The organism is Microbacterium sp. bgisy189, assembly GCF_965345345.1.
Taxonomy (GTDB): Bacteria; Actinomycetota; Actinomycetes; order Actinomycetales; family Microbacteriaceae; genus Microbacterium.
Window position 1 is genome coordinate 171887 of record NZ_CBDRMZ010000002.1, and the last position, 56844, is coordinate 228730.

Annotated in this window: 48 protein-coding genes and 1 tRNA gene (2 of these 49 only partly in view); 19 read left to right on the plus strand and 30 right to left on the minus strand. The window is 69.0% G+C overall.

What is annotated here, in order from left to right; all coding sequences use genetic code 11:
• Positions 1-832, plus strand: partial view of a LacI family DNA-binding transcriptional regulator gene (locus tag ACSF8R_RS03825; RefSeq protein ID WP_434810539.1) — the 3' portion only. 185 nt of this gene lie to the left of the window's left edge; only the last 832 of its 1017 coding nucleotides appear in the window; its start codon lies off the left edge, out of view; the stop codon is at positions 830-832.
• Positions 829-2955 (plus strand): alpha-galactosidase, encoded by a 2127-nt coding sequence (locus tag ACSF8R_RS03830; protein ID WP_434810540.1) that lies wholly within the window; start codon positions 829-831, stop codon positions 2953-2955. Before ACSF8R_RS03825 ends, ACSF8R_RS03830 begins: the two co-directional genes overlap by 4 nt.
• Positions 2956-3424: 469 nt before the next feature.
• Here ACSF8R_RS03830 and ACSF8R_RS03835 read toward each other — a convergent pair whose 3' ends face one another.
• Positions 3425-5641 carry an NADP-dependent isocitrate dehydrogenase gene (locus ACSF8R_RS03835; RefSeq protein WP_434810541.1) on the minus strand — a complete coding sequence of 739 codons (2217 nt, stop codon included), beginning with the start codon at positions 5639-5641 and terminating at the stop codon, positions 3425-3427.
• A 129-nt stretch (positions 5642-5770) separates the two neighbouring features.
• Here ACSF8R_RS03835 and ACSF8R_RS03840 point away from each other — a divergent pair, with 129 nt between their 5' ends.
• Together ACSF8R_RS03840 and ACSF8R_RS03845 are read left to right on the plus strand one after the other, a co-directional pair.
• Complete coding sequence (locus ACSF8R_RS03840) at positions 5771-6223, plus strand: GNAT family N-acetyltransferase (RefSeq protein WP_434810542.1); 453 nt, start codon at positions 5771-5773, stop codon at positions 6221-6223.
• Positions 6224-6466: 243 nt separating this feature from the next.
• A complete protein-coding gene (locus ACSF8R_RS03845) occupies positions 6467-7303 on the plus strand; it encodes a DUF559 domain-containing protein (RefSeq protein ID WP_434810543.1) in 837 nt (278 codons plus the stop codon).
• Positions 7304-7440: 137 nt separating this feature from the next.
• On the opposite strand, the gene ACSF8R_RS03850 is transcribed toward ACSF8R_RS03845, so the two are convergent.
• From ACSF8R_RS03850 to ACSF8R_RS03880, 7 genes are all read right to left on the minus strand, one after another.
• Positions 7441-9258 (minus strand): ABC transporter ATP-binding protein, encoded by a 1818-nt coding sequence (locus ACSF8R_RS03850; RefSeq protein WP_434810544.1) that lies wholly within the window; start codon positions 9256-9258, stop codon positions 7441-7443.
• Entirely contained in the window at positions 9255-11078 is a 1824-nt protein-coding gene (locus ACSF8R_RS03855; protein WP_434810545.1) for an ABC transporter ATP-binding protein, read from the minus strand. The genes ACSF8R_RS03850 and ACSF8R_RS03855 overlap by 4 nt, the downstream gene beginning before the upstream one ends.
• A gap of 378 nt (positions 11079-11456) precedes the next feature.
• Positions 11457-11942 (minus strand): methylated-DNA--[protein]-cysteine S-methyltransferase, encoded by a 486-nt coding sequence (locus tag ACSF8R_RS03860; RefSeq protein ID WP_434810546.1) that lies wholly within the window; start codon positions 11940-11942, stop codon positions 11457-11459.
• Complete coding sequence (locus ACSF8R_RS03865; protein WP_434810547.1) at positions 11939-13423, minus strand: AlkA N-terminal domain-containing protein; 1485 nt, start codon at positions 13421-13423, stop codon at positions 11939-11941. Before ACSF8R_RS03865 ends, ACSF8R_RS03860 begins: the two co-directional genes overlap by 4 nt.
• 394 nt (positions 13424-13817) lie before the next feature.
• A complete protein-coding gene (purH, locus tag ACSF8R_RS03870) occupies positions 13818-15425 on the minus strand; it encodes a bifunctional phosphoribosylaminoimidazolecarboxamide formyltransferase/IMP cyclohydrolase (RefSeq protein WP_434810548.1) in 1608 nt (535 codons plus the stop codon).
• A 45-nt stretch (positions 15426-15470) separates the two neighbouring features.
• Positions 15471-16061, minus strand: coding sequence for a phosphoribosylglycinamide formyltransferase (purN, locus tag ACSF8R_RS03875; protein ID WP_434810549.1), 591 nt, complete (start codon positions 16059-16061; stop codon positions 15471-15473).
• A gap of 9 nt (positions 16062-16070) precedes the next feature.
• Positions 16071-17579: a cell division protein PerM gene (locus tag ACSF8R_RS03880; RefSeq protein ID WP_434810550.1), complete on the minus strand. Its 1509-nt coding sequence runs from the start codon at positions 17577-17579 to the stop codon at positions 16071-16073.
• Positions 17580-17677: 98 nt separating this feature from the next.
• Between ACSF8R_RS03880 and ACSF8R_RS03885 the strand changes: the two genes are divergently transcribed.
• Positions 17678-19093: an NCS2 family permease gene (locus ACSF8R_RS03885; RefSeq protein WP_434810551.1), complete on the plus strand. Its 1416-nt coding sequence runs from the start codon at positions 17678-17680 to the stop codon at positions 19091-19093.
• 64 nt (positions 19094-19157) lie between these two features.
• On the opposite strand, the gene sucD is transcribed toward ACSF8R_RS03885, so the two are convergent.
• Together sucD and sucC are read right to left on the minus strand one after the other, a co-directional pair.
• On the minus strand, positions 19158-20060 hold the full coding sequence (sucD, locus tag ACSF8R_RS03890) for a succinate--CoA ligase subunit alpha (RefSeq protein WP_434810552.1): 903 nt from the start codon (positions 20058-20060) through the stop codon (positions 19158-19160).
• Between the two features lie 21 nt (positions 20061-20081).
• Entirely contained in the window at positions 20082-21248 is a 1167-nt protein-coding gene (gene sucC / locus ACSF8R_RS03895; RefSeq protein WP_434810553.1) for an ADP-forming succinate--CoA ligase subunit beta, read from the minus strand.
• A 180-nt stretch (positions 21249-21428) separates the two neighbouring features.
• Between sucC and ACSF8R_RS03900 the strand changes: the two genes are divergently transcribed.
• Complete coding sequence (locus ACSF8R_RS03900) at positions 21429-22097, plus strand: TetR/AcrR family transcriptional regulator (RefSeq protein ID WP_434810554.1); 669 nt, start codon at positions 21429-21431, stop codon at positions 22095-22097.
• 70 nt (positions 22098-22167) lie between these two features.
• Positions 22168-23391 carry an acyl-CoA dehydrogenase family protein gene (locus tag ACSF8R_RS03905; RefSeq protein WP_434810555.1) on the plus strand — a complete coding sequence of 408 codons (1224 nt, stop codon included), beginning with the start codon at positions 22168-22170 and terminating at the stop codon, positions 23389-23391.
• Between the two features lie 8 nt (positions 23392-23399).
• Here the strand turns inward: ACSF8R_RS03905 and ACSF8R_RS03910 are convergent, their stop codons facing one another.
• The 3 genes from ACSF8R_RS03910 to ACSF8R_RS03920 all read right to left on the minus strand — a co-directional run bounded on the left by ACSF8R_RS03910 (position 23400) and on the right by ACSF8R_RS03920 (position 24887).
• Positions 23400-23972, minus strand: a complete 573-nt coding sequence (locus ACSF8R_RS03910; protein ID WP_434810556.1) for a hypothetical protein — start codon at positions 23970-23972, stop codon at positions 23400-23402.
• 218 nt (positions 23973-24190) lie between these two features.
• Positions 24191-24472: a substrate-binding domain-containing protein gene (locus tag ACSF8R_RS03915; protein ID WP_434810557.1), complete on the minus strand. Its 282-nt coding sequence runs from the start codon at positions 24470-24472 to the stop codon at positions 24191-24193.
• 25 nt (positions 24473-24497) lie between these two features.
• Complete coding sequence (locus ACSF8R_RS03920; protein ID WP_434810558.1) at positions 24498-24887, minus strand: hypothetical protein; 390 nt, start codon at positions 24885-24887, stop codon at positions 24498-24500.
• A gap of 292 nt (positions 24888-25179) precedes the next feature.
• Here ACSF8R_RS03920 and ACSF8R_RS03925 point away from each other — a divergent pair, with 292 nt between their 5' ends.
• Positions 25180-26355: an AI-2E family transporter gene (locus ACSF8R_RS03925; RefSeq protein WP_434810559.1), complete on the plus strand. Its 1176-nt coding sequence runs from the start codon at positions 25180-25182 to the stop codon at positions 26353-26355.
• Positions 26356-26373: 18 nt separating this feature from the next.
• Here ACSF8R_RS03925 and ACSF8R_RS03930 read toward each other — a convergent pair whose 3' ends face one another.
• Positions 26374-27363, minus strand: a complete 990-nt coding sequence (locus ACSF8R_RS03930) for an SseB family protein (RefSeq protein ID WP_434810560.1) — start codon at positions 27361-27363, stop codon at positions 26374-26376.
• 121 nt (positions 27364-27484) lie between these two features.
• Here ACSF8R_RS03930 and ACSF8R_RS03935 point away from each other — a divergent pair, with 121 nt between their 5' ends.
• Complete coding sequence (locus tag ACSF8R_RS03935; protein ID WP_434810561.1) at positions 27485-27751, plus strand: GlsB/YeaQ/YmgE family stress response membrane protein; 267 nt, start codon at positions 27485-27487, stop codon at positions 27749-27751.
• 54 nt (positions 27752-27805) lie between these two features.
• Here ACSF8R_RS03935 and ACSF8R_RS03940 read toward each other — a convergent pair whose 3' ends face one another.
• Entirely contained in the window at positions 27806-29461 is a 1656-nt protein-coding gene (locus ACSF8R_RS03940; RefSeq protein WP_434810562.1) for a sunset domain-containing protein, read from the minus strand.
• 129 nt (positions 29462-29590) lie between these two features.
• On the opposite strand from ACSF8R_RS03940, the gene ACSF8R_RS03945 reads away from it, so the two are divergent.
• Positions 29591-29935: a hypothetical protein gene (locus ACSF8R_RS03945; protein WP_434810563.1), complete on the plus strand. Its 345-nt coding sequence runs from the start codon at positions 29591-29593 to the stop codon at positions 29933-29935.
• Between the two features lie 17 nt (positions 29936-29952).
• Here ACSF8R_RS03945 and ACSF8R_RS03950 read toward each other — a convergent pair whose 3' ends face one another.
• Positions 29953-32403 (minus strand): ATP-dependent helicase, encoded by a 2451-nt coding sequence (locus ACSF8R_RS03950; RefSeq protein WP_434810564.1) that lies wholly within the window; start codon positions 32401-32403, stop codon positions 29953-29955.
• 190 nt (positions 32404-32593) lie between these two features.
• Here ACSF8R_RS03950 and ACSF8R_RS03955 point away from each other — a divergent pair, with 190 nt between their 5' ends.
• Positions 32594-33805: an amidohydrolase family protein gene (locus ACSF8R_RS03955; RefSeq protein ID WP_434810565.1), complete on the plus strand. Its 1212-nt coding sequence runs from the start codon at positions 32594-32596 to the stop codon at positions 33803-33805.
• A 122-nt stretch (positions 33806-33927) separates the two neighbouring features.
• Here ACSF8R_RS03955 and ACSF8R_RS03960 read toward each other — a convergent pair whose 3' ends face one another.
• The 3 genes from ACSF8R_RS03960 to ACSF8R_RS03970 are packed head-to-tail and all read right to left on the minus strand — an operon-like array spanning position 33928 to position 36271.
• The gene (locus tag ACSF8R_RS03960) at positions 33928-34437 is read right to left on the minus strand and encodes a DUF1990 family protein (RefSeq protein WP_434810566.1); all 510 of its coding nucleotides are present in this window, start codon (positions 34435-34437) and stop codon (positions 33928-33930) included.
• A 35-nt stretch (positions 34438-34472) separates the two neighbouring features.
• Positions 34473-35246, minus strand: a complete 774-nt coding sequence (locus ACSF8R_RS03965; RefSeq protein ID WP_434810567.1) for an ABC transporter permease — start codon at positions 35244-35246, stop codon at positions 34473-34475.
• Entirely contained in the window at positions 35243-36271 is a 1029-nt protein-coding gene (locus ACSF8R_RS03970) for an ATP-binding cassette domain-containing protein (protein WP_434810568.1), read from the minus strand. Before ACSF8R_RS03970 ends, ACSF8R_RS03965 begins: the two co-directional genes overlap by 4 nt.
• A 62-nt stretch (positions 36272-36333) precedes the next feature.
• Between ACSF8R_RS03970 and ACSF8R_RS03975 the strand changes: the two genes are divergently transcribed.
• The 4 genes from ACSF8R_RS03975 to ACSF8R_RS03990 all read left to right on the plus strand — a co-directional run bounded on the left by ACSF8R_RS03975 (position 36334) and on the right by ACSF8R_RS03990 (position 38342).
• On the plus strand, positions 36334-37323 hold the full coding sequence (locus ACSF8R_RS03975) for a helix-turn-helix transcriptional regulator (protein ID WP_434810569.1): 990 nt from the start codon (positions 36334-36336) through the stop codon (positions 37321-37323).
• A gap of 82 nt (positions 37324-37405) precedes the next feature.
• Positions 37406-37478 (plus strand) — tRNA-Met (locus ACSF8R_RS03980).
• Positions 37479-37540: 62 nt separating this feature from the next.
• The gene (locus ACSF8R_RS03985; RefSeq protein WP_434810570.1) at positions 37541-38077 is read left to right on the plus strand and encodes a hypothetical protein; all 537 of its coding nucleotides are present in this window, start codon (positions 37541-37543) and stop codon (positions 38075-38077) included.
• A gap of 37 nt (positions 38078-38114) precedes the next feature.
• Positions 38115-38342 carry an RNA-binding S4 domain-containing protein gene (locus ACSF8R_RS03990; protein WP_434810571.1) on the plus strand — a complete coding sequence of 76 codons (228 nt, stop codon included), beginning with the start codon at positions 38115-38117 and terminating at the stop codon, positions 38340-38342.
• A gap of 25 nt (positions 38343-38367) precedes the next feature.
• Here the strand turns inward: ACSF8R_RS03990 and ACSF8R_RS03995 are convergent, their stop codons facing one another.
• Positions 38368-39459, minus strand: coding sequence for a DNA polymerase IV (locus ACSF8R_RS03995; protein WP_434810572.1), 1092 nt, complete (start codon positions 39457-39459; stop codon positions 38368-38370).
• 184 nt (positions 39460-39643) lie between these two features.
• On the opposite strand from ACSF8R_RS03995, the gene ACSF8R_RS04000 reads away from it, so the two are divergent.
• The gene (locus tag ACSF8R_RS04000; RefSeq protein ID WP_434810573.1) at positions 39644-40075 is read left to right on the plus strand and encodes a hypothetical protein; all 432 of its coding nucleotides are present in this window, start codon (positions 39644-39646) and stop codon (positions 40073-40075) included.
• A 176-nt stretch (positions 40076-40251) separates the two neighbouring features.
• On the opposite strand, the gene ACSF8R_RS04005 is transcribed toward ACSF8R_RS04000, so the two are convergent.
• From ACSF8R_RS04005 to ACSF8R_RS04025, 5 genes are all read right to left on the minus strand, one after another.
• The gene (locus ACSF8R_RS04005) at positions 40252-43374 is read right to left on the minus strand and encodes a S8 family serine peptidase (protein ID WP_434810574.1); all 3123 of its coding nucleotides are present in this window, start codon (positions 43372-43374) and stop codon (positions 40252-40254) included.
• Between the two features lie 157 nt (positions 43375-43531).
• Positions 43532-44617 carry an ABC transporter permease gene (locus ACSF8R_RS04010; protein ID WP_434810575.1) on the minus strand — a complete coding sequence of 362 codons (1086 nt, stop codon included), beginning with the start codon at positions 44615-44617 and terminating at the stop codon, positions 43532-43534.
• Positions 44614-45546: an ABC transporter ATP-binding protein gene (locus tag ACSF8R_RS04015; protein WP_434810576.1), complete on the minus strand. Its 933-nt coding sequence runs from the start codon at positions 45544-45546 to the stop codon at positions 44614-44616. Before ACSF8R_RS04015 ends, ACSF8R_RS04010 begins: the two co-directional genes overlap by 4 nt.
• Positions 45547-45638: 92 nt before the next feature.
• The gene (locus tag ACSF8R_RS04020) at positions 45639-47240 is read right to left on the minus strand and encodes an MFS transporter (protein WP_434810577.1); all 1602 of its coding nucleotides are present in this window, start codon (positions 47238-47240) and stop codon (positions 45639-45641) included.
• A gap of 172 nt (positions 47241-47412) precedes the next feature.
• Positions 47413-48423 carry a glycerophosphodiester phosphodiesterase family protein gene (locus tag ACSF8R_RS04025; protein ID WP_434810578.1) on the minus strand — a complete coding sequence of 337 codons (1011 nt, stop codon included), beginning with the start codon at positions 48421-48423 and terminating at the stop codon, positions 47413-47415.
• Between the two features lie 150 nt (positions 48424-48573).
• On the opposite strand from ACSF8R_RS04025, the gene ACSF8R_RS04030 reads away from it, so the two are divergent.
• The gene (locus ACSF8R_RS04030; RefSeq protein ID WP_434810579.1) at positions 48574-49485 is read left to right on the plus strand and encodes a Bax inhibitor-1/YccA family protein; all 912 of its coding nucleotides are present in this window, start codon (positions 48574-48576) and stop codon (positions 49483-49485) included.
• 66 nt (positions 49486-49551) lie between these two features.
• Here the strand turns inward: ACSF8R_RS04030 and guaA are convergent, their stop codons facing one another.
• From guaA to ACSF8R_RS04050, 4 genes are read right to left on the minus strand one after another with little or no spacing between them, the layout of a single operon-like run.
• A complete protein-coding gene (guaA, locus tag ACSF8R_RS04035; protein ID WP_434810580.1) occupies positions 49552-51132 on the minus strand; it encodes a glutamine-hydrolyzing GMP synthase in 1581 nt (526 codons plus the stop codon).
• Positions 51129-51674 (minus strand): DUF3817 domain-containing protein, encoded by a 546-nt coding sequence (locus ACSF8R_RS04040; protein ID WP_434810581.1) that lies wholly within the window; start codon positions 51672-51674, stop codon positions 51129-51131. Before ACSF8R_RS04040 ends, guaA begins: the two co-directional genes overlap by 4 nt.
• A gap of 10 nt (positions 51675-51684) precedes the next feature.
• On the minus strand, positions 51685-52518 hold the full coding sequence (locus ACSF8R_RS04045; RefSeq protein WP_434810582.1) for an SURF1 family protein: 834 nt from the start codon (positions 52516-52518) through the stop codon (positions 51685-51687).
• Positions 52515-53636: a GuaB3 family IMP dehydrogenase-related protein gene (locus tag ACSF8R_RS04050; RefSeq protein WP_434810811.1), complete on the minus strand. Its 1122-nt coding sequence runs from the start codon at positions 53634-53636 to the stop codon at positions 52515-52517. Before ACSF8R_RS04050 ends, ACSF8R_RS04045 begins: the two co-directional genes overlap by 4 nt.
• 225 nt (positions 53637-53861) lie before the next feature.
• On the opposite strand from ACSF8R_RS04050, the gene ACSF8R_RS04055 reads away from it, so the two are divergent.
• Entirely contained in the window at positions 53862-54551 is a 690-nt protein-coding gene (locus ACSF8R_RS04055) for an endonuclease domain-containing protein (RefSeq protein ID WP_434810583.1), read from the plus strand.
• 92 nt (positions 54552-54643) lie between these two features.
• On the opposite strand, the gene guaB is transcribed toward ACSF8R_RS04055, so the two are convergent.
• Complete coding sequence (gene guaB, locus ACSF8R_RS04060) at positions 54644-56146, minus strand: IMP dehydrogenase (RefSeq protein ID WP_434810584.1); 1503 nt, start codon at positions 56144-56146, stop codon at positions 54644-54646.
• Between the two features lie 192 nt (positions 56147-56338).
• On the opposite strand from guaB, the gene ACSF8R_RS04065 reads away from it, so the two are divergent.
• On the plus strand, positions 56339-56844 hold the beginning of the coding sequence (locus ACSF8R_RS04065; RefSeq protein WP_434810585.1) for a branched-chain amino acid ABC transporter permease. Its footprint extends 817 nt past the window's final position; only the first 506 of its 1323 coding nucleotides appear in the window; it begins with the start codon at positions 56339-56341; its stop codon lies beyond the right edge, outside the window.

The window sequence follows — 56844 nt, forward strand, 5'->3', positions numbered from 1 at the left end:
CGGCGGCACGAACACGGTCGGCCTCATCGTCGGCGAACTGGGCAACCCGTTCTACTACAAGGTCGCATCCGGCATCGAGCGCGAACTCGCCGCCCGCGGGTACGGACTCGTGCTGGCAACAACCGACGACACCGTCGAAGGTGAAGAGCGGGTCGCCGACGCCCTCCTCGGTCAACGGATCAGCGCGCTCATCATCATCCCCGTCTCCGACGACCAGGGCTACCTCGAGGGCGAACGGCAGCTCGGCACACCGGTCGTTGCGGTCGACCGACCGGCCCGCAATCTCGTCGCCGACTCCGTCGTGCTCGACAACCGCTCCGGCGCCTACGACGCCACGAAGCGACTCCTCACCCTCGGACATCGCCGCATCGCGTACGTGTGCAATCCGGCATCCATCTCCTCACAGGCCGAGCGCATCGCCGGCTACCGCGCCGCGATGACCGAAGCAGGCATCGCCGACACGTCGGCATGGGAGCGCCTGCTCGATGACCGCGACGCGAAGCCCGCAGCCGTCGTGCGCGACCTGCTCGCCGCCCCCGACGCACCCACGGCCGTGATCTGCGGCAACAACCGCATGACCATCGGTGCACTGCGCGCGCTGCGCGAAGCAGCAGACGAGCGCACCGCCATCATCGGCTTCGACGATTTCGACACCGCCGACGTCATCGGCGTCTCCGTCATCAGCTACGACCCGCTCGAAATGGGCCGCCGCGCCGCACAGGTGGCCCTCGAACGCATCGGAGACCCCACCGGATTCACCCGGCAGCTCGTGCTGCCGACGTGGATCATCGAACGCGGTACCGGCGAACGCCCCCCGAAAGGACGCGCATGACCGACCTCCTCCACCTGCACCGTGACGGCATCTCACTGCTCGTCGATGCCAGACGCGACGACCTGCCGCGCGTGCTGCACTGGGGCCCCTCCCTCGGGTCTCCCGATGCCGCCGCACTCGAGACGACGGCCGACGCGCTCGACCGGCAGAGTGCGCCGGCGACCCTCGACGCCGCCTGGCAGCTCACGCTGCTCCCCGCCGAAGCCGACGGCTGGGCGGGCCGCCCCGGCCTGCAACTGCGTCGCGACGGCCGGCAGCTGCGCACCCGATGGCACCGTGGCACCCTCACCGCTGACGCCACCTCGCTGACGGTGGATGCCGTCGACACCGAGGGCCGCGCCACACTGCGCAGCCGTATCGAGATCGCACCCGGCGGGCTCGTGCAGGTCGCGCACACCCTCGTCAACGACGGCGACGACCCGCTCGAAGTCGACTGGGTCGAAGCGACACTGCCGGTCTCACCGTCGGTCACCCACGCGACGACGCTCGATGGTCGCTGGTCGCGGGAGAAGCGCGCCGTGACGACCGAACTGCCCACCGGCGCCGTCGCCCGGCAGTCCCGCCGCGGACGCCCCGGGCATGACGCGCCGATGTTCGTCGCCGTGTCCGAAGGCGCCCCGCAGTGGCACACCGGACGCGTGTGGGCGACGCACGTCGCCTGGTCGGCCGACACCACCTACCGCACCGACCGCGTCACCGACAGCCTGCCGCTCATCGGCGCCGGCGAGATGCTGCGACCCGGCGAACTGGTGCTCGCGACCGGCGAGACCTACGCCGCTCCCCCGGTGCTCTTCGCCTACGCCGACACCGGACTCGACGGCATCGCCGCGCAGGTGCACACGTGGCTGCGCGCGCGACCGCAGCATCCGACCTCTCCCCGCCCGTTCACCCTCAACACGTGGGAGGCGGTGTACTTCGACCACGATCCCGCCCAGCTCGACCGGCTCGCGGTGCGGGCGTCGGAGGTGGGCGTCGAGCGATTCGTGCTCGACGACGGCTGGTTCACCGGTCGCCGCGACGACACGACGAGCCTCGGCGACTGGGATGTCGATACGACCGTCTGGCCCGACGGCCTCCGCCCCCTCGCCGATCGCGTGCACGGACTCGGCATGCAGTTCGGGCTGTGGTTCGAGCCCGAGATGATCAGCCTGCGCTCCGACCTCGCAGGCGCCCACCCCGACTGGCTGTTGCACGACCCGCGGCACCTCGCACACGACCCCGCGCTGTCGTGGCGTACCCAGTTCGTGTTCGACCTCGCGAACCCCGGCGCATACGCGCACGTGCTGGAGCGAATGGACGCCCTCGTCGGTGACATCGGCATCGACTACATCAAGTGGGACCACAACCGCGATCTCGTCGAGGCCGTGCACGACGGGCGACCGGGCGTGCACGCGCACACCCTCGCCGTCTACCGCCTCATCGCAGAGCTGAAGTCCCGGCATCCTGGCCTGGAGATCGAGTCGTGCTCGAGCGGCGGTGCCCGCACCGACCTCGGCATCATGGCCGTCTGCGACCGGGTGTGGGGCAGCGACTCGAACGACCCGGTCGAGCGTCAGGACATCCAGCGGTGGACCGGCCTGCTGCTGCCCCCGGAGCTCGTCGGCGCGCACGTCGGCCCGACGCGTTCGCACAGCTCGGGGCGCGTGACCGACCTGTCGTACCGCATCGCGACGAGCCTCATGGGCTCGGCGGGGCTCGAATGGGACATCCTCTCGTGCAACGACGAGGAGACCGCGACGATCACCCGCTTCGCGGCGCTCTACAAGGAGCTGCGACCCGTCCTGCACACGGGCACCGTGGTGCACCCGCCGCTGCGCGACCCCGCCTGGCGCGTGACCGGATTCGTCGGTGCGGATGCCGCGGTCTACATCGTCGCGACCGTCGCCGGCCTCGAAGACGCCCGCGCCGAGCGGCTCGTGCTGACCGGCCTCGACCCCGACCGCACCTACCGGGTGCGCCTGCGCGACGAGATCGGCCGCCCCGCAGCCGGCTGGGTGCTGCCGCCGTGGTTCACCGCAGGCGAGGTCACCCTCCCCGGCAGCGTGCTGACCTCCGTCGGCATCCAGCTGCCCACTCTGTGGCCGCTGCAGGCCTTCGTGCTGCACGCGACCGCCGTCGCCTGACGCCGAGACTGCATCTGCGCCGTCGAGACCTCGCCCTTTCCAGACGAACCTGTCACCAGTTCGTTCCTCACGCCCCGATCTCCGCCAGAATGGCTTTAGGGCCTTCGTCTTCTACCGTTGATGACCCGCTAGCATTCGCAATTCCGGGGACCATGACTAGACCCGAGATAAGCGTTCCCGAAACGATGATCGCGCTTCGACTTCGCGTCCAACCAGTTGGGATTATGTGAGCCCCGTTCGATTTCCCAATAGTCTGCTCGCGATAATATGCCCCCCCTGGGGGGGGTCAAGCTGGCTGAGTTGCGGGGCGTGCGGTCGCGTTCAATGCGACCGCGACGCGCGGCGTTGCTCCAACGAGCACCAATCCTGATGAGCCAACTCCGTTCGCCTGCTGTATGCGGGTGGGCTCGACCCTATGGGGTGTGGGTTCGGCGACGACGGTGGCCGGGGGTGGGCTCGGCGGGGTAGCTCAGATCCCGTCGATGATGGCGTTCAGCGTGGCGCTGGGACGCATGACGGCGGTGACCTTCTCGAGGTCGGGGTGGTAGTAGCCGCCCACGTCGGTCGCCTGACCCTGCACCGCGTTGAGCTCGGCGACGATGGCCTCCTCGCCCGCGGCGAGGGCGTCTGCCACCGGCGCGAACGCTGCAGCGAGGTCGGTGTCGGTCGTCTGCTTCGCCAGCTCCTGCGCCCAGTACAGCGCGAGGTAGTAGTGGCTGCCGCGGTTGTCGATCGTGCCGAGCTTGCGGCCGGGCGACTTGTCCTCTTCGAGGAACGTGCCGGTCGCGGCATCCAGCGTGTCGGCGAGGATCTGCGCCTTGCCGTTGCCCTCGCGCTCGGCGAGGTGCTCGAACGATGCCGCGAGGGCGAAGAACTCGCCCAGCGAGTCCCAGCGCAGATAGTTCTCTTCGAGCAGCTGCTGCACGTGCTTGGGCGCCGAGCCGCCGGCGCCCGTCTCGAACAGTCCGCCGCCGGCCAGCAGCGGCACGATCGAGAGCATCTTGGCCGACGTGCCGACCTCGAGGATCGGGAACAGGTCGGTCAGGTAGTCACGCAGCACGTTGCCGGTCACCGAGATCGTGTCGAGGCCATGACGCATGCGGGCGAGCGTGTAACGGGTCGCTTCGGCGGGAGCCAGGATGCTGATCTGCACACCGGTCGTGTCGAGCAGCGCGAGTGCCTGGTGCACCTTCGCGATCAGCTGCGCGTCGTGCGAGCGGTTCACGTCGAGCCAGAACACGGCCGGCGATCCGGTCGCGCGGGCGCGGCCGACGGCCAGCTTCACCCAGTCGATGACCGCGATGTGCTTGGTCTGCGTGGCACGCCAGATGTCGCCGGCCTGCACCTCGTGCTCGATGAGCACTTCGCCCTCACCGTCGACGATCTGCACGGTACCGGCCGACGCGATCTCGAACGTCTTGTCGTGGCTTCCGTACTCCTCGGCGGCCTGCGCCATGAGGCCGACGTTCGGCACGGTGCCGATCGTGGTGGGGTCGAGCGGGCCGTTGGCGATCACGTCGTCGATGACGGCCTGGTAGACGCCGGCATACGACGAGTCGGGGATGACGGCGATCGTGTCGTCTTCGCCGCCGTCGACGCCCCACAGCTTGCCGCCGTTGCGCACGAGCGCGGGCATCGAGGCATCCACGATGACGTCCGACGGCACGTGCAGGTTGGTGATGCCCTTGTCGGAGTTGACGTACGACAGGCGCGGACCGGCCTGCAGCGCAGCGTCGAACGCGGCGGCGATCTCGTCGCCGTTCGCGACCTCGCCCAGTCCGCTGAGGATCGAGCCGAGACCGTTGTTCGGGGTGAGGCCCGCCTCGGCGAGCGCGTCGCCGTAGCGGGCGAAGATGTCGGCGAAGAACGCCTTGACGACATGGCCGAAGATGATCGGGTCGCTGACCTTCATCATCGTGGCCTTCAGGTGCACCGAGTACAGCACGTCGTCGGCCTTCGCCTGCTCGAGCGTCTCAGCCAGGAAGGCGTCGAGCGCCGCGGCGGAGAGGAATGTCGCGTCGATGATCTCGCGCGGCAGCACCTTGAGGTTGTCCTTGAGCACCGTGACCGTGCCGTCGGTCGCGGTGTGACGGACCGTGAGGACGTCGTCGTGGGCGGCGACCCAGCTCTTCTCGTTCGAACGGAAGTCGTCCTGACCCATCGTCGCGACACGGGTCTTCGAGCCCTCGGGGAACGGCTTGTTGCGGTGCGGGTGCTTGCGCGCGTAGTTCTTGACCGACAGCGGGGCGCGTCGGTCGCTGTTGCCCTCGCGCAGCACCGGGTTGACCGCCGAACCCTTGATGCGGTCGTAGCGGGCGCGGATGTCCTTCTCTTCGATCGAAGCGGGCTCATCCGGGTAGTCGGGCACGTCGAAGCCCTGCGCCTGCAGCTCCGCGATCGCGGCCTTCAGCTGCGGGATCGATGCCGAGATGTTCGGCAGCTTGATGATGTTCGCCTCGGGCAGCGTGGCCAGGCCGCCGAGCTCTGCCAGCGCGTCGCCGACCTGCTGGTCGTCGGTCAGCCGCTGCGGGAACGTGGCCAGCACGCGGCCGGCCAGCGAGATGTCGCGCGTCTCGACCTCGATGCCCGCCTGGCCCGCGTAGGCCTGGATGATCGGCAGGAACGAGGCGGTGGCGAGCGCCGGGGCCTCGTCGGTGTAGGTGTAGATGATGGTCGACTCGGACATCGGTCGTCGCTTCTCCGTTCGCGGGGACGTACTTCTCCGCATACAAAACTACCGTGCGCCTCGCCGTGGGCCGATTCGGGATCGCGACCGACAGGTGCCAGTCGCGCCGGCGCCCGGTAGCCTGGGTGCATGACTGAGCTGCGACTGGTGGAACTGTCGGCCTCGACGATCGTGGCCGTGAACACGATGTCGCTCAAGCCCGGCCAGGAGCAGTTCCTCGCACCGGCCAGCTACGCGGTCGCCGCGGCCGTCGTGAACCCCGCGACCTCGTGGCAGCGCGTCGTCCTCGACGGCGATCAGGTCGTCGGATTCGTGAGCGCGAACTTCGATCTCGACGCCCCGCAGGAGCATTTCCGTTCCGTGCTGTGGCGCATCAACGTCGATGCCGACGATCAGGGCCGCGGTGTCGGCCGCTTCGCCGTCGAGCAGTTGCTCGAGGAGGCCCGTCGCCGCGGCATGGACCACCTCAACGTCATCTACGAAGCCGGCGAAGGCGGCCCCGAGGCCTTCTTCGAGCGCGTCGGCTTCACCCCGGTCGACGAGACCGAATACGGCGAGGTCGTCGCCCAGATCCGCCTGTAGTCCCGGCATCCCCTCGCGTGCTGCGCCGCCTTCTCGCTGCCGCTGTCGGGTCGCAGATTCGGAGAATGACGTCGGATTCGGAGCATTCCGGCCGGTGCAGCCGAATCCGGTGACGTGATCCGAATCTGGTGACGCCGCGGCACGCGTCACCGCCTCCTCCACTGCGGCTGACTCGCGCGACTTGTCCACGGATGCCGGTGCACTGTCTCTCCCCGGCACGTCCAGCGGGTGAAGATTCCGGGCATGGACATCCGCCATCTCGTCGACCGGCACGGTGGCATCGTGCACCGCGATCTCGTGCTCGATGCCGGCGTCTCAGCACGCGCACTGCGCGCCGCGGTCACTCGCGGAGAGATCGAACGCGTACGCCGCTACTGGCTCGCGACCGAGCACGCGCCGATCGACCTGCGTCGCGCCGCCGAGGCGAGCGGCAGAGTCGCGTGCGTCTCGTTCGCGCGCCAGCGCGGCTGGTGGATGCCGGATGACGTCGACACTCGGCTCCACCTGCACGTCGGACCGAACGCCGAAGCCCCCGCTGCGGATGCCGTCGTCCATTGGTCGCGTCCGCTCGTCGCGGTCGGGAGGCATGTGCTGACCGAATCGGTCGACGACGCACTGGAGCACATTGCGGACTGCGTGCCGCACGAGGCTGCGCTCGTGCTGTGGGAGGCGGCGATCCGCGCCGAGCAGCGAACGGCCGCAGATCTGCGGCGGGTGCAGTGGCGCAGTGCAGCGGCATCCCGCCTGTCGATGGAGGTGACGGGCCTGTCGGACAGTGGGCTCGAGACGCGCTTCGTCGGACGCATCCGCGGCTGGGGACTCGCCCTGGAGCAACAGGTGTGGCTCGCGGGGCACCCGGTCGACGTGCTGATCGGCGACCGCCTCGTCGTGCAGCTCGACGGGTTCGCGCACCACTCGTCATCCGCAGATCGCACCCGAGACCTCGCGCACGACCGCGAGCTCACCGCCCGCGGCTACACGGTGCTGCGCTTCTCGTACGTCGAGGTGATGCACCGCTGGCCCGCGGTCGAGCGCGCACTCCAGCGCGCGCTCGCGCAGGGCGCGCACCTCGCCGCGTGACCTGTGTCATCGGATTCGGACTCCGTCACCGGATTCGGATCGAGCACGCGTCCCGATCCGAATCCGGTGACATTCTCCGAATCTGCGACGGCGGCCTCAGACGAGGGACTCCCGCCACGCCCGGGGTCCCCGAGTCGTCAGACGAGGGACTCCCTCCAAGCACTGTGCAGCTGCGCGAACTTGCCGGTGCCGGCGATGAGCACCTCGGGGGTGTCGTCCTCGATGATGCGGCCGTGCTCCATGACGAGCACGCGGTCGGCGATCGCGACCGTCGACAGCCGGTGGGCGATGATGATCGCGGTGCGGTCGGCCAGCAGCGTCTGCAGGGCGTCCTGGATCTGTCGCTCACTCGGGATGTCGAGGGATGCCGTGGCCTCATCGAGGATCAGCACCGCAGGGTCGGCGAGGAACGCCCGCGCGAACGAGATCAGCTGCCGCTGGCCCGCCGAGACGCGGCCGCCGCGCTTGTTCACGTCGGTCGCGTACCCGTCGGGCAGGCGCTCGATGAAGGCATCGGCTCCCACCGCGCGCGCCGCGATCTTGATCTCGTCGAGCGTCGCGTCGGGCTTGCCGAGCGCGATGTTGTCGGCGACGGTCCCGCTGAACAGGTACGCCTCCTGCGTGACCATGACGATCGCGCGGCGCAGATCCTTCGGGTGCAGCGAACGCAGGTCGACACCGTCGAGGGTCACCCGTCCCCGCGTCGGGTCGTAGAACCTCGACACGAGCTTGGCGAGCGTCGACTTGCCTGCACCCGTGGTACCCACCAGCGCGATCGTCTGGCCGGCCGGGATGTCGAGCGAGAAGTCGGGCAGGATGACGCGGTCGTCCGAGTAGCCGAACGTGACGTCGTCGAACGAGACGTGCCCGCGCGAGGTCCACAGGTCGACGGGCTGGTCGGGGTCGGGCACGGTCGGCTGCTCCTCGAGCACGCCCGACACCTTCTCGAGCGCCGCGGTCGCAGACTGGTACGAGTTCAGGAAGAACGCGACCTCCTGCAGCGGCGAGAAGAAGTTGCGCACGTACAGCACACCGGCCAGCAGTGTGCCGAGCCCCAGGATCCCGTCGACGAACCGCAGCCCGCCCCACAGCAGCACGAGCGCGACCGTGACCGCGGCCACCGCCATGAGCGCCGGTTCGAACGTGCCGAACAGGCGGATCGAGCGCATGTTGACCTCGCGGTACTGCGCCGACAGCTCGCCGAACTCGTCGTCGTTGCGCGGTTCCTTGCGGAACGCCTTGACGGCGCGGATGCCGGTCATCGTCTCGACGAACTTGACGATCACCTGCGCGCTGATGACACGCGACTCGCGGTAGACCTTCTGCGAGCTGATGAAGAACCAGCGCATCAGCAGGAACACGGGAATGCCCATGACGGCGAGGATGACGCCCGACTGCCAGTCGAGCAGGATCAGCGCGATGAGCGTGAATCCGCCGTACAGCACGCCCGAAACGAGTTCGTTGAGGCCGCCGTCGAGCAGCTCGCGGATCGAGTCGAGGTCGCTCGTCTGGCGCGAGATGATGCGGCCCGACGTGTACGACTCGTGGAACTCGAGGCTGAGCCGCTGCGTGTGCACGAAGATGCGCTTGCGCAGATCGAGCATGATCGCCTGCGTGAGGCGCGCGGCGACCACCGCGTACCAGCCGATCAGCGCCGCACCGCCGACACCGGCGACGAGGTAGACCACGACGACGCCGATCGTCGGCATCCAGACGGCATGGTCGAGGATGCGGGGCAGCGCCTCGTTGATGCCGTAGGCGATCAGGGCGGGGCCTGCCACGCGCAGCGCGGTTGAGACGACGAGCACGGCGGCGGCCAGCACGAGCTGGGCCTTCAGTGGGCGGGCGAGTGAACCCAGCAGTCGCAGCGAACGCTGCCGGATGGCACGCGATTCGTCGCGCGTGTAGTCGGAGCGGTCTTCACCGCTGGTACCCGAAACGGTCGTGGTGCTCACAGGTTCACCTCCCTCTCCCGCATGCGGGCTTGTTCGTCTTCAAGGCTCGAGATGACGTGACGGTAGTGCTGGCTGGTGCGCAGCAGGTCGCTGTGCGTGCCGACCGCCGTGATGCGTCCCGCCTCGAGCAGTGCCACGCGGTCGGCGAGGGTCACGGTCGAGGGCCGGTGCGCGACGACGAGCGCTGTCGTCTCATGCAGCACCTCGCGCAGCGCATCTTCGACGAGCTTCTCGGTGTCGACGTCGAGCGCCGACAGCGGGTCGTCGAGCACGAGCACCGAGGGACGTGCGGCGACGGCACGGGCGAGCGCCAACCGCTGACGCTGTCCGCCCGAAAGCGACAGGCCCTCTTCGCCGATCACCGTGTCGACGCCCTGCGGCAGGTCGTCGACGAACTGCGCCTGCGCGACGGCGAGCGCCTCGCGCAGCACGGTCTCGGCCTCGGGCGACCCCGGTTCGAGGTCTTCACGGCCCAGCAGCACGTTGTCGCGCACGGTCTGCGAGAACAGGGTCGCGTCTTCGAACGCCATGCCCACGCGGGTGCGCAGTTCGTGCAGCGTCAGGTCTCGCACGTCGACGCCGTCGAGCGTCACCCGCCCCTCGGTCACGTCGTACAGGCGCGCCGGAAGGGTCGTGAGCGTCGTCTTGCCCGAACCAGTCAGGCCGACCAGCGCCATCGTCTCGCCCGGCTCGAGCACCAGGTCGATGCCGTCGAGCAGGTCGCGCTCGGTGGTCGCGGCATCCTGGTAGCGGAAGTGCACACCCTCGAACGCGAGCGCGCCGCGGCTGCTGCCGGGCGTCACCGGGGACTCGGGGTCGTCGATCGTGTTGTGCTCGTCGAACACCTCGAAGATGCGGTCGGTCGCGGTGCGCGCGTCGAGCAGGAACGAGAACAGGAAGCCGATCGATTCCATGGGCCAACGCAGCACAGTGGCCATGGCGAAGAACGCGACGAGTTCGGCCGCGTCGAGCTGTCCGTTCAGGATCAGCGCGATGCCGACGCCCAGGCACAGCGCGAACGCGATGTCGGGCAGCAGCACGAGCCAGAACCAGATGAGACCGACCGAGCGCGCCTTGCTGAGTTCGGTCTCGCGCAGCGTCTCGGCCTGGCGGGTGAACTTGACGAGGGCGTGCTTGCCGCGGCCGAAGGCCTTGAGCACACGGATGCCGTGCACCGACTCCTCGACCGCCGTCGCGAGGTCGCCGGCCTGGTCCTGACTCTGACGGGCGAGCGTCCCGTACCGCTTCTCGAAGCGGTAGCCCGCGTACCACAGCGGCGCGCACACGACGATGAATGTCGTGCCGAGCAGCCAGTGCCAGCGGAACAGCAGCACCGCGCCGACCGCGATCGTGAGGACGTTGACGACCAGCAGCACGAGGCCGAACGCCATCCAGCGGCGCATCATGCTGATGTCCTGCATCATGCGGCTGAGCAGCTGACCCGACTGCCAACGGTCGTGGAACGCGACCGGCAGGCGCTGCAGCTTCTCGTAGAAGCTCGTGCGGATGTCGTATTCGACCTTCGTGGCGGGGGCGAGCACGAACCAGCGGCGTGCCCACACCATGAGCGCTTCGAGCAGCCCGAGCACGAGGATCGCGGCCGCGCCCCAAAAGAGCGCGCCACGGTCGCCGGATTCGAGATCGATGCTGCGCACGACCTCTTCGAGGACGAGCGGGATGCTGAGGGCGAGCAGGCTCGCTGCGAGCGCACTCGCGGCGCCGAGCGCAAGCCGCGGGAGCACGTTCTTGGCAAAGGGGTAGAGCCGCGCGAGTGCGCGGAATGTCGAGAGGGACGACCGGGAGGTGTCAGAAGTGGTCATGAGCCTTTGTGGGGACGATGGCGGGTGCGTCGGTTGGACGGCGATGTTCGAGAGGGCGCACGGTGGCGCCGCAGGACGGAGCCCTGCCGGGGGTAACGCTGACGGTGGCGGGTCTATGCCGCCGGGAATGACGTCGGGTTCAACCCTGGCGCGTCGCGGCCGGCGAAGCAGAGACTCCCGCGACGAAGAGGGCGGCCGGCTTCGTGTCGATGACGATGAGCTGGTACATGGTTCCTCCTCGGTACGGGGCCCTCTCGGGCGCGATGTGCGGTCGGAGGTCACTTGAGCGACGCGACAGCCCTCCAGCCTATGCCGAGAGCTTGAAACGTCGCAAGCCCCGGATCCGATGGATTCGGGGCTTGCAACGTTCGAGTGGTCTCAGGCGGCCTCGCGGTCAAGCAGCGACCGCTTGACGGCGGTGCCCCACGCGAATCCGCCGAGGCTGCCGTCGCCGCGCAGCACGCGGTGGCACGGTACGAACAGGGCGGGTGCGTTGCGGGCGCAGATGGATGCCGCGGCCCGCACGGCGCTGGGCTTGCCGAGTGCTGCGGCGAACTCTGTGTAACTGAGGGGCTCCCCCGGGGTGATGCGACGCAGCGCAGCCCAGCCTGCCAGTTGCAGTTCGGTGCCGCGCTGCGCGACGGCGACGTCGTCGATCGCGGCGACGTCGCCGCCGTAATAGGCGTGGACGGCGTCGGCCGCGTCGGTGTCGCCGATCCGCACATCGACGGGCGGCGCGGCGAGGCGGCCGAGGATCGCGTCGTGGTCTGCGGTCCACCCCGAGGCGAGCACGCGCTGGCGGTCGTCGACGAGCAGGGTGAAGGCGCCGTCGGCGGTGTCGATGGTCTGGATGATGGCGGTCATGTCTGGCTCCTGTTCAGAGGCTTCGCGGTGTTCTTCGGCGGCACGTTGCGCCACAGGTGGGCAGTGAGGGAGCTGCGCCAGGGCGATGTGCGGCGCGCCCAAGCGTCGAGGGCGCGGGCCTCCCCCGGCAGGCCCGCGGCCGCTCCACCGGCGCGGACGGCGACATCGCCGGGCAGGAAGACGTCTGGGTCGCCCGTCACCCGCATCCGCACGTAGTCGGCCGTCCACGGTCCGATGCCGGGCATCGCGAGCAGTGCTTCGCGCTGGGCCGCGTTGTCGTCGCCCGAGGTGAGTGTGAGCTCCCCCGACGCCAGGGCGGCTGCCGCCCCGACGATCGCGCGGATGCGGGCCTGCGGGCCCCGAAGGACACCCGCCCCATGCTCGGCGATCGCGGCCATGGTGGGGAACAGCCTGTGCGTGCCCTCGTGCGTCTCGACCGTCTCGCCGAGCGCTGCGGTGAGCGCGGTGAGCGCCGTGCGGGCTGCGACGACGGTGATCTGTTGGCCGACCATCGCACGGATGAGCATCTCGTGCGGGTCGGCGGCACCGGGCACGCGGATGCCGGGGACGCGTGCCACGAGCGGTGCGAGTTCGGGGTGTTCGGAGAGGGCGGTGTCGATCGCGGACGGGTCGGCGTCGAGATCGAACAGTCGCCGCGCGCGAGCGACGAGCACGGGCAGATCGCTCAGTCGCTGCAGTCGCGCCTGCAGGCGGAGCCGGTCGCCTTCTCGCCGCACACGGAACCAGGCCGAGCCGCCCGGGAGGGCGATGGCGCGAGCATAGTCCTCTGCACCTGCCACCTCGACGCAGTCGATCGCGCGGGCTCGCATCCAGTCGAACAGGCCCGCCGTGTCGATGGGCCCGCGAAGCGGCAGCGCGAGGTCGATGCCGCCCACGGCAGCACCGTCGCTCGCCCGGCGCCGCGAACGCAATTCGAGCGGCGTGAGCCCGAATACCTCGCGCACCGTCTCGTTGAACTGACGGATGCTCGCGAAGCCCGCCGAGAACGCGACGTCGGCCGCGGGCAGATCGGTGCCGACGAGCAGCATCCGTGCCGTGTGCGCACGCTGCGCCCTGGCGAGGGCGAGCGGACCTGCACCGAGCTCCGCGGCGAGCAGGCGCGTGAGGTGCCGTGGGGAGTACCCCAGCCGCGAGGCGAGCCCCGACACGCCCTCGCGCTCGACGACGCCTTCGGCGATCAACCGCATCGCACGACCTGCGACGTCGGAGCGCACGTCCCAATCGGGTGAGCCCGGGGCGGCCTCGGGGAGGCACCGCTTGCAGGCGCGGAATCCGGCCTCGTGGGCGGCGGCGCTCGTCGGATAGAAGCTGACGTTGGCGGGTTTGGGCGTGCGGGCCGGGCAGCTGGGCCGGCAGTAGATGCCCGTCGAGTGCACGGCGGTGACGAACTGCCCGTCGAAGCGGGCGTCGCGCGCATCGATCGCACGGTATCGCTCATCGAAGGTCAGCGTGTGGGGCATGTCACTACTCTGACACGCCACACCGACACCGACTGGCGGAAATCGGACATGGCAGTGACCCTCGATGCCGACGACCGATTTCCGCGCGACCGAGAGTCTCGCGGACACCGCGCGACGCGACTGGCGTGGGCACCATGACGGACGCCACGCTCACCCCGTTGCTCCAGGCGCAGGTGCGCAACGGGTTCTCCGCCAGCCAGCATGCTCGACCGCGACATCACCGTGCCGGTGCCCGGTGTCGACCCGCGCAACGACTTCGCAACCCCCAGGTCACAGATTCGGACAATGTCGCCGGATTCGGATGCGAAACCGGCATCCGGTCCGAATCTGCGAGCAATCTCCGAATCCGGTGCGCAGGGGCAGGCGCAGGGGCAGGCGACCGCGCCCGGCGGCGTCAGTGGAAGAAGTGACGCTCCCCCGTGAAGAACATCGTCACGTTCGCGGCGCGGGCGGCGTCGATGACCTCCTGGTCACGCACCGACCCACCGGGCTGGATGATCGTCTTGATGCCGGCGTCGATGAGGATCTGCGGGCCGTCGGCGAACGGGAAGAACGCATCGGATGCCGCGACCGATCCGGCCACGCGGTCACCGGCTCGCTCGACCGCGAGACGGCATGAGTCGACGCGGTTGACCTGGCCCATGCCGATGCCGACGGTGGCCGACGCCTGGGCCAGCACGATGCCGTTCGACTTGACCGCACGGCACGCCTTCCAGGCGAACGCGAGGTTCGACTTCTCGCTGTCAGCGGGCATCTCACCGGTGACGAGGTCCCAGCCGTCGACGAGGGACTCGATCTCGTGCGGGAAGCGGTCGGCGTCCTGCAGCAGGAGTCCCCCCGACACCAGGCGCACGTCGAGGCGCTCCTGCTCCCAGTCGGCCGGAAGCTTGAGGACGCGGAGGTTCTTCTTCAGCTTGAAGACCTCGAGCGCCTCGGGCTCGTAGTCGGGGGCGACGATGACCTCGGTGAAGATGTCGCGCAGGTTCTCGGCCATCTTCAGCGTGACGGTGCGGTTGGCTGCGATCACGCCGCCGAACGCCGACACCGGGTCGCACTCGTGCGCACGCAGGTGCGCCGACGCGATCGGGTCGAGGGCCTGCGGCGCCGCCACGGCGATGCCGCACGGGTTGGCGTGCTTGATGATGGCAACGGCCGGCTTGATCATGTCGAACGCGGCACGCAACGCGGCATCGGCGTCGACGTAGTTGTTGAACGACATCTCCTTGCCCTGCAGCTGCGTGGCCTGGGCGATGCCGCGGCCACCCACGCGGGTGTAGATTGCGGCGCGCTGGTGCGAATTCTCGCCGTAGCGCAGCACGGCGAGGCGCTCTGCGCGGACGGTCAGGTGCTGGGGCAGGTCACCCTCGTCGGGGATCGCTTCTTCGGCGAACCAGGTCGAAACGGCGCGGTCGTACTGCGCCGTGTGCGCGAACGCGCGAGCGGCGAGCTCCTTGCGCTGGGCGAGTGTCGTCCCGCCCGCACGCAGCGCCTCGATGATGGCGGGGTACGAGGTGGGCGAGACGGCGATCGCGACGTTGGCGTAGTTCTTCGCCGAGGCGCGCACCATGGCGGGGCCGCCGATGTCGATCTGCTCGACGACGGCGTCGCCGGTCGCGCCAGAGGCGACGGTCTCGACGAAGGGGTAGAGGTTCACGACGACCAGCTCGAAGGGCTGGATGCCGAGCTCACCGAGCTGGCGTTCGTGGTCTTCGAGGCGCAGGTCGGCCAGCAGGCCCGCGTGGACGCTCGGGTGCAGCGTCTTCACGCGACCGCCGAGCGACTCGGGAAAGCCCGTCACCGTCGCCACGTCGGTGACGGCGTGGCCGGCTTCGCGCAGCAGCGTGGCCGATCCACCGGTGGAGACGATTTCGACGCCGGCCGCGGCGAGCGCTTCGGCGAGGGCCAGCAGGTCTGTCTTGTCGCTCACCGAAACGAGTGCCCGGCGGATGGGGACGACGTCACGGGGGCGGTAGAGGGACGGGTCGATGACGGGGCCGGCCATGCGGATGCTCCTGGTGCTGATCGGTGTCACGCCGTCGGGCGGCGCTCAGTGGGCGAGGTTGTCGAGGTCGAGCTCGCCCGTGGCGATGCGGTGCACCACATCGATCAGCAGGCGGCGTTCGACGGGCTTGACGCGGTCGTGGAGGGTGTGCTCGGTGTCACCGGGCTGCACGGGGATGCGCTCCTGGGCGAGGATCGGGCCGGTGTCGACGCCGGTGTCGACGACGATGACGCTCGCGCCGGTCTCGGTGACGCCGGCCGCCAGCGCGTCGCGGACGCCGTGCGCGCCAGGGAACTCGGGCAGGTACGCGGGGTGCGTGTTGATGATGCGGGGGGCCCAGGCCTCGACGAGACCGGCGGGCAGCAACCGCATGAGCCCGCTCAGCACGACGAGGTCGGGGTTCCAGACGCGCAGCTGCTCATCGAGCTCTGCGCCCCATTCCTCACGCGAGCCGAATCGGCTGTAGGGAACGAGAAAGGTGGGGATGCCGAATTCTTCGGCGTGCTCGAACCCGTCAGCCTGGCGGTCGGCGCCGACTGCGACGATGCGGGCCGGAAAATCGGGTGCGCTGGCCGCATCGAGGAGGGCCCGAAGGTTCGAGCCGGTACCCGAGATGAGAACGGCGACCGTGAGCACCCGCACAGTCTACCGAGGCGCGCGCGGCCCCTTGTCGCCCGTGACATCGTCGTCGCCGTGGTCGTCTCGGTGGTCGTCGCGGTGCAGCCAGTCGTCGATCGGCTGGGTGTCGGTTTCGTCGGCGGATGCGTCGGCCGGTGTGTGGGCAGAAGCGGGCGGTGCGGCCGGTTCCGCGGTCGGCGGCTCCACCGTTCCCTCGCTCGGCGCGGTGTCGGGCGCGTCGTGCGGGGCGTGGTCGATCCACGGCGCGGCGACGCTGCGTTCGCGGCGGATCCGCGGTTCGACGTGCTGACCGCCGCGAGCGGTCTCGGTGCGTGTCGCCGGCGCCAGCAGCGCGATGCCGGCACCGATCGCGATCTCGACGCCGACCGCGAGGGCGACCGGGCCGGACTGCGGTCCGATCTCGGCGAGCCTGCCGGGGCCGAACGAGCCCGCGGCGAGCGCAGCCAGCAGAGCAGCCGCTGCCGCCGCCAGCACGACCAGTCCCGCGAGCACCGCGACGCGCGGGGCGACCGGCTCGACGTGGCCGGGCTCGGGCAGCATCCGGTTGCGAGCCGTCCATCCCGCGACAACACCGACGCCGATCACGAGCAGCGCGAGCAGCAGCATCCACGATGACGTCGACTCAGGGACCGCTCCGAGAATCGGGATGCCGGGGATCACCCCCAAGCTCGTGCCGGCGGGCGAGACGGCGGTGCCGGTGCCGATCGCGAAGCCGGGACCGGCCGCGAACGAAGCGCCCCACAGCACGAGGGTCGGGATGTAGGCGAGTTGCGCGATCGTGAGGGTGATCGCGCCGACGGCATCGACGTTCGCCGATTCGAACAGAGCGATCACGTCACCGCCTCGCACGATCATCCCGACGCCGACGATGAGCGCGCCGATGCCCACGTAGCCCGCGACGGCGATGCCCAGCCCGCGCCCCACAGCAGCCGGGGCGTCGCGCCACGGCTCGACGGCATCCACGCGGTCGTGCAGCGCGTCGACGATGCCCTTGTCGTCGCCCTCACGCCACGCCACAACGAACGCGCCGGTCGCCGCCGGGAGCACGAAGACGAGCACCGGAAAGGCGATCGCTGCTGCCGCGTCGACCGTGCCGGCCGCGGCCGTCGACGACGACACCCACAGGACGACCGAGAGCATGAGCATCGCGACCGCGCCACCGGCGAGCCCGACCGGCCAAGCCCCGGCTCGCACGGCACGGGCACCCGAGCGGGCCGCGAAGATCGCGGTGAATCCCGCGAACGCGAGGGGTGCGAGCGAGATGGTGAACGCGGCCGCCTCTTCGGGGATGCCGGTCGCCGCGAGGTACTCGGCGGGGAGGTCGATGTACAGCGGCACGAAGTGCCCCACCTGCCACACCTGCACGGCCGCGGGCCACAGCGCGCCCCAGTCGGCGGACGCGCCGAAACCGAACACCCACAGGACGGTGAGCGGGGCGAGGACGGCGGCGATTCCGACGGTGACGGCGACGACCGCGTCGAAGGCGGCGAGCAGGGCGACGAGCAGGCGATTCATGGGCGTAACGACCCTACCCACCGGGCGCACGAGCCCCCGCATCCCACTCCCACAGCACGGTGAACAGCCAGCCTCTTCGTGCGCGGTACGGTCAACTCATGAGCAACACTTCGGCCCCCCGGCTGACCAACGAGCGGGCGCCGGGCGCCCTCGACCGATTCTTCGAGATCACCGAACGCGGATCGACCATCGGCACAGAGGTGCGCGGCGGTCTCGTCACCTTCGTGACGATGGCGTACATCATCATCCTGAATCCGCTGATCCTCTCCACGCCCGATGTCGACGGCAACGTCCTGTCGGGTTCGGCGGTGGCCGCGGCGACTGCGCTGACGGCGGGCGTCATGACGATCCTGTTCGCCCTCGTGACGCGTCTGCCCTTCGCCTTCGCGGCAGGCCTCGGCATCAACGCATTCGTCGCGTTCACGATCGTCGGCTCGGTCACGTGGCCCGAAGCGATGGCGCTGGTCGTCATCAACGGTCTGATCATCGTGCTGCTGGCCGCGACCGGACTGCGGAAGATGATCTTCGACGCCGTCCCCGTCGAGCTCAAGATCGCGATCACCGTCGGCATCGGCTTGTTCATCGCATTCATCGGCTTCGTCAACGCCGGTTTCGTCAGCGCCACCGGCAACCCCTCTCCCCCGGTCGACCTCGGCGCGGGAGGGTCGGTCTCGACCCTGCCGACGCTCATGTTCGTCATCACACTGCTCATCGGCGGCGTGCTGATCGCGACACGCACCAAGGGCGCCATCCTCATCGCACTCGTGGCCGGCACCCTGCTGTCGGCGCTCGCGAACATCTTCTGGCCCGGCAACTTCAGCTTCGGCTTCACCGGCGCCCTCGTGAGCCTGCCCGACCTGAGCCTCATCGGTCAGATCAGCTTCGGGTTCGACCTCGGCAAGGTCACGGTCGTCGCCCTCGTCATGTTCGTGTTCACCCTCGTGTTCTCGAACTTCTTCGACGCCATGGGCACCATGACGGGCCTCGCGAAAGAGGCCGGCCTCGCCGATGAGAAGGGCGACTTCCCCCGCATCAAGTCGGCGCTGATCGTCGAGGGCATCGGCGCCGTCGTCGGCGGTGGCACCTCATCGTCGTCGGCGACCGTCTTCGTCGAATCGGGCTCGGGCATCGGCGAAGGCGCCCGCACAGGTCTTGCCACTGTCGTGACCGGCGTGCTGTTCCTGCTGGCGATGTTCTTCACGCCGCTCACCTCACTCGTGCCCGGCGCGATCGCCGCCGCGGCGCTCGTGCTCGTGGGCGCGATGATGCTGTCGCAGATCAAGCACATCGACTTCGCCGACTTCCGCGTGCTGCTGCCGGTGTTCCTCACCGTCACGGTCATGCCGATGACGTACTCGATCGCCAACGGCATCGGCGCGGGCTTCGTCAGTTGGGTCGTCGTGAACGCACTGTCGGGCAAAGCGAAGACCGTCCACCCGCTGCTGTGGATCGTCGCGGCCGGCTTCGTGCTGTTCTTCGCCCGCGGACCGATCTCGGCCCTGTTCGGGGTCTGACCCCGCGACGGGGAACGCAGAAGGGGCCGGATGCCATGGCATCCGGCCCCTTCGCTGTGTCAACTCAGAGCGACTCGATGATCTCGCGCATCAGGGCAGCGGTCTCGGACGGCGTCTTGCCGACCTTGACACCGGCGGCCTCGAGCGCTTCCTTCTTCGCCTGCGCGGTGCCGGCCGAGCCCGACACGATGGCGCCGGCGTGGCCCATGGTCTTGCCCTCGGGAGCGGTGAAGCCCGCGACGTAGCCGACGACCGGCTTGGTGACGTTCGCCTTGATGTACTCGGCCGCACGTTCCTCGGCGTCGCCGCCGATCTCGCCGATCATGACGATCGCCTTGGTGTCGGGGTCGGCCTCGAACGCCTCGAGCGCGTCGATGTGCGTCGTGCCGATGACCGGGTCGCCGCCGATGCCGATGGCGGTCGAGAAGCCGATGTCCTTCAGCTCGAACATCATCTGGTAGGTCAGGGTGCCCGACTTCGACACGAGGCCGATCGGTCCCTTGCCGGTGATGTTGGCGGGCGTGATGCCCGCGAGCGCCTCACCGGGGGTGATGATGCCGGGGCAGTTCGGACCGATGATGCGGGTCTTGTTGCCCTTGGCCTTCGCGTACGCCCACGCCTCGGCGCTGTCGCCGACGGGGATGCCCTCGGTGATGACGACCAGCAGCGGGATCTCGGCGTCGATGGCCTCGATCATGGCGTCCTTCGCGAACTTCGGCGGCACGAACGCGACCGACACGTTGGCGCCGACCTTCTCGATGGCCTCGGCGACGGTGCCGAACACGGGGAGTTCGACCTCGCCCTCGTGCGGCTTCTCGTGGGTGACCGTGGTGCCGGCCTTGCGGGCGTTCACGCCGCCGACGATGTTGGTGCCCGCCTTCAGCATGAGGGCGGTGTGCTTGGTGCCTTCACCGCCGGTGATGCCCTGGACGATGACCTTGGAGTCGTTGTTGAGGTAGATCGACATTTCTCTGGTTCCTCTTTCGTCTCAGGCGTTCGCCAGCTCGGCGGCCTTGTCGGCGCCCTCGTCCATACCGGCGGCGAGGGTGACCAGCGGGTGGTTCGCCTCGGCGAGGATGGCGCGGCCCTCCTCGACCTGGTTGCCGTCCAGACGCACGACGAGTGGCTTGGTGGCGTGGTCGCCCAGGATCTCGAGGGCCTTCACGATGCCTTCGGCGACGGCCACGCACGAGGTGATGCCGCCGAACACGTTGACGAACACGCTCTTGACCTGCTCGTCGCCGAGGATGACGTCGAGCCCGGATGCCATGACCTGGGCGTTCGCACCGCCACCGATGTCGAGGAAGTTGGCGGGCTTGACGCCGCCGTGGTTCTCGCCGGCGTAGGCGACGACGTCGAGGGTCGACATGACCAGACCCGCGCCGTTGCCGATGATGCCGACCTGGCCGTCGAGCTTGACGTAGTTCAGGCCCGACTCCTTGGCCTTGGCTTCGAGCGGGTCAGCGGCTGCCTTGTCTTCGAGCTCTTCGTGCTCGGGGTGGCGAACCTCGCTGGCGTTCTCGTCGAGCGAGACCTTGCCGTCGAGGGCGATGATGTCGCCGGCGCCGGTGCGGACGAGCGGGTTCACCTCGACGAGGGTCGCGTCCTCACCCTTGTAGACGTCGTAGAGCTTGACGAACACGTCGGCGACCTTGTCAACCAGGTCTGCCGGGAAGTTCGCGGCCTGCGCGATCGCGACGGCCTTGTCCTTGTCGATGCCGGTCAGCGGGTCGACCTCGACGCGGGCGAGCGCCTCCGGCTTCTCGACCGCGAGTTGCTCGATCTCCATGCCGCCCTCGACCGAGCACAGGCTCAGGTAGGAGCGGTTGGCGCGGTCGAGCAGCACCGAGAAGTAGAACTCCTCGGCGATGTCGGCACCCTGCGCGACCATGACGCGCTTGACGACGTGACCCTTGATGTCGAGGCCGAGAATGGCCTCGGCTGCGGCGTACGCCTCGTCGGGGGTCTTCGCGACCTTGACGCCGCCGGCCTTGCCGCGGCCTCCGGTCTTGACCTGAGCCTTGACGACGACGACACCGCCGATCTTCTCGGCAGCCGCCTTCGCCTCCTCGGGGGTGTCGGCGATGATGCCGGCGAGCACCGGCACCCCGTACTTCTCGAATAGGTCTCGTGCCTGGTATTCGTAGAGATCCACGTGCAATCCTTCGCTGGGCGGCGGTGGGGTTGGGTGCCGAAAAACGTCTCGATATCGAGATATCGGCCAGTCGTCAAGCCTACTACCCTTCGCTGACCGGCCCCGCCGGACGGAGGGGGTGCGCGATCCGGTCGCGCGCGAGCGCACGTGTGCGGTGCGGGTGGCTAGGATTTCACCACCATGAACGACGTCCCCGAGACCCGCGCCCGCAACACGGTCGTCGCCGCGGCACTCGACCTGTTCGCGACGCAGGGGTTCGAGGCCACCTCCGTCGAACAGATCGCCCAGGCTGCAGGCGTTTCGCGCTCCACCTTCTTCCGACAGTTCGGCGGCAAAGACGATGTCGTCTTCACCGACCATGCCGTGCTGCTCGAACAGCTGCGCGAGTTCTTGTCGCAGCCGCACGAGAATCCGTGGGCGGCCGTGTGCGAAGCATCGCTGCAGGTGTTCCGCCACTTCGCGGCCGACCCCGAACTCGCCCGCCGTCGCTACGGTGTCGTGCGTCAGGTGCCCGCGCTCCGCGACCGCGAGATCGTGACGGTGTTCCAGTACGAGCGCCTCTTCGACGAGTACCTGCGGCGCGAACTGCCCGAGCTCGATCCGATCGAGGCGGTGTCGTTCGCGGCATCCGTCACGGCGGTGCACAACCACGTGCTGCGCCGGCTGCTGCGCGGCACGAAGAAGGTGCCGTCTTCGGTGCTCAGCGATGCACACGACGCCCTCATGCATCGCGTCGGCGTGCACCCCGACGGCACGCCGCCCGCCGATGACGACGTCGTGGTCGCAGTCTTCCCCCGGCGCATGCCGGCTGCCGAAGTGGCGCGCCGCCTGGGCTCGCAGCTGTCCTGACAACGCCGCCTCAGTGGGACTGCGTCCCGCGACTGGCGGTACTGGATGCCGCAGGAGTACCCTGTCGGGCATGAGCACCTTCCCCGGCGAGGCCGTGCCCTCGTACGACGTCACCGGCCGTCTCGGCACCGACTACTACGCCGTGTTCGCCGACATCGACCCGGCCGATCGCGACGTGTGGGACCGCGCGAAGGCGTACGTCGACGAGATCGGCGACCGCATGGTCGAGGCATGGGACACCGCGACCTACCCGCTCGAGGTCGCCACCCGACTGGGTGAACTCGACCTGCTCAACGACGGCATCGAGCACCCCGACCTGACGCACTTCTCACCGCTGGCGGCGGGCCTCGTGAACATGGAGGTCTCGCGCGGCGACGGATCGCTCGGCACCGTGATCGCCGTGCAGGGCGGACTCGCGCTGCGCACCCTCGCGCTGTTCGGGTCGTCCGAGCAGCAGGCGCGATGGCTGCGGCCCGTCGCGCGCGCAGAGGTGCTCGCCTCGTTCGCGCTGACCGAGCCCGACCACGGCTCGGACTCGGTCTCGCTCGAAACCGTCGCCCGACGCGACGGCGACACCTGGGTCATCCGCGGCGCGAAGAAGTGGATCGGCAACGGCGCCTCGGGCGGCATCACGTTCGTGTGGGCACGGGTCGACGACGAGTCCGATGCGCACCACGGCGCCGTCCGGTGCTTCCTCGTCGAGCAGACGACACCCGGCTACACCGGCACCGTCATCACCGGCAAGGCCTCACTTCGCGGCATCTACCAGGCCCACATCACCCTCGACGATGTGCGCGTACCGCTTGATGCCGTCCTCCCCGGCACCCGCTCCTTCAAAGACGCGTCGACCGTGCTGTACTCGACCCGCTCGGGTGTCGCCTGGTCGGCACTCGGACACGCGACCGCCTGCTACGAGGCCGCGTTGCAGTATTCCCAGCAGCGCATACAGTTCGGCAAGCCGCTTGCGAAGTTCCAGATGATCCAGGAACGCCTCGCCCAGATGCTCGAAGAACTCACCGCCATGCAGCTGTACTGCCGCCACCTTGCCGACCTCGAGGCATCCGGCGGACTGCGGCCAACTCAGGCATCGCTGGCGAAGTTCCACAACACCCGTGCCGCCCGTCGCATCGCTGCCTCGGCCCGCGACCTGCTCGGCGGCAACGGCATTCTGCTCGAGAACGGCGTCATGCAGCACATGGCCGACATCGAAGCGATCCACACCTACGAGGGCACCGAGAGCGTGCAGGCGCTGCTCATCGGCCGCGACATCACCGGGATGAGCGCGTTCGCCTGATCCGGGCGTCAGCGCACGATGACCCGTCCAGCGTCTCGCTCCTTCACGTCTCCTTCGACAGACGAACCGCGATAGCGAAGCAGGTTACCGGAGCCGGTCTCTGTGACGTCGCCGTCGACGTGGGTCCGACTGCCGAGGATGAGTCCGTCGTCGCCCGATTCGTACACGTTGCCGTCCACGACAGCGCGACCACCGAGCACAACCCGTCCGCTGCTGGTCTCACTGATGTTTCCTTCGACAACCCCGCCGACACGGAGATCCCCGCTTTCGCGCTCGGCGATGTTGCCCGCAATCGTGCCGTACACACGCACGTCGCCGGTGTGACGCTCGATCAGGTTGCCCTTGATCTCGCCCCCGGCTTCGACGAGCACGGTTCCGCTGCCTGTCTCTTTAACGTTCCCCTCCACCAGGCCCGAACCAGTGATTCGGACGGTCCCAGCCCCCGATTGCCGAACGTTGCCCTTGACCGTGCCGGAGATGGTGACGGTGCCACCGCGAACGAGCAGGTCACCGTCGATGGTCTGGCCCGCCCGCACGGTGTAGGAGCCGTTGCGAACGATCTCGTCTGCGTGTGCGGTCATAGGCGTTGCCACGAGAAGGAGTCCAGCCGCGGTTCCGATGGCCACCAGGCGTGCCGAGATGTTCCTGTTCATGTGAGTGTCCTCTCGTCGTAGCGCCGAGTCGCTCCCCGCGCTGCAACCACCTCATCCCAGTCCAATGAGCCGCCCATGAGCGCGCCGTGAGTCGTGTCTTATTTCGGCCCTCGAGCGCGCCGCCGACTCGCCCGATCGAGCCGACCTCAGGTGTGCGACGAGGCGCGATCGACGAGCGTCGTTAGCAACGTCGCTCGCGCAAGCCCGGACCGATCCTCGCGATCGCGTCGCAGCCGAGCCAACGCCATGCGCACCGCAGTCTCACCGAGATCGAGCTTCGGCGGCGCGATCGCTGTCAGCGGGATCCGAGCGAGCGACGCGATCTCATCGTCGTACGCGACGATCGCTAGATCCTGCGGCACCCTCAGCCCCCGATCGAGCGCGAGGTCGACGAGCAGCACTGCATCCGCGTCGGTGTGCACGAGCACGGCGCGCGTTCCGTCGCGAAGACAGTCATCGAGAAGCGCCTCCAGCGCACGGCGCGAATCGTCGGTACCGAACGGTGGATTGGGGAGCTCGCGCGTCCAGCCCCGGCGGGTGGCCGATCACACCGCTGCCGTCAGGGATGAGTGCACCCACGCACTCGATGCCGGCACGGAAGAGGATCGACTCGCCGGGCAGGAAGGCGCCGTGCTCATTGACCTGTGCGGTCGAGGTGTACGGAGCGTCCTGAGTGCCGTCGCCGGCGCCTGTCGCCGAGCAGTCGACGAAGTACTTCTGCTGCGAGAGCGCGACGACCGAGGCGGCTGTCGAACCGGTCCCCTCGACATCGAACAGCGCAGTGCCGGTGGCACGCAGTTCGACCGGTCCGGCCGTTGCGTCGGCCGGCGACGTCCAGGTCAAGGTCGCTCAGGTAGTGCCGCGCACCGGCGAGATCGGCGGCGCTGGCGGGCGAGGCGGTCACCAGTGGGGCGATCACCAGGGCCGCGACACCGACCGCTGCCGCTTTCGCGCGCATCGGATTGGACATGCGATTCCTCCTTGAATGCGGGGTGGGGGTCATCCGACCCTGCCCGTGGCATCGCGCGCCGACAATCGAATCGCACAGAACCGCACATCACCGCGTGCACTTCCCACCGACCACCTCGCCGACGGGCTGACCGGATCCACACGGCCGCCGGGGTACCGTCAGCACATGGGACTCTTCGGCTCGCGCCCCAAGATCGTCAAGCTCGACACGACCGGGCCCGGCTCACTGCCGGTGCATGCCCCGGGCAAACCGTGGAGTCTGTGGTCGGACGGAATGGGCGTGCTCGCCACGAGGTCGCTGCAGCTGATCATCGTGCTCGCGGTCGCCGCGGTGGTCGTGCTCGGTGTGCGCGAGGTGACCGTCGTCACGATTCCACTGATCCTCGCCCTCATCATCGCGTGTGCATTCGCGCCGCTCATGGGCTGGTTGCGTCGCCACGGATTCGCACCACTGCCCGCGACGCTCGTGTGCCTGCTCGCCGCCCTCACGGTGCTGGGACTCATCGGCTGGCTCATCACGTGGCAGGTGCGCGACCAGTGGGACGACCTGTCATCGAAGGCGCAGGACGGCTTCAACGGCCTGATGGCGTGGATCGCGACGCTGCCCGTCTCGATCGATCAGGAGCAGATCGACGAGTGGATCGCGGCGGCGACCGACTTCGTCACGAGCGCACAGTTCGGCTCAGGCGCGCTGGCGGGGGTCAGCGCGGTCGCGACGTTCCTCACGGGGCTCATCCTCATGATCGTCACCCTGTTCTTCTTCCTGAAGGACGGCCCGCGCATGTGGGAGTTCCTGCTGCGCCCCTTCGAGGGTGCCGCCTACCGCCGCGCGGCGCGCGTCGGTGACACCGTGGTGACCACGTTCGGCAACTACGTGCGCGGCACCGCATCGATTGCCGCGGTGGATGCCATCGGCATCCTGATCGGCCTGCTCATCCTCCAGGTGCCGCTGGCCGTACCGCTCGCGGTGCTCGTCTTCGTCGGCGCGTTCGTGCCCATCGTCGGCGCCACCGTCGCCGGTGCCCTGGCGGCCCTCGTCGCACTGGTGACGAACGGCTGGGTCGTCGCGCTCATCGTGGTCGGGGTGATCGTCCTCGTGCAGCAGCTCGAGGGGAACCTGCTGCAGCCGTTCCTCATGGGGCAGTCGATGAAGCTGCACGCGTTCGTCATCCTCATCGCGTTGACGGTGGGCACCGTGCTCGGCGGCATCGTCGGCGCGATCATCTCGGTGCCGATCACCGCCGTCGCGTGGGGTGTCATCAAGGTGTGGGACGGGCCGCGCACCCCCGCGCGCTGGGCGCGGCCGAAGAATCGCGCGACCGAGATCGCCGCGGAGGGCTGATCTCGGCATCCCCGCCTGTCAGGCGAGGGAGAGCACAGGGCCGAGCTGTTCGCGATCGAGCGCGATCCACGGGCCGGCGGGGTCGACGACGACACCGTTGATGCCGTCGTCACCGCGCAGGGCCGACGCCAGCTGGGCACCGGTCAGTGGGACAGGACGGTCGCCGCGCCCGAGCGCGATCACCTCGAGCGGATGCGAGAACACTTCGAGCCGCCGCTCCCCCGAGGGTGAGCGCGACTCGGCGAGCCCGAAGCGTCCTTCGTCGTCGGCGGGGCCGGCGGCCACCCACAGCTTGACCGTCGCGAGCGCTTCGGCGACCTTCTCGGTCGTCGCGTCGGTGCGCGGGGTCGCGAGCAGGGTCTTGATCGTGAACGCCGGGTCTGCTTCTTCAACCGACTTCTCGATGAGCGGCGCGGGCAGCACGATGCGTGCCTGCGGCGACGCCGGATCGATGATCATGCCGGCGTAGGGACCGGCGAGCACGTTGCGGAACACGTTCATGGCGGGCTGACCGACGGCACTGGTCGACGTGTCGCCGTCTGCACGGATGCTGTCTTGCAGCGCCGCGCCGCCGCTGAACGCGAGCAAGAAGCGCTTGTCTTCGATGGCCGTCACCGCGAGGGTGAGCTCTTGTCCGTCGGCGATGAGCTGCTTCGCGTTGCCGCGCACGCGCAGGTAGAGCTGGCCTTGCAGAGCCTGACGCATGATGTTCATGACATCGGTGTTCTGCGGCTTCTCGGGAAGACCGGCGAGCGCGGCGCGCAGCAGACCGTTGTCGGGAAGGCCCGCGGTCGGGCGCGAGGCGGGTGCCTGCGGGGCGGGACGGCTGAGCGACGGCGGGGCCGCTGCCTTGCCGAACGTCGAGAACGAGATGCCGACCTCGGGCACCGGCTCGGACACGACGACCTCGTCAGCCGCTGCCTCGGACGCGTCGGATGCGGCGACCTGCTGCTCGTCTGCGGGCGCGTCGGTCGGGGTCTCGCGCTTGCCGCGCTTGAACAGGGCCATGGGTCGAGCCTACCCAGCGGGTGGATGCTTCACCGTCGCGCCTCCGACGCGAAACGGTCGTGCGGGTGCAGGATGCAGGCACCGGCGACCGCCGTGTCGAAGACGACAGAAGGGAACGACCATGGGATTCTTCGGATTCCTGCTCCTCGGTCTGCTGGCCGGAGCGATCGCAAAGCTCATCCTCCCCGGAAAGCAAGGGGGCGGCTGGTTCGTCACCCTGCTGCTGGGCGTGGTGGGCGCGCTGCTGGGCGGTTGGCTCGGCAGCATCCTGTTCAACGCCCCGCTCGAGGAGTTCTTCTCGCTGCAAACGTGGGCGCTCGCCATCGGCGGCTCACTGATCGTGCTGCTGATCTACGGGCTGCTGACGGGTCGCAAGAAGACCCGCTGACCGCTGCCACGACGATGCCCGCCCCGGAATGGGGCGGGCATCGTCGTTCGTGCGTCAGACCTTCGAAGCCCGATAGCCTGCCGCGCGTGCGGCGGTCTCTGTGCGGAAGCACTCCTCGGGATTCGTCGCGTCGTAGTAGCGCCCGCTCGGCAGATGATATATGCCTGAGTCCGCGTTCCCCTTGATGGGGGCCCACGACGGGCAACTGCCGAGCGAGGTCGGCCCCGTGCGAGACGGGTACCTCACCGACCGAGTTGCACTCGACGTTCGCGACACGGTCGTGTAACCGCTCTTGCGGCCCGTGACCTTGACGGTGATCGTCTTGCCCGCATACGTGCTCTTCAGCTTGAAGGTGGCGCCGGTCGCGTTCTTGATCGCCTTCCCACCCACGTACCACTGATAGGTGAACGCGGTCTTGGTGCTCCAGGTGCCCGGCTTGACGGTGAGTCGCTGGCCCACGGTGGCCGATCCAGAGATCTTCGGGGCCGACGTCACCGGCACCTTGCGCGTCGCCTCGGACATCTTCGCGACCGTCGCGTATCCGGACTTCGCGCCGCGAACGCGCACGGTGATGGCCTTGCCGCGCTCGGCGCGGGTCACCGTGAACGTGGACTTGGTCGCGCCAGAGATCGCGACGCCATTGGCATACCACTGGTAGCCGAGTCGCGTCCCGGTGGTCCATGTGCCGGCGCGAGCAGAGAGCTTCGACCCGATCTTGGCGCTCCCAGAGATCGTCGGCGTCGGCGCCTTCGCGACCCGAGAAGTCACCGCCGACTTCTTCACGAGGCTCGCGTAGCCGGTCTTCGATCCGGCCACGTTCACCGTGATCTTCGTGCCGACGAGCGTCGAGGGAAGCTTGAAGCTGCTCGACGTCGCGCCGGAGATCTTCTTACCGTCCGCGTACCACTGATAGCGGAAGCTCGTACCCGCCGTCCACGTGCCCTTCGACACTTTGATCGTGGATCCCGCCGCGAGAACGCCCTTGATCTTCGGCGTCGCGCCGGTGAGCGTTCCCCGCGCGACGGCATCGGTCGCGGCGGAGTCCTTGGCCTCCCAGACACCGGGCGTCTTCTCGCCCGACACGATGACGCTGATACGCGATCCGACCAGGTCGCCGCTCACCTCGAGGGTGGCGCCCGTCGCGTCGGCAAGGTAGGTGCTGTCGGCGAACCAGGCGTACTCGATTGGCGTGCCGATCGGCCAGGCGCCGGGGGTCGCCGTGAGCACACCGCCGACCTTGGGCGTGCCATCGATCGTCGGCCATGAGTACTCCCCCTCGACGGTGTCGAGGTCGATGTCGATGCCGACGGCGTTCGGGTCGACGCTGGAGAGCTCGACGCTGTCGGCGGCATCGATCGTCATTGCGTCGTCCCACCACTCACGCCAACCGAAGTATTCGATGTCACCGTCGGTGCCGTTGAATTCCGGAAGGTCGGTGACCGCGACACGATAGGAGCCGAGCTCGAGGCCGTCGATCTTGTACGCGCCGTTCGCCGCCACGACGGCTTCACCCTGGCGAAGCCATTCCTCACCGACAAGTTGGTAGGCAGTCGCGATAGCGGCGCCATCCGGCACGTATCCACCACTGGCGGTTCCGGTGATGCTCCCGGTGGTCTCGGCCGCCGAGGCCGCGATCGGTGCGCCGGTGACGACCAGTGTCGCGGCAACGAGAGTTGACAGGGTGATCGACCCTGCGCGGACAGCGAGCATGATTCTCCTCGGGGGCACGGCGGCGGCATCCCCCTCTGGCACGCGCCCGCACGATGAACTCACATTAAAGCATTCTCACGCTTTCGGCGAGAGGCGATCACGTAAGAAGGCGACGAGGTGCGTCAGCGGATGGTGAAGCCGGCACTGCGCGCCGAGACCGTCGCGTACTCCGGCTTCTTGGCACGAACGATCACCGAGATCGCCCATCCGCTCGGGCGCGCCGTCAACGTGTTCCCCACTCGCGGTGTGCCGGAGACGGTGACCGTCCCCTTCGTCGCCACCTTGGGTGTCGCCGAAGTGGCCGCACGGATGACGTCTTCATCGGCGCGACTGCCCGCCACGACGACAACGATCCGCTTGTCCCTCGAGCGTGTTGCCGACCCCGGCGCTGCCGACGATGCTCGGCCTGCTGACATGGAGCGTGGCGACCGCGCCGCCCCGGTCGTACCCAGCCCTCTCGGCTCGCGAACCTAGAACAATCTGCTCGCGGTTCAGAGCTTGGTGATGGGCGCGATCTTGATGAGCAGCTTCTTGGCGCCGACCTTGTCGAAACGCACGTGCGCGACGCGCTTCGCGCCCTCACCCGTGACGGCATCGACCCGGCCTTCACCGAAGTCGTCGTGGCGGATGCGGTCGCCGGGCGCGAGTTCCATGTCGCCGTTGTCACGGACCTTCGCAGGGATGCGATTGGCGAACTTCTCGATCGACCCCGCCGGCTTGTCGCGGCGCGGCAGCGGCACGAGATCGTCGCCGTACCGCTTGCCGCCACCCCCGCTGAAGCCGCCCCCCGGGCGACGGGCGTTCAGGGCCCGCGACTGCATGCCGCCGCGGGAATTCACGTCGCCGGGCGACTGCCGCCAGTCGATCAGGTCTTGCGGAATCTCCTGCAGGAACCGGCTCGGCATCGCCACCGACACCTCGCCGAACTGCGCGCGGGTCATCGCGAGGGACAGGTGCAGCTTCTTGCGGGCACGGGTGAGCGCGACGTAGAACAGGCGTCGCTCCTCCTGCGGACCACCCGGCTCCCCCGCCGAGATGCGGTGCGGGATGAGGTCTTCTTCGACACCGGTGACGAACACGGCGTCGTATTCGAGGCCCTTCGCGGTGTGCATCGTCATGAGCGAGACCGATCCGGCGGCGTCGTCGAGGTCGTCGGCATCGGAGACGAGCGAGACCTCGGTGAGGAAGTCGAGGATCGTGCCGTCCGGGTTGTTGCGCGCGAACTCGCGGGTGACAGCGACGAGTTCGTCGACGTTCTCCACGCGCGCCTCGTCTTGCGGGTCTTTGCTGCGTCGCAGCGCGTCGAGGTAGCCGCTCTTGTTCAGCAGCACCGTGAGTCCCTCGGTCACCGACGTGGGCGGGGCGACCTCACCCGAGGACGGCAGCAGGATCTCGGATGCCTCAGCGAGCACGGCATCCAATTCGGCGATCGCCTTCTGGATCTTCGGACCGACCCCCAGCGCCGACGCGTTGGCGAGGGCATCGCGGAAACTGATGCCCTCTTCGGCGGCATACCGGGCGATGGCCGTCTCGGTGACGTCACCGATGCCGCGACGCGGCTTGTTCAGAATGCGACGCACCGCCATCTCATCGGCGGGGTTCGCGACGGCGATCAGGTAGGCCAGGGCGTCCTTGATCTCGGCACGCTCGTAGAACTTCGTGCCGCCCATGATCTTGTACGGGACGGCCGAGCGGATGAAGATTTCCTCCAGCGCGCGGGACTGCGAGTTGGTGCGGTAGAACACAGCCATCTCGGAGTACGGCACGCCCGTGCGCCGGATCGCCTCCACCTCGTCGGCGACGAACTGGGCCTCATCGTGTTGCGAGTACCCGGTGAAGCCGACGATCGGATCGCCCGCGCCGACGTCGGTCCACAGCTTCTTGTCCTTGCGGTCGAAGTTGTTGCCGATGACGGCGTTCGCGGCCGACAGGATGTTCTGCGTCGAACGGTAGTTCTGCTCCAGCAGCACCACCTTCGCGCCGGGAAAATCGCGCTCGAATTCGGTGATGTTGCGGATGTCGGCACCGCGGAATGCGTAGATCGACTGGTCGGAATCACCGACGACCGTGAGCGATGCGCCCGGCTGCTGCTCCGCCGGCGCGTCGAAGATCATCATCCCGTTCGACTCGAACGCATCGCCCCCGTCGCCGCTGACCGGCCGGGTGAGTTCGTGGATGAGCGAGTACTGGGCGTGGTTGGTGTCCTGGTACTCGTCGACGAGCACATGGCGGAACCGGCGACGGTACGTGTCGGCGACATGCGGGAACGCCCGGAACAGGAACACCGTCTGCGCGATGAGGTCGTCGAAGTCGAACGCGTTCGCCTTCTGCAGGTTGCGTTGGTAGTCACCGAAGATCTCGGCGAACAGCCGCTCGGCGGGGTCGCTCATGTTGGCCTGCCGCGCGAAGCCCTCGGCATCCATCAGTTCGTTCTTCAGCTTCGAAATGCGACCCTGCACGGATGCCGGAGTCAGCCCGAATGCGTCGGCCTCGTGCTCTTTGACGAGCCGCTTGATGAGCGCGCGCGAGTCGCCGGAGTCATAGATCGTGAAGCTCTTCGTGAACCCGAACTGCTGTGCCTCACGCCGCAGAATGCGCACGCACGCCGAGTGGAAGGTAGAGATCCACATGCCCTGCGCAGCGTCACCGATGAGCTGGTGCACGCGCTCGCGCATCTCACCGGCGGCCTTGTTCGTGAACGTGATGGCGAGGATCTGGCTCGGCCACGCTTCGCGGCTCCGCAGCAGCGACGCGATGCGCCGGGTGAGCACGCTCGTCTTGCCCGACCCCGCGCCGGCGACGATGAGCAGGGCCTGCCCGCGGTACGTGACCGCGTCGCGCTGCTGCGGGTTGAGCCCCGCCAACAGCTCGTCGTCGGCGCGCGGTCCGGATTCGGGCGCGCCGGAACGACCGACGATGACAGGCTTGATGGGGTCGCTCATGACCCATCGATTCTAGGCGCCGCCCCCGACAGCCACGTCCGTGAGCACCTCACCCGTGCACCGACTCCGCAGTCTGTCGCGAAGTCCGCATCCAGAACGCGATTGGATGCGGACTTGGTGCAGATCTGCGGAGATGCGGCGGGCCGCAGTGCGCCGCTGACGAGGTACCACCGGGGCACAGAATGGATGCATGCTGATCGCCAATACACGCCCGTGGGGCGCGGCCGCCGCTGACGTCGAGATCGAGGGCGACCGCATCGTCGCGATCCGACCGCACGATGCGGCATCCCCGCCGACGGATGCCGATGTCGAAGGCCGCGGACGCCTGCTGCTGCCGTCGTTCAGCGACGTGCACGTGCACCTGGACTCGTCGCGCATCGGGCTGCCGTTCCGCGAGCACACCGGCGCGCCGGGCGTGTGGGGGATGATGCTCAACGACCGGGCGAACTGGCGGAACACCGACATCCCACACGCTGAGGTCGTCGCGACGACGCTGGAGCGGATGATCGCGCACGGCACGACCCGAGTGCGCTCCTTCGCGCAGGTCGACGTGGACTGCAAGCTCGACAAGTTCGACTCGGTCATGGCTGCGAAGGAGCGGTTCGCGGGGCAGGCAGAGGTGCAGATCATCACGTTTCCGCAGGCCGGCATTCTGCGCGAGGCGGGCACGGTCGAGCTGCTCGAGGAGTCACTGAAGCAGGGGTCGGATGTGATGGGCGGCATCGATCCTTCGATGCTCGACCGCGACCCCGCGAAGCACCTCGACATCGTGTTCGACCTCGCCGAGCGCTACCAGGTGGAGGTCGACATCCACCTGCATGAGCCGGGCGAGCTGGGCGTGTTCAGCACCGAACTGGTGATCGAACGCACCCGCGCCCTCGGCATGCAGGGCAAGGTCAACCTGTCGCACGCCTACGACCTCGGCGCGGTCGGCGAGGCGACGAGTCGTCGGCTGATCGACGCGTTCGCCGAACTCGACATCTCGATGGCGACCGTCGCGCCGTCGACCAGCAACCACCTCTCCCTGGTGCAGCTCATCGAGGCGGGCGTGCGCGTCGGGCTCGGCGAGGACGGCCAGCGCGATTACTGGAGCCCGTACGGCAACTGCGACATGCTCGACCGCACGTGGCAGCTCGCGTTCGTCAACGGCTACCGCCGCGACGACCTCATCGAGCTTGCCCTCGCGGTCGGCACGATGGGCGGCGCGAGCATCATGTCACCGGCATCCCCTCGGGTCGCTGCTGTCGGCGAGCGCCCCGGCGTTTCGGTCGGCGACCGCGCCGATCTGCTGCTCGTCGACGGCGAGACCCCCGTGAGCGCGGTCATGGACCGGGGCGCGGACCGCACCGTCATCCACGACGGCCGCGTCGTCGCCGACGGGTTGGCGCTCGTCGGGGTGTGAGCTTCCCGCGCCGCGCGTAACTCCTGAGTTTTCGGCGACGAGCGGCCTCAGGGGGCGGAATTCGACCCGATCAAGTCGATTCTTGAGGAGTTACGCACGGCGTTCGGCTCGCCCGCCGGGCATCACAGCCGATCCGGCAGGAGCGCGCGCAGGTATCGGCGGCGCGTCAGACGCTGCGCGACGAGCAGCGCCGGGAATGCGAGCCGCCAGCCGAGCCGGTCGCCGGGGCGGGTGAGGGAGCGGATTGTCAGGTGCACACCATCGCCGTCGCGGGTGAGGATGAAGGCCTCCTCACCCGAGACCGGATGCCCGGGCAGGGTGCGGTACGCGAATCCGACGCGACGCTCGGTGTCGACGACCTCGACGACCTCGACGGGTTCGTGGATCGCGAGCCCGAGCGGCCGGGCGATGATCACCGGCCGCACCCCGACAGCGACGGGCGCGTCGGGCTCCACGGTGAAGCCACTGCGAGTCTTCACACCCCACCGCAGAAGGGCGAGCCGCGCCGCGACCCAGTACGCGTCACCGGCACCCACCCGCACGGTCTGCTCCCAGGCCCGGTATTCGCCCGGGCGTTCGGTCCACTCCGTCTCACCGACCCACGTCATCGAGCGCTCCGAACCGTGGACCATGGCCCGATCCTGCCATCCCGGCGCAGCATTCGGCGTCAGCTGCTGCGCCGCATGGCCCGGATGCCGACGAACAACCCGATCGCGGCCAGCACCAGGGCCGCGATCCAGCCCCACAGCACCTCGATCGCCCCGAGGTCACCGGCGAGCAGGGCCCGTTCGGCCTCGACGACCCAGGTGAGCGGGTTGACGGTGGCGGCGACTCGCATCCAGCCGGGGCCTTCGGATAGCGGCAGCAGCATGCCGGAGAGGATCATCAGCGGGAAGATGAGGGTCTGCTGCACGCCCCAGAACAGCCACTCCCGGTCTTTCGTCTGCAGCGCGAGCGCGTACGACAGCGACCCGAGGCCGATGCCGAACACGGCCAGCAGCGCGAGGCCCAGCACGAGCCCGACCGGGTTGGCGCGGAACCCGAACGGCAGCGCGATTCCGACGATAATGAGGGCCTGCACGACGATCGGCGCGATCTCCTTGAGTGCCCGGCCGATCAGCAGTGACGCCCGCGACAGCGGCGCGACGAGGGTGCGCTCGTGCGAGCCGGTCATCATCTCGTACTGCAGGTTGGAGCCGACCGCGCCGGTGCCGAACAGCACGATCATCGCCAGCACGCCGGGCACGAACCACTGCAGGGTCGCGGCCGGGTCGTCGGACTGGCCGACCAGCAGCGGCGCGAACAGCCCGAGGAACACGAGCGGCTGCACGAGGCTGAAGATGAGCGTGAAGGGGTCGCGCACGACCGGCTTCAGCTCGCGGGTGAGCACGTTCCAGGTATCGCGTCCGAGGTTCGGGCGCACGGGGGTCGTGGTGGTCATCGCTGGGCTCCCATCGCTGCGGGGGTGGATTCGGTTTCGGCCTCGGATGCGGGCTGCTCCTGCCCCGCTTCGCGGAGCGTGCGGCCGGTGAGCGCCAGGAACACGTCGTCAAGGGTGGGCGGCACACCCGATGCAGACCGCACCCGGATGCCGGCCGCCGACAGCGCCAGCACGGCGTCCGGCAGCAGGCGGTCGCCGTCGGGGGCGGTGACGCCCACGGCATCCGCCCCTTCGCGGCGCACCTCGCGGTCGGTCAGCGCCTGCACGACCTCGACTGCCCGCGCCGCGTCGTCTGCGGATGCGAACCCGAGGGTCACCACATCGCCGGCGAGCTCGGCCTTCAGGCGGGTGGCGGTGTCGTCGGCGATCACGCGGCCCTTGTCCATCACCATGACCCGCTCGGCGTAGCGGTCGGCCTCTTCGAGGTAGTGGGTGGTGAGGAACACCGTCGTGCCGTGGTCGGTGCGCAGCTGCAGGATGTGGTCCCACAGGTTCGCGCGGCTCTGCGGGTCGAGGCCCGTCGACGGCTCGTCGAGGAACAGCAGCGGCGGCGCGTGCATGAGCCCGAGGGCGATGTCGAGGCGGCGCTTCTGCCCGCCCGAGAGCTGCTGCACGCTGCGCGTTGCGAACGAGGCGAGGTCGAGCGAGTCGATGAGTTCGTCGGCACGGGTGCGGGCGGCATCCTTCGCCATGCCGTAGAACGCGCCCTGGCTGATCAGCTCGTCGCGCACCCGCTGCGAGAAGCTGCCACTGGTGAGCTGCCCGACGTAGCCGATGCGGGCGCGCACGCTGGCGGGGTCGCGGAGGATGTCGTGGCCGACGACCTGCGCCGTGCCGCTGGTGGGTGGGATGAGGGTGGTGAGCATGCGCAGGCTCGTGGATTTGCCGGCGCCGTTGGGCCCGAGGAACGCGACGAGCTCCCCCGGCTCGACGCGGAACGTGAGGTCGGTGACAGCCTCGACGGTCTGCTTTTTGACGGTGAAGTGCTTGGTCAGTGCCTGCGCTTCGATGATCGGTTCGGTCATGGATGCCATGATTCTCGCCAACCAGGACAGATACTGTCCGCAATTCGTGGGAATCTTGGGACATGTCCGATACGACCACCCGAGCCCTCGCCCTGCTGAACCTTTTGCAGACGCACCGGCACTGGCCCGGCACCGAGCTGGCCGACCGCCTCGGCGTCACCGAGCGCACCGTGCGGCGCGACATCGAGCGGCTGCGCGAGCTCGGCTACCGCATCGAGTCGGTGCCGGGCGCGCTCGGCGGGTACCGACTGGAGGCGGGCAGCGCGATCCCACCGCTGCTGCTCACCGATGAGGAGGCCGTGGCGATCGCGATCGGGCTGCGGGTCGCGGCATCCCACCGCCTCGTCGCGGGCGCCGAGACAACGCTCACTGCGCTGGCGAAGCTCGAGCAGGTGCTGCCCGGTCCGCTGCGTCGGCGCGTGTCGGCGCTGGCGGATGCCGTGCAGCCGGCGGGCATCGTGTCGGGTGCACCGGTGTCGAGCGAGGTGCTGGGCGAGTTGGCCCTCGCCTGCCGCGACCACGAGCGGGTGCGCTTCACCTACACGGCCGCGTCGGGTGAGGTCACCCGCCGTCGCGTCGAGCCACACGCGCTCGCGCCCGCCGACCGCCACTGGTACCTGCTGTGCTGGGACCTCGAACGAGGCGACTGGCGCACGTTCCGCGTCGACCGACTGGATGCCGTCGAGCACACCCGTGTGCTGTTCGAACCACGCCCACTCACCGCCGAAGAAGTCGAAGAGTTCATCCTCATCGCGAGGTCGTGGGCGCGGCAGCCGGTCGAGGCCGACATCGTCATGGACCTGCCGATCGAGCAGATGCGGGAGTGGTTCGGGCAGTGGGGTCAGGGCGCGACCGAAGAGGATGCCGCGCACACCCGCTGGCCGGTCGGCGGCGCGGACTGGCGCGAAACGATGTACGGCATGACGTACATCCCCGAGGGCGTCGGCTACACTACCGACCTCGCCGAGCCCGGCCGCGGTGCACTGCGCGAATGCATCGCCCGGATGCTCGACGCGCTCGACGCTCCCCCGCCGCCGCCCCGCGCGGCGTGACCGGCGTCACGGCGGGACACATTCAGGAACCTCAGGTCATACACAGCCCCGATGTCGCGGCATCGGGTTAGCGTGGGGTCATCGCGGCGATCCGGGCGGCCCCGGGCACAGGTTCATACCCTGGTGCGTTGCGGGTTCGACTCCCGCCGTCGCGTCTGAAGAGGCATCCGAGGCGTGTGTGACGGACGGTCGCACAGGGATCCCTTAGTCTCGCGTCATGGTGCGCATGCGGGTCGCGATGGTTGTCACGTTCACGGCTTTCGTCGGGATGCTCGCGGCATGCGGGCCACCCGATGACGCGCTCATCCTCGGCTCCACCGACGGCTCCGTCGAGATCTGCGTCGGTGACTTCACGGAACCGGTCACGCAGGGCGAGCCGATCAGTTTCAGCGACGGCGTGGAGAGTGCCACCCTGGTCCGTGCCGGCCTGGTCGGCGCTGACGGCGTACGAGTCGTCGAGCAAGCCGCGTCGCGAGCTGTGCTACGGGACGACGGCACGCATCTCGGCGTCGGGACGATCAACGTGAGCGAGGGCGACGAGGCGTGGGATGCCCGGGTTCCCCTCGCCGGCACGGTGATCGAGAACGACGGCGGCGAGACCTGGTTCGTCGCCCTCGCCGTTGAACGCACGAGCGAGCGCGCCGGCGGATTCGACGCCATCGAGCTGGTCTACGAGGTCGATGGGCACGAGAAGGTGGCGCGCGGCACTCAGTCCATGAACTTCCCTGCGCGCGGCGAGAGTTGCGACGAGTGAAGAGTCTCGCGTAACGCCGACGGACTACGCTTCCCTCATGCCCTCCCCCAACCCGATCGAAGACGTCTCCATCGGGAGCGACATGATCCGCCTCGGACAGTTCCTGAAGTTCGCGGGCCTGCTCGACTCCGGCGGCGACGTGAAGGAAGTCATCATCGACGGGCTCGTCACGGTCAACGGTGAGGTGGATCGCCGCCGTGGCCGGCAGCTGCAGCACGGGGATGTCGTCGGCTTCGACGGCAACCAGGTGCGCGTCAGCCCCTGAGTCGCGCCGACCGCGGCATCCGCCGTCACCACCCGCTGCGGGTAGGCGTGTGCCCGTCGCGCGCGTCGTCCGGCATCGCCATCTCGGCGCGCACGCCCAGCAGCCGCAGCGGACGGCCCGGTTCGATCCGCGCCACCAGGCGCAGGATCTCGGCCACCACCACCTCATGGTCTGAGGTCGTCGCGATCTTGTGCACGAGCGTCTTCGTGATGAACGGCGCGTAGCGGATCTTCAGCCCCACTCCGACGACGGGGCGCCCCTCCTTCGCAACGTCGTCCAGCACCTGCGCCGCGAGCTCGCGCGCGGCCCGCTCGATGTCGGCCGGGTCGACGATGTCCCGCTGGAAGGTCGTCTCGCGACCGTGCCCGCGCGCAACCCAGGGGGTGTCGTCGACCGTCGCGCTGCCGTCGCCGCGCCCGAGCTGCCGGTACCACGGCCCCATCTTCGGCCCGAACTCCCCCTGCAACACCACCTCGTCAGCGACTGCGAGTTCGGCGACGGTGCGGATGCCGAGCCCTTCCAGCCGCTTCGACACCTTCGGCCCGACGCCCCACAGCGCTCGCGTGGGCTTGTCGCCCATCACCTCGAGCCAGGTGTCTGCGGTCAGGCGGAACATGCCCTGCGGCTTACCGAAGTCGGTCGCGTTCTTGGCGCGCACGAGCGTGTCGCCGATGCCGACGCTGCAGTGCAGTCCGGTGCGTTCGAGCACGTCTGCCTGGATGCTGCGGGCCACGGCATCCGGGTCATCCGTCGCCACGCCGACGAACGCCTCGTCCCAGCCGAGCACCTGCACGACCGCGCCCGGCTGCGCGCGCAGGGTCGCCATGACCTCCTCCGACGCCTCGGTGTAGGCGGGTGCGTCGACCGGCAAGATGACGGCATCCGGCACCTTGCGCGCCGCGATCCGCAGCGGCATGCCTGACCCGACCCCGAACGCCCGCGCCTCGTACGACGCGGTCGACACGACAGCGCGCTCGGTCGGGTCGCCCCGCCCGCCGACGATGACGGGCAGCCCCGCCAGCTCGGGCCGCCGCAGCACCTCGACCGCCGCGATGAACTGATCGAGGTCGACATGCAGCACCCACGGGATGCCGGTGCCCTGCGCCGCCTCGCTCATGCCACCAGTGTGCCGCGCGTCAGCGGCGGCGCCTACCCTCGCGGCATCCACCGCCCACACGCGAGTCCGCGATTCCAGCACGAGTCAAGGGCCGCTCGTGACCGGTACCCGCACTACCCCTCTGACACTCACGCCGCATTCGCAGAGACCGGGCATAGGCTGAGGCCGACGAAGGGGGCACACGATGAAGCGCCTGCTGTTGACCGTGGTGCTGGCGGGAACCGCCACGATCCTGACCGGCTGTGCGACGGCATCCAACCAGCCGGGCGCCGACCGCACGCCGTCACCGACCGCGAGCACCCGCCCACCGTTCCAGACGACGACGCCCGGACCGATCGCGACACCGGGAGCCCCGACCGGCGTGCCCACCGAGGTTCCCACCGCGAAGTGGGATGCCATCATCGCCGACCTCGCGAACCGCGGCGTGACGGCGACACCGACCGTGGTGACCTCTGAGGCCGTCACGTTCAACGACACGTCGCTGGGCTGCGGCTCGCCCGGCCAGTCGTACGCGCAGGTGCTCGTCGACGGCATGCGCGTCGTCGTCACCGCCGACGGCACCACCTACGACTACCGTTTCGACACGGGCGACGAGCCCAAGCTCTGCCGCCGGTGACGCTCCACCACGCGCACCGGATTCGGACAATGTGAACAGATTCGGATGCCGCGGGTCGCCGCATCCGAATCCGGCGACGATCTCCGAATCCGCGACGCCGAAAGCGACGCCCAAACGGCCCCCGGAACGGACTGAGGGGCGACGCCTTCCGGCGCCGCCCCTCAGCTGGGGAGGAACTACTTCAGCTTGACGAGCAGCGCCTCATCGCTGCCCGACTTGTTGTCGTACACGACGACCATGCTGCCGAGCGGCTTCTGGTCGGCGTACGCGGCACCGTTCACCTCGACGTCGACCGATGCGCTGCCGCGCTTCGGAACCGTCGTGTACTGGCCGTTGGTGATGGCCGGGTTCGCCGGGTCGTACGACGCCCACGCCTCGACCGCGTCCTCGCCACCGGACAGGCCGAAGGTCTGCACCGTGTAGTCGAACGTGCCGTCGACGCCCAGGTCGCTGGCGTACACCGGCATCAGCAGGGTGCTGCTGTCGGTCGGTGCCTGCGTCAGGAACCCGCTGGCCGACAGTCCGCCGGTCGCGAGGTCGACGACGAAGGTCTCGGCCAGGCCGTTCGCAGAGCCCGCGCGCACCGCGCCCGAGTCGTACGAGAACACCGCGTAGTCCGGGGTTCCGTCGCGATCCGTGTCGAGGATGACGTCGTACTCGTTGCCGGCGGCGTTCGACCAGCGCTTGTGCGTGTTGATGGCGAAGACCAGCAGGTGGTCCTCACCGTCGGCGAACGACTGCACACCGGCGGCCCGGACGTCGTACCCGTTGTCGGCGAGCGACTTCGGTGCGTCCTTCTTGTCGGACAGGCCCCACGTGTACACGTCGGCGTCTGCGTCGAGCGCACCCAGGAGGTTGCGCAGCTTGATGGACTGCGTCCCGTCCTTGGCGGTGCCGCCCTTGACGAGCTTCGAACCCGACGCGGATGCGGTCACCTTGCTGTTCGAGCGCGGCACCAGCAGGTACGGCACACGCAGTTCGGTGTCGGACGAGGTCAGCACGACGTCACCCGAGATCTCGTAGAACGAGAACTGGTCGTCACCGGCGATCGAGGTCGGCACGTCCTTGGCGGCCGCGGCGACCGTGACGATGAACTTCGCCGTCGATCCCGGGCGAACCGTGATCGACTTGCGGCTCACGCTCACGCGCGCCTTCTCCGACTGCTCGTTCGGCGTCGTCGACACCTTGAAGGTCACCGAGCGGTCGCCGTCGTTGCGGACGGTGACGGTCTTGACGCCACCGAACCCGAGCCACGACTCCTGGAAGCCGAAGCTGAGCGCCGCTTCGCGTGCCCAGCCACTCTCGGTGCGGAACGCGTCACCGGTCGCGGTGACCTGCGTGTTCACGGCCTGCGCCGTGTCGACGAGGCCGACGCCGCCGACGACGAGGTCCTGCCCTGCGACCTTGCCCGGGTCGGCAGTCGAGACGATCGCCGCCGACACCTGCGGTGCCGACCAGTCCGGGTGCGCCTGCACAGACAGTGCGGCAACGCCCGCGACGTGAGGCGCGGCCATCGAGGTACCCGAGCTGATCGACGGACCGTTGCCCGTGCCCACGCCGGCCGACGAGATGGAGACGCCGGGGGCGGCCACATCGGGGCTGATGGCGCTGTCACCGCTGCGGGGGCCCGACGAGGTGAAGGAGGCGTACCCGCGGAAGCCGGGGTTCATGATCTCCTGCGCGCTGATGGTGACGGTCTCTCCCGTCGTGAACAGCGGCCCGCTGGACGAGCGCACACCGAGGAACGGGATCGTGACGAGGAACTCCTCGCCCGTGTCGGGGTTCTCGGTGATGACGCCCTCGTACGGCGGCAGATCGTCTGTCGTGTTCACCATGAGCGACGCGGCAGCACCGGCCTGCTCGGCGAAGACGCCGCGCGCGACGCGTGCACACGTGCCTCGCGAAGAGACGGCGATCTGGTTGCCGCCTTGGACGATGCCGGCCTTCGTGTAGGCCTCGACCGAGCAGCCGAGGGCTTCGTTCTCGGCGGTGGCGGGGTCATCGGCCAGGCGCACCACGGTGAGCTCGCCGAGCCCCTCGAGGTCGGCGCCGTTCGCGTTGATCGCCTCGACGGTCTGACCGGCGATCGAGATCGCGGCACCGGGGAAGGACTCGGTGCTGTCGACGGCCGAGACGGCGATCACGCCGTCACCCGTGCCGGGCGAACCGGTCAGGTACGGGTTGTGTCCCGAGTTGCCTGCAGAGGCGACGACGACGACGCCTGCACCGACCGCGTTGGTGGCGGCGACGGCATCCGGGTCGTCACCGCGGCCGAAGGACGAACCGAGCGACATATTGATGACGTCCATGCCGTTGGCGACGGCCCAGTCGATGGCCGGGACGACGACGTCGGTCGAACCGTCGCAGCCGAAGACGCGGACGGCGTAGAGGTCGGCCTCGGGTGCGACACCCGGCCCCACCATGAAGTCGTTGTCGGCGGTCGTGGAGTCGTACGGGCCGGCGAACGCCGAACCGTCGGCGAGCACGCCGCCACCGCCGGCCGTGCCCGCCACGTGCGAGCCGTGTCCCTGGCAGTCCAGCGGGTTTTCGTCGGGGTGCGGCACCGGCTGATAGGTGTCGCTGCCGGGGTCGGCGTTGTAGTCGTCGCCGACGAGGTCGATGCCGCCCTTGATGCGCGGCGCACCCGGGCCGTAAAGGGCGGGGTCAGCGGGTTCGGTCGAGGCGGCGAACGCGGCTTCGTACGACTCGACGGTGCCGGGGCCGCCGAACGTGGCGTGGGTGTAGTCGATGCCGGTGTCGAGGATGGCGACCTTGACGCCTTCACCCGTGTAGCCGGTGTCTTCCCACACCTGCGGCGCACCGAGGAACGGCACCGAGACGGCGTTGTCGCGGCTGTAGGTGCGGACGGGGTGGATCGCGACGACGCCGGGCTGGTCTGCCACGGTGTCGAGTTCGGCGGCGGGGACCGTCGCCTGGATGCCGTTGTAGGCGGACTGCATCTGCGCCTGCACCTCACCACCGGTGTCTTCGATGGCGTCGGCGACCGCCTCTTGCGCCTTCTTCAGGTCGCCTCGAACAGTCGATTGCTCGCTCTTGGTGAGGTCGCGGCCCTTCTCGGCCTCGACGACGGCGACGGGGTCGCCCTCCATCTCGACGATGACGGTGACCTTGCCGTCAGCGCCCACCGCCGATGGTGTGAACGAAGAGTCGAGCGCGCCGCTCGACTCCGAGGTTGCGAACCGCGACGACACGTCGTCCGATTCGGTCGCGGCGTATGCCGCGGATGCGGGGAGCGAGAGCGCGATGACGCCGACCGCTGCCAGGATTCGTCGTTGCACGACAGAAACCACCTTTCCGGTGCTGGGCACGGGGCCAGCCGGATCAGCGACCCCTTCTTGGGAGGCTATGCATCCGCTGAGAGTCTGTGAAGAGGCATTCACTGGGATGAGAACATCCTCATTCAGCACTCTCCCAGGTTCTGCCCGCCGTCCCGCCTCAGGCGATGCGGGTGCCCTGCGGCAGCGCGCGTGCCGGCGTACGGGTGCGGGCCCACGCACCCCACATCAGCCCGACCGCGAGCACGATCTGCAGGCCGAGACCGACGAACCAGCTCGGAATCGTCCCTGCGAGCAGTTCTTCCGGCGTCTGATAATCCTCGGGCTGCTCCGCGTACGGCGCGCAGGCATCCCACGACTCCTCCAGATCGGGCGGCATCTGGGCGTAGCGGATGCCGACCTTGAACTGGCCGAACAGGTCGTTGACGTTGCCGTCTCGATCGAACTGCACCGGGGTCGCGTCGGTCAGGATCACGAACGGGTTCGCCGACAGCAGCCACCAGACCGTGTCGTAGCGGCCGACGCGGTAGGTGTACGTCGTGGGCTCGCCGCACACCATGCGCTCGGGATCCTCCCAGCACGGCCCCTCGTCGTCGACGCACTGCGGCTCACCCTGCGTGTCGGAGACGTAGTCACGGGTCGTCACCGTCACCTCGCTCGTGACCGCCGAGCCGACGAGACCGAACGCGATCGCCGTCCCGACGGCGAGCGCCGCCACCACCAGGTAGGTCGTCGCCACAGAGAACAGCGGGCGCGACATGATGCCCGACAGCGCCACCCCGATGGCTGCGACGATGCCTGCCTCGACGATCAGCACGAGGAGGGAGACGAGCGCGGTCGCCGGGTGCACGTCTCCACTCGTCGCCGAGATCGCGAGGAACGGCGCCGCCACGACGACGAACGCGAGCCCCGTGATCCATGCCGCGATGAACTTGCCGAAGAGGATCTCGGCTGTCGTGGCCAGCGTCACCTGGACGGATGCCAGCGTCGCGGCGTCGCGGTCGCCGTTGATGCTGTTTCCCGACAGGGTCGGTGAGACGAGCAGCACCAGGAGCAGCGTGATGTACACGACGGTCGAATAGACCCCCGGCCCCCACCGCTCCTCCCCGCCGAACGCCATGAACGACAGGAAGGTGGCCCCGATCAGCAGCAGCCCGAACACGCCGAGCAGCACGTACCAGGCGACCGATCGCACGCGCTGGTGCAGTTCGAGACGCACGAGCGTCCACAGTCGTGCGGCGTTCACGAGGCACCGCCTTCGAGGTCGAGGAACGTATGCTCGAGCATCCCCGTCGCCGCAGAGAACTCGGCGACCGGTATGCCCGCCGCGACGATCGCGGCGAGCCCGGCTGCCGCGTCGGCGTCGGACGCGAACCCGACCAGCAGATCGCGCCGGTCGATGAGAATCTCGACGACATCGCGCCCGAGTGCCGTCGCGACCGGCACTGCGGCGTCGCGCGGGTCGAGCCCTGCCAGACGCACACGCCAGGTGCGTTCACGCTGCGCGGCGGCGGCGACGCGGTCGGCGCTCACCGTCGCACCTTCACGCAGGAACACCGCGTCGTCGACGACTTCTTCGAGTTCTGAAAGGACGTGACTCGACAGCAGCACGGTGCGCCCCTCACCCGCGAGCCGGCGCAGCAGCACGCGCAGGTCGACGCGTGCTTGCGGGTCCAGCCCCGAGGCGGGCTCGTCGAGCAGCAGTACATGCGGATCGTGCATGAGGGCGCGCGCGAGCCCCAGTCGCTGCTTCTGCCCGCGCGAGAACACTCGGGCCGGCTCGTCCGCCAGTCGCCCGAGCCCGACCTCGTCGAGCAGTTCCCCGGCGCGATCGAGCGCCTGCCCGCGCTTCATGGAGTACAGCTGCCCCGTGTAGACGAGGGTCTCGCGTGCCGTCAGGCTCGGCCACGCGCCCAGTGCATCCGGCATCCATCCGAGCCGCGCACGGGCGGCGGCCGGATCCTGCACGGGGTCGACACCGTCGACGCGGATGCTCCCGGCATCCGGTGCGAGCAGACTCGCCAGCATCAGCAGCAGCGTCGTCTTGCCCGACCCGTTGGGGCCGACCAGTCCCGTCACCCGCCCCGCTTCGGCGCGAAAGCTCACGTCGCGCACCGCGTGCACGCTTCCGAACGATCGCCGAACTCCTTCGGCGACGATGCCCCCTGCGCTCATCCGCTCCCCTTCGCGTCTGGCTTCAGACTATGGGGGCGACGCCGCCTCCGACGTGAACGACGCAGAAACGCTTCGCGTGCGGATGCCGGGAGTCAGTGCGCGAGCACCGGCAGCACGCGGTGCTCGAGCAGCGGCGCGAGATCGTCGGGCAGTGCGGCGTCGGTGTCGAGCCAACGCAGCTCTTCGATCTCGGCGGCCGGCTCGGCGAACACGAGGGCGTCGCAGCTGAACACGGTCGCCTCGACGACGTGCCCGTCCTCGTTCGCCGCCGGAGCGTGGAACACACCGACCTCGTCCAGCGCATCGAGCGAGACGTCCACGCCCAGCTCTTCACGCACCTCGCGCACGGCAGCTTCTGCGGCGGTCTCGCCGATCTCGGGCTTGCCGCCCGGCAGCATGAACCGCGACGTGCCGCGCTTGCGCACCGTGAGCACGGCGCCGTGGGCGTCGCGGAAGACGACCGCGCTGATGGTGATGAGGTGTTCGGGCATGGCATCCACCGTACGGGTCATCCGGTCGGCGAGGGCGAGGATGACCAGGATCGTCGCCGAGATGACCGGGGTCCAGGGCACGACCGGCGCGGCGGCCGATTCGGCGAGCGCGCCGACGGCTGCGGAGGCGAGCGCCTGGCCGACGATGACCCCGGATCCGAGCATCGTCATGACCGTCGCCGTGCGCCCGAACGGTGCCCGCTGGGCCGCGAGCGTGTAGACGGTCGCGAGCGTCGGGCCGATGCCGCAGCCGGCGATGAGCAGTGCGAGGGTGATCTGCAGGGGCGACTCGGCGAGCGCCGCGCACACGGTGCCTCCGAGCAGCACGAGCGAGAAGACGAACCACCTCGCGCGCAGCGTGAAGCGGGCAGGGAACAGCCCGACGCTGAGCGCGAGGACGGCCGATCCGACACCCATCGCGCCGTAGATGAGGCCGGTCTGGTCTGCTGCGCCGCGCGCTTCGGTGAACGCGGTGAGCGCGGTGAGCGCGGTGCCGAAGAACAGCCCCATCGCGAGGGCGCCGAGCGCGACCGTGACGATGCCGCCCGTGGCGAGCGCACCGATCGGCGCGGACGCAGCGCGGCCCTCGACCGGCGTGGCTGTGCGTGCGGTGCGGTGCAGCGCGAACAGCACGACGAACACCGCGGTCAGGCCCGCGGCCGAGAGCACGGCGGCTGCCGGAGACAGGGCGACGGCAAGCAACCCGACCACGGCGGGGCCGAACACGAAGACGACCTCGTCGACGGCCGACTCGTAGCCCATCACCGCTTCGCGAAGGCGCGGGGTTCCGCCACGTCGCGTGACGGCGGCATCCATGCGGGTGCGCGACATCGCCGACACTTGCGGCGCCGTCGCACCGGTGAACGCGGCCGCCGCCAGCACCGAGGCGTCGGAGGCCTGGCTGTAGGCGACGAGCACGATCGCGACGAGGCCCATCGCATTCGCGATGCCGGCGACGAGGAGGACGGTCCGCTGGCCGTACCGATCCGCCGCCATGCCGAGCAGGGGCCCGGTGACCATGGTCGCCAGACCCACGACCGCCGACGTGAGCCCGCCGAGCGCGAGCGACTCGCGTGCGTCGACGACCATCGTGAGCACACCGACGACCATCATCGCGAAGGGGAGCCTCGCACCGATCGCGATCGCGAAGTAGTCGAAGCCGATGCTGCGGCCGAAGCCGGGCGTGCGCGTGGCGCGGGTCATGGTGGTGCTCCTCGGAACATGTCTGCACCGGGATGCCGGTGCATGTCTGTGCCGCCTTGAACTCACCGGCCGTCGTCGGCCGTGTCAGGTAGATGCACGCTCTCGGCGCGGGTGCGCGCCGAGTACCCAGTCTACCGTCGCGGACCTCGACGCGGCCTGGGCGCCCGGTCACTCACGCTCGGAAGAACGCGACACCCAGATCGGGGTGGTCGACGAAGACCCCATCGACACCCGAGTCGGCGATGATCTGCCACTCCGACTCGTAGTCGCCGAACGCGGCGCGGTCGCGACCGTGACGGAACTGCGCGATCAGGAACGCGTTCTCGGGGCGGCACGTCCACGTGAACACCTTGAGGCCGCGGGCGTGGGCGTCGGCGACGACCGGCGACGAACCGGCCGTGCGCCCCAACCGGTCAGGGGCGAGGATCATGCGCTTGTCGACGCTGATGCCGTCGATCGCGCCGGCCAGCCGGTCGAGCCCGGCCGGCGACACCGTCTGCTTGTAGGTCGGGGCGTCCCGACCGAGCGACGTGATGAGGTCGAACGGCCGCCCCGCCGCTTCCAGCAGATAGATGTAGCGACCGGGGATGCCGAGGGCGCGCAGCTGCGTGAGCACCGTCGACTCGAACGCCTCGATCGTGAGGGGCAGTTTGCCGTCCGCCCATCCGGCATCCGCGAGTTCGGCGGCGATGAGCGCGGGCAGGTCGAACCCCAGGGAGCCGAAGTAGGTGGCGTGCTTGATCTCGAGCACGACGCCGATCTCGCGCCCGTGCTCGAGCGACCCGTCGCGCACGATGTCGAGCACATCGCGCAGCCGCAGCACCCGCTGTTCACCGTCGAAGGTGGCGCTCGTCGGTCGCAGGTGCGGCAGGCGTTCACGGCACCGCAGCGTCGAGAGCTCTTCCCACGTGAAGTCCTCGGTGAACCACCCGGTGTGCTCGGCACCGTCGATCGTCTTCGTCGTGCGCCGGTCGGCGAACCGCGGATGGTCGGCGACGTCGGTCGTCGTCGAGATCTCGTTCTCGTGCCGCACGACCGCCACCCCGTCGCGGGTGAAGACGATGTCGGGTTCGACCGCGTCGACGCCGAGCTGCAGCGCGAGCTCGTACGACGAGCGGGAGTGCTCGGGGCGGTAGCCGGGGGCACCGCGGTGGCCGATGACCAGAGGGGATCGCCGAGGCATGGCATCCACGCTACCCGCCGCGGGTGTTCGCGCCGGGCGTACGGCGTTCGAAGGGCTCTCACAGCACGAAAGCGCCGGTGACGACACGCCGTCCGATAGCCTGGAGTTCCGCAGCATCCGCGCGGCGACCTACTTGGAGTTGAGACTGACATGGCCTCCGGAAACTTCGCATTCAACAGCCCGGCGTTCCAAGAGCAGCGCCCGGGCCTGACCCCGCCGCCTGCGCAGCAGCAGGCGGGTGCACAGACGCAGTTCAGCGCTGCGTCGCACCAGGCCGCAGACGCGGCCGCGAACGCCCAGATGGAGGGCATGTTCGCCGCTCCCCCGGCGAACGCGATCCAGACCGGTCGCATGACCGTCGAAGACACCGTCCTGAAGACGCTTTCGCTGTTCGCCGTACTGCTGGTGACCGCCGTCGTCGGATGGGTGTGGACGCTGTCACCGGTCACCGCCGACAACCCCACTCCCACCATGGCGCCGTGGATCATCGGTGCCCTCGGCGGCTTCGTTCTCGCGATGGTCGTCACCTTCACGTCGCGCAAGAAGGTGCGCCCCGCGCTCATCTTCGCCTATGCCGCGTTCGAGGGCCTGTTCGTCGGTGGCATCTCGGCCTTCTTCGAGTTCATCTGGTCGGGCATCGTCATGCAGGCCACGCTGGCGACCCTCTCCGTCGTCGGTGTCACCCTGGCACTCTTCGCGAGCGGCAAGATCCGTGCCAGCAAGCGCGCCACCAAGATCTTCATGATCGCGATGGTCGGCTACCTGGTGTTCTCGCTGCTGAACGTGGTCCTCATGTGGACCAATGTGCTGCCGAGCAACATGATGTTCGGCATGCACAGTGCCGAGATCGCCGGCATCCCGCTCGGCCTTGTCATCGGCATCCTCGTGGTCATCATGGCCGCCTACTCGCTGGTACTCGACTTCGACCAGATCCAGCAGGGTGTGCGCAACGGCGCTCCCCGTGAGTTCGGCTGGGTCGGTGGGTTCGGCATCATGGTCACGGTCGTCTGGCTCTACGTCGAGATCCTGCGCATGATTGCGATCCTGCGCGGCAGCGACTGACCTTCACTGCTCATGAAGAAGGCCGCCCGGTTCGCCGGGCGGCCTTCTTCATATGCGGGGTGGGGATCACTCCCACTCGATGGTCCCCGGGGGCTTGCTCGTCACGTCGAGCACGACCCGGTTGACCTCGCGCACCTCGTTGGTGATGCGGTTGCTGATCTTCGACAGCACGTCGTACGGCAGGCGCGTCCAATCGGCGGTCATGGCGTCTTCAGAAGACACGGGACGCAGCACGATCGGGTGCCCGTACGTGCGACCGTCGCCCTGCACACCGACGGAGCGGACATCGGCGAGCAGCACGACCGGGCACTGCCAGATCTCGCCGTCGAGCCCCGCCTTGGTCAGCTCTTCGCGGGCGATGGCGTCGGCATCCTGCAGAATCGCGAGACGGTCAGCGGTGACCTCACCCACGATCCGGATGCCGAGGCCGGGGCCCGGAAAGGGCTGCCTGCCGACGATGACCTCGGGCAGACCCAGCTCGCGACCGATCGCGCGCACCTCGTCCTTGAACAGGGTGCGCAGCGGCTCGACGAGCTCGAACTGCAGGTCTTCGGGCAGGCCGCCCACGTTGTGGTGGCTCTTGATGTTGGCGGTGCCGGTGCCACCGCCGGATTCGACGACGTCGGGGTACAGCGTGCCCTGCACGAGGAAGCGGATCGGGTCGCCCTCGGCTGCGGCCTCGGCGATGAGGTCCGCCTGCACCTGCTCGAATGCGCGGATGAACTCGCGGCCGATGATCTTGCGCTTCTCTTCGGGGTCGCTGACGCCGGCGAGGGCGTTCAGGAACGTCTCGCGCGCATCGACCGTGATCAGACGCACACCCGTGGATGCCACGTAGTCCTGCTCGACCTGCTCGCGCTCACCCTTGCGCAGCAGCCCGTGGTCGATGAAGACCGCGACGAGCTGGTCGCCGACCGCCTCGTGCACGAGCGCTGTCGACACGGCCGAGTCGACGCCGCCCGACAGGGCCGACAGCACGCGGCCGGAGCCGACCTGCGCGCGGATCTTCTCGACCTGCTCGGCGATGACGTTGCCGCTGTTCCAGTCGGCGGGAAGGCCGGCCGCCTTGTGGAGGAAGTTCTCGATGATGCGCTGGCCGTGGTCGGAGTGCTTGACCTCGGGGTGCCACTGCACGCCGTAGAAGGTGCGGGCGTCGTCACCGAACGCGGCCACCGGGGTGGCGGCGGTGCGGGCGAGCACCTCGAACCCAGGGGGCGCCTCGGAAACCTGGTCGCCGTGACTCATCCACACGTTCTGCTCGACCGGCTGACCACCGAGGAGCACGCCGCCGTGGACGACGGAGGCATCCGTCGCACCGTACTCGCGCAGGCCCGTGTTCGAGACGACGCCACCGAGCTGCTGGGCCATCACCTGGAAGCCGTAGCAGATGCCGAGCGTGGGCACGCCGAGCTGCAGCACACCGGGGTCGAGCGAAGGGGCGCCCTCCTCGTAGACCGACGACGGCCCGCCGGACAGGATGATGCCGACGGGGTTGCGGTCGGCGACCTCGGCGGCCGTAGCGGTGTGCGGGATGATCTCGCTGTAGACGCCGGCCTCGCGCACGCGGCGTGCGATCAACTGGGCGTACTGGGCGCCGAAGTCGACGACGAGGACGGGCCGCTGCGCGGTCTCGGTCGGGGAAGTCACCGTTTGTTCTCCGTGGGGATCGCTTGGGTCAGGGACGAATGCTCGGCGCGGGTGTGCAGCTCTTCACCCTCGCGGCGGTCGAGGTAGGCGCGCACTTCGCGGGCGACGCGCAGCTCCATGATGAACGACAGGAACGGCACGACGCCGCCGAGGGCCAGCATGATGAACCGCGGAAAACCCCAGCGCATGAGGCTCCACACGCGGAAGCAGGCGAACAGGTACACGACGTAGAACCAGCCGTGCACGACGAGGATCGCGAGCGAGATGTTGATGCCATCCCCGGCCGACACCATGTCGCAGCCCATCCCGCCGGGGAAGAACATCGAATACCACTGGCAGTCGGCGGGCACGATGACCGGCGCGAACCAGAGGAAGCCCCCCGAACCACCCGCGAACAGTTCGACGTGGATCGGCGTGTACTTGAGGATCATCTCGGCCAGCAGCAGAAGCAGGCCGATACCCGTGATGATCGAGGCGACCTGATAGAACTTCAGCGCCGAGCGGATCGCCGGAAACGAGGCGAGTTTGGGCTGGGCGGGCATGGCCACCAGTCTAGTCGCCGGGCGGGGTGGCCCCAGTCGCCCCCTCGAGGGCCTCGACCTCTTTCTCCCAGGCGTCCTTGGCCAAGCGGTACCACATGTAAAAAGCGAACCCGGCGAAGATCGCCCACTCGACGGCATAGAAAATGTTCAGCCAGTTGACGTTCGACCCCTCCTCGGGCGGGTCGGCGACGATCTCGTCGAGCAGCGGCATCCCGCCCTCCAACACGAGGTAAGGACGGTACACGTCAAGACCTTCGATGTCATGCCACTGGCCGAGGAGGGCGGCCGGCGACATGCGCGTCATCTCGGTGATCGCGTCGCCCGCCCGGGGCAGGGAAGGGCCTTCGTCCGAGATGATGCGGCCGGTGAAGGTGCCCCCCATGCCGGCGGCGTTCAGCGCCTCGGCGGATTCGTCCGCCGAGGCGCGATCGCGCGCCCAGCCCACGGCGACCGCGATCGAGGTCGGCGTCTCGGTGTCGGCGAGCCGCAGCTGCCCGGTCACCCAGAAGCCCTCGACACCGTCGTTGTAGCGCGACGAGACGACGAGGAAGTCATCGGCGACGAACGCACCCTCGACCTCCACGCGCTGGCCCACGAGCGGCTCCGACAGGTACTCCCCCGGGCCGACGACCTCGGCGAGCGGCCGCACCTGCTCCGTCGCGCCGGGCGGCGGCGGATCGGTATCGATCGCGTTGCCGAGCTGCCATTGGCCGAGCCACGCGAACACCGCCGCCACGATGAGCGCGACCGCCAGCATCCCGAGCCACCACGGCCGCAGCATGACCTCACGCAGCGTGGGCGGAAAGGCGAGCGGCGCGGTGCCCATCGAGCCGGCTGAGGTCATCGAGCGGACTGATACGGGGCGACGACGACCTCGACGCGCTGGAACTCCTTCAGGTCGGAGTACCCGGTCGTCGCCATCGACTTGCGCAGTGCGCCCATGAGGTTCGCGGTCCCGTCGGCGACGGGCGCCGGCCCGTACAGGATCTCCTCCAGGGGGGCGACCGTGCCGACCTCGACGCGACGTCCGCGCGGAAGCTTGGGATGCGTTGCCTCAGAGCCCCAGTGGAACCCGCGGCCCGGTGCGTCCGTCGCCCGCGCCAACGCGACGCCCAGCATGAGCGCGTCGGCGCCCATCGCAAGCGCCTTGACGATGTCGCCCGAGGTCCCGACGCCACCGTCGGCGATGACGTGCACGTAGCGGCCGCCGGACTCGTCGAGGTAGTCGCGGCGGGCACCCGCGACGTCGGCGATCGCGGTGGCCATGGGGGCGTGGATGCCGAGGGTCGCGCGCGTCGTCGATGCCGCGCCCCCGCCGAACCCGACCAGCACACCCGCCGCGCCCGTGCGCATGAGGTGCAGGGCTGCCGTGTACGTCGATGCACCGCCGACGATGACCGGCACATCGAGGTCGTAGATGAACTTCTTGAGGTTGAGGGGTTCATCGACGCTCGAGACGTGCTCGGCGGAGACTGTCGTGCCGCGGATCACGAACAGGTCGACACCGGCCGCGACCACCGTCTCGTACAGCTGCTGGGTGCGCTGCGGCGTGAGGGCTGCGGCGACGGTCACGCCGCCGGCTCGGATCTCGGCGAGCCGTTCGCGCACGAGCTCGGGCTTGATCGGCTCGGCGTAGAGCTCCTGCATGCGGCGCGTGGCCTCGGCATCCGGCAATGCGGCGATTTCGGCCAGCAGCGGCTCGGGGTCCTCGTAGCGGGTCCAGACACCCTCGAGGTCGAGCACGCCGAGACCGCCGAGTTGCCCGAGCATGATCGCGGTCTGCGGGCTCATGACCGAGTCCATCGGCGCACCGAGCACCGGAATCTCGAAGCCGAACGCATCGATCGACCACGCCGTGGAGACGTCCTCGGGGTTGCGGGTGCGCCGCGAGGGCACCACCGCGATGTCGTCGAACGCGTATGCCCGGCGGGCGCGCTTGGCGCGTCCGAGCTCGATGTCCATGCTCACCCGCCCAGCCTACCGTCCCGGGTTCAGCCCGCCCCCGGCGGCGCGTGCGCGGCGGCGCGACACTCTTGCCATGACGTCGGCGCACTCGGACCCCACCGGCGCGGTGAGAGACCGCGGTGGCGTCGCCCGCGTGCAGACGCTCTGGATGCCGGAGTGAGCAGGCACCGGATCGATCGAGCCGTTGCGGCCGGCAGCCTCCATCGCGTCCGTCGCGGTTGGGTGGCGACAGTCGATGCAGATCCGTTCCTGGTCGCTGCCGCGAGGACCGGCGTCATCCTCACCTGCGTCACACAGGCCCGCCGGCTCGGTCTCTGGGTGCTGCGGGATGAGCGGCCACATGTCGCGGCAGCCGCACACGCGGGCCATGTCTCGGCAGATGCCGTGATCCATTGGCATGCGCCGACGATTCCCCGGCATCCCGATGACCTCGTCGACCCGATCGAGAACGTCCTGGTCACCGTGGCTCGTTGCCAGCCTCACGAGGCGGCACTGGCGGTGTGGGAATCCGCCATGCGCAGCGGACTCGTCGACCGGGGCGTATTGCTCCGCCTCGACCTTCCGCCCGCCGCGCGTCGTCTGTGCGCCGAAGCCCGACCATTCGCGGATTCGGGGCTCGAGACCCTGTTCCCGACGCGGCTGCGGTGGCTCAAACTGCCGATGCTGCAGCAGGCCTGGATTCTCGGGCGCCCCGTCGACCTGCTGATCGGGGAGCGACTGGTCGTGCAGATCGACGGTGGACACCACGTCGGAGCCCAGCGGGCAGCCGACATCGAGCATGACGCCCTGCTGATGCTGCGCGGCTATCACGTCATCCGCGTCACCTACGCCCAAATCGTCGACGACTGGGCGACCGTGCAGCGCCTCATCGCCGGCGCGGTTTCCCAGGGGTTGCACCTCGCACGCGACTGATCGGTCGCGCATACGGGAGGAGTTCGGCGTTCGGGAGGGCAAACCGTGACGGGAGGCCCTCCCGTGCGTGGTTCTCCTCCCGAACGCGCGGCCTACTTCTTGTAGTTGGGGGCCTCGACGATGATCTGCACGTCGTGGGGGTGCGATTCCTTGAGGCCGGCGGAGGTGATGCGCACGAACTTGCCGCGCGACTTCAGCTCCTCGATCGTGCGGGCGCCGACATAGAACATCGACTGACGCAGACCGCCGACCAGCTGGTACGCGACCGCCGAGACCGGGCCGCGGTAGGCGACCTGCCCCTCGATCCCCTCTGGGATGAGTTTGTCGTCGGTGGGGACGTCCGCCTGGAAGTAGCGGTCCTTGGAGTAGGACGTCTTCTTGCCGCGGGTCTGCAGGGCGCCCAGCGATCCCATGCCGCGGTACAGCTTGAACTGCTTGCCGCCCTGGAAGACGACCTCTCCCGGCGACTCGTCGGTGCCGGCCAGCAGCGAGCCGAGCATGACCGAGTCCGCGCCTGCGACGAGCGCCTTCGCGATGTCCCCCGAGTACTGCAGACCGCCGTCGGCGATGATCGGGATGCCGGCCTCTCGCGCTGCGAGCGATGCCTCGTAGATCGCGGTGATCTGCGGCACACCCACGCCCGCGACGACACGGGTCGTGCAGATGGAGCCCGGTCCGACGCCGACCTTCACGGCATCCACACCCGCATCGATGAGCGCCTGCGCGCCCTCGCGCGTCGCGACGTTGCCGCCGATGACGTCGATGTGGGCGAACGACTCGTCGGCCTTGATGCGCCGAACCATGTCGATGACGCCTGCGGACTGGCCGTTGGCGGTGTCGACGACGATGACATCGACACCCGCGTCGCGCAGCGCCTCGGCGCGCTCCCACGCGTCACCGAAGAAGCCGATGGCGGCGCCGACGCGCAGGCGACCCTGGTCGTCCTTGGTGGCGAGCGGGTACTTCTCGCTCTTGTCGAAGTCCTTGATGGTGATCAGGCCCGCGAGCTTGCCGTCGTCATCGAGCAGCGGCAGCTTCTCGACGCGGTGCTGCGCGAACAGCGCGATGACCTCGTTGGCGCCGATGCCGACCTTGCCGGTCACCAGACCTTCGCTCGTCATGACGTCGCGCACCTTGGTGCTCTGACGCTCGAAGCCCGACACGAACCGCATGTCGCGGTTGGTCACGATGCCGACGAGGCGACCCTCTTCGTCGACGACCGGCAGCCCCGAGATGCGGTACTGACCGCACAGCGCGTCGACCTCTTCGATCGTCGCGTCGGGCGTCGTCGTGATGGGGTCGGTGATCATGCCCGACTCGCTGCGCTTGACGCGGTCGACCATCGCGGCCTGGTCGGCGATCGACAGATTGCGGTGGATGATGCCGATGCCGCCCTCGCGCGCGATCGCGATCGCCAAGCGCGACTCGGTGACGGTGTCCATGGCCGCCGACAGCAGCGGTGTCGCCACCGTGATGCGGCGGGTGACCCGCGACGAGGTATCGGCTTCAGACGGGATGACATCCGTGTGCCCGGGAAGGAGCAGGACGTCGTCGTAGGTCAGTCCGACGAAACCGAACGGGTCGTTGTACTCCATGCGTTCTCCTGCGTGAGTCGGGGTGTCTCAATTCTAAGGCGCCACGGGCACCGCACATTCCCGTTGCATCACAACGCCTACAACGAGGTTGCGATCAGGAAACACTCAGGCAACAATCGCTGGGTACGGTCGGGTGTCGCCGAGGCCACCCCTAGTCACGGCACTGACCGCATTCCATACAAGGAGGTGCCAGTGGCGATCACCCGAACATCGCCCGCTGACAGTCGAAACCGGCGCACGCTCGCGGCCATCATCAGCGGGCTGTTCGCCATCGCCCTGCTGTTCGGTCTCGCGACACCCGCGGCGGCTGACACGGGCGGCGAAACCGAAGACCTGCCGTTCACGATCCAAGGAAACGTCCGTACGGGCGGTGAGGGCGTCGCAGACGTCACGATCACCGTCACGGGCCCCGGGTTCGAGAATGAGACGACCACCGAAGACAACGGTTCCTTCCGCGTCGGGGTGCCCAACAAGGAGGACACCTACACGCTGGTGCTCGACGAGGGCTCCCTGCCCGCAGACGTCGAAGTGCCCGACGGATTCGAGTCGTCGGTCGAGGTCACCTTCGGCAACACCAGCACCGTCACGCGGAACTTCACGCTGACCGCCGCCGAACGAGCGACGACGAGCTTCTTCGATCAGCTCATCTCGCGAGCCGTCAACGGCCTGAACTTCGGCCTCATGCTCGCGCTGGCCGC

Excerpts from the sequence above, each read along its gene's own strand:
- ACSF8R_RS03830 (WP_434810540.1), top strand. The coding sequence starts at position 829 with ATGACCGACCTCCTCCACCTGCACCGTGACGGCATCTCACTGCTCGTC.
- ACSF8R_RS03835 (WP_434810541.1), bottom strand. The coding sequence starts at position 5,641 with ATGTCCGAGTCGACCATCATCTACACCTACACCGACGAGGCCCCGGCG.
- ACSF8R_RS03840 (WP_434810542.1), top strand. The coding sequence starts at position 5,771 with ATGACTGAGCTGCGACTGGTGGAACTGTCGGCCTCGACGATCGTGGCC.
- ACSF8R_RS03845 (WP_434810543.1), top strand. The coding sequence starts at position 6,467 with ATGGACATCCGCCATCTCGTCGACCGGCACGGTGGCATCGTGCACCGC.
- ACSF8R_RS03855 (WP_434810545.1), bottom strand. The coding sequence starts at position 11,078 with ATGACCACTTCTGACACCTCCCGGTCGTCCCTCTCGACATTCCGCGCA.
- ACSF8R_RS03860 (WP_434810546.1), bottom strand. The coding sequence starts at position 11,942 with ATGACCGCCATCATCCAGACCATCGACACCGCCGACGGCGCCTTCACC.
- ACSF8R_RS03865 (WP_434810547.1), bottom strand. The coding sequence starts at position 13,423 with ATGCCCCACACGCTGACCTTCGATGAGCGATACCGTGCGATCGATGCG.
- purH (WP_434810548.1), bottom strand. The coding sequence starts at position 15,425 with ATGGCCGGCCCCGTCATCGACCCGTCCCTCTACCGCCCCCGTGACGTC.
- ACSF8R_RS03880 (WP_434810550.1), bottom strand. The coding sequence starts at position 17,579 with ATGAATCGCCTGCTCGTCGCCCTGCTCGCCGCCTTCGACGCGGTCGTC.
- ACSF8R_RS03885 (WP_434810551.1), top strand. The coding sequence starts at position 17,678 with ATGAGCAACACTTCGGCCCCCCGGCTGACCAACGAGCGGGCGCCGGGC.
- sucD (WP_434810552.1), bottom strand. The coding sequence starts at position 20,060 with ATGTCGATCTACCTCAACAACGACTCCAAGGTCATCGTCCAGGGCATC.
- ACSF8R_RS03900 (WP_434810554.1), top strand. The coding sequence starts at position 21,429 with ATGAACGACGTCCCCGAGACCCGCGCCCGCAACACGGTCGTCGCCGCG.
- ACSF8R_RS03905 (WP_434810555.1), top strand. The coding sequence starts at position 22,168 with ATGAGCACCTTCCCCGGCGAGGCCGTGCCCTCGTACGACGTCACCGGC.
- ACSF8R_RS03910 (WP_434810556.1), bottom strand. The coding sequence starts at position 23,972 with ATGACCGCACACGCAGACGAGATCGTTCGCAACGGCTCCTACACCGTG.
- ACSF8R_RS03925 (WP_434810559.1), top strand. The coding sequence starts at position 25,180 with ATGGGACTCTTCGGCTCGCGCCCCAAGATCGTCAAGCTCGACACGACC.
- ACSF8R_RS03930 (WP_434810560.1), bottom strand. The coding sequence starts at position 27,363 with ATGGCCCTGTTCAAGCGCGGCAAGCGCGAGACCCCGACCGACGCGCCC.
- ACSF8R_RS03935 (WP_434810561.1), top strand. The coding sequence starts at position 27,485 with ATGGGATTCTTCGGATTCCTGCTCCTCGGTCTGCTGGCCGGAGCGATC.
- ACSF8R_RS03940 (WP_434810562.1), bottom strand. The coding sequence starts at position 29,461 with ATGCTCGCTGTCCGCGCAGGGTCGATCACCCTGTCAACTCTCGTTGCC.
- ACSF8R_RS03945 (WP_434810563.1), top strand. The coding sequence starts at position 29,591 with ATGGTGAAGCCGGCACTGCGCGCCGAGACCGTCGCGTACTCCGGCTTC.
- ACSF8R_RS03950 (WP_434810564.1), bottom strand. The coding sequence starts at position 32,403 with ATGAGCGACCCCATCAAGCCTGTCATCGTCGGTCGTTCCGGCGCGCCC.
- ACSF8R_RS03955 (WP_434810565.1), top strand. The coding sequence starts at position 32,594 with ATGCTGATCGCCAATACACGCCCGTGGGGCGCGGCCGCCGCTGACGTC.
- ACSF8R_RS03960 (WP_434810566.1), bottom strand. The coding sequence starts at position 34,437 with ATGGTCCACGGTTCGGAGCGCTCGATGACGTGGGTCGGTGAGACGGAG.
- ACSF8R_RS03965 (WP_434810567.1), bottom strand. The coding sequence starts at position 35,246 with ATGACCACCACGACCCCCGTGCGCCCGAACCTCGGACGCGATACCTGG.
- ACSF8R_RS03970 (WP_434810568.1), bottom strand. The coding sequence starts at position 36,271 with ATGACCGAACCGATCATCGAAGCGCAGGCACTGACCAAGCACTTCACC.
- ACSF8R_RS03975 (WP_434810569.1), top strand. The coding sequence starts at position 36,334 with ATGTCCGATACGACCACCCGAGCCCTCGCCCTGCTGAACCTTTTGCAG.
- ACSF8R_RS03985 (WP_434810570.1), top strand. The coding sequence starts at position 37,541 with ATGGTGCGCATGCGGGTCGCGATGGTTGTCACGTTCACGGCTTTCGTC.
- ACSF8R_RS03990 (WP_434810571.1), top strand. The coding sequence starts at position 38,115 with ATGCCCTCCCCCAACCCGATCGAAGACGTCTCCATCGGGAGCGACATG.
- ACSF8R_RS03995 (WP_434810572.1), bottom strand. The coding sequence starts at position 39,459 with ATGAGCGAGGCGGCGCAGGGCACCGGCATCCCGTGGGTGCTGCATGTC.
- ACSF8R_RS04000 (WP_434810573.1), top strand. The coding sequence starts at position 39,644 with ATGAAGCGCCTGCTGTTGACCGTGGTGCTGGCGGGAACCGCCACGATC.
- ACSF8R_RS04015 (WP_434810576.1), bottom strand. The coding sequence starts at position 45,546 with ATGAGCGCAGGGGGCATCGTCGCCGAAGGAGTTCGGCGATCGTTCGGA.
- ACSF8R_RS04020 (WP_434810577.1), bottom strand. The coding sequence starts at position 47,240 with ATGACCCGCGCCACGCGCACGCCCGGCTTCGGCCGCAGCATCGGCTTC.
- ACSF8R_RS04025 (WP_434810578.1), bottom strand. The coding sequence starts at position 48,423 with ATGCCTCGGCGATCCCCTCTGGTCATCGGCCACCGCGGTGCCCCCGGC.
- ACSF8R_RS04030 (WP_434810579.1), top strand. The coding sequence starts at position 48,574 with ATGGCCTCCGGAAACTTCGCATTCAACAGCCCGGCGTTCCAAGAGCAG.
- ACSF8R_RS04040 (WP_434810581.1), bottom strand. The coding sequence starts at position 51,674 with ATGCCCGCCCAGCCCAAACTCGCCTCGTTTCCGGCGATCCGCTCGGCG.
- ACSF8R_RS04045 (WP_434810582.1), bottom strand. The coding sequence starts at position 52,518 with ATGACCTCAGCCGGCTCGATGGGCACCGCGCCGCTCGCCTTTCCGCCC.
- ACSF8R_RS04050 (WP_434810811.1), bottom strand. The coding sequence starts at position 53,636 with ATGGACATCGAGCTCGGACGCGCCAAGCGCGCCCGCCGGGCATACGCG.
- guaB (WP_434810584.1), bottom strand. The coding sequence starts at position 56,146 with ATGGAGTACAACGACCCGTTCGGTTTCGTCGGACTGACCTACGACGAC.